At 39.7% G+C, this 57671-nt stretch carries 63 protein-coding genes (1 of these 63 running past the window's edge); 41 read left to right on the plus strand and 22 right to left on the minus strand.

The annotated features are described in order from the left end of the window. Positions 1 to 330 precede the first annotated feature (330 nt). The 13 genes from KKH91_01295 (at position 331) to KKH91_01355 (ending at position 12291) form a co-directional block, all read left to right on the plus strand. Positions 331 to 1254, plus strand: coding sequence for a Fic family protein (locus KKH91_01295; GenBank protein ID MBU0951449.1), 924 nt, complete (start codon positions 331 to 333; stop codon positions 1252 to 1254). Between the two features lie 273 nt (positions 1255 to 1527). Further along, positions 1528 to 2040: an efflux RND transporter permease subunit gene (locus KKH91_01300; protein ID MBU0951450.1), complete on the plus strand. Its 513-nt coding sequence runs from the start codon at positions 1528 to 1530 to the stop codon at positions 2038 to 2040. Positions 2041 to 2105: 65 nt separating this feature from the next. Continuing rightward, positions 2106 to 2678: a sigma-70 family RNA polymerase sigma factor gene (locus KKH91_01305; GenBank protein ID MBU0951451.1), complete on the plus strand. Its 573-nt coding sequence runs from the start codon at positions 2106 to 2108 to the stop codon at positions 2676 to 2678. Then, positions 2679 to 3425 carry a hypothetical protein gene (locus KKH91_01310; GenBank protein MBU0951452.1) on the plus strand — a complete coding sequence of 249 codons (747 nt, stop codon included), beginning with the start codon at positions 2679 to 2681 and terminating at the stop codon, positions 3423 to 3425. After that, positions 3426 to 3785 carry a hypothetical protein gene (locus KKH91_01315; protein MBU0951453.1) on the plus strand — a complete coding sequence of 120 codons (360 nt, stop codon included), beginning with the start codon at positions 3426 to 3428 and terminating at the stop codon, positions 3783 to 3785. Between the two features lie 279 nt (positions 3786 to 4064). Beyond that, a complete protein-coding gene (locus tag KKH91_01320; protein ID MBU0951454.1) occupies positions 4065 to 5054 on the plus strand; it encodes a MoxR family ATPase in 990 nt (329 codons plus the stop codon). A gap of 4 nt (positions 5055 to 5058) precedes the next feature. Then, a complete protein-coding gene (locus KKH91_01325) occupies positions 5059 to 5940 on the plus strand; it encodes a DUF58 domain-containing protein (GenBank protein MBU0951455.1) in 882 nt (293 codons plus the stop codon). Positions 5941 to 5955: 15 nt separating this feature from the next. Next, positions 5956 to 6882: a hypothetical protein gene (locus tag KKH91_01330; protein MBU0951456.1), complete on the plus strand. Its 927-nt coding sequence runs from the start codon at positions 5956 to 5958 to the stop codon at positions 6880 to 6882. After that, entirely contained in the window at positions 6879 to 7862 is a 984-nt protein-coding gene (locus KKH91_01335) for a VWA domain-containing protein (GenBank protein MBU0951457.1), read from the plus strand. Before KKH91_01330 ends, KKH91_01335 begins: the two co-directional genes overlap by 4 nt. Beyond that, entirely contained in the window at positions 7859 to 8875 is a 1017-nt protein-coding gene (locus KKH91_01340; GenBank protein ID MBU0951458.1) for a VWA domain-containing protein, read from the plus strand. Before KKH91_01335 ends, KKH91_01340 begins: the two co-directional genes overlap by 4 nt. 90 nt (positions 8876 to 8965) lie before the next feature. After that, complete coding sequence (locus KKH91_01345) at positions 8966 to 9664, plus strand: tetratricopeptide repeat protein (protein ID MBU0951459.1); 699 nt, start codon at positions 8966 to 8968, stop codon at positions 9662 to 9664. A gap of 66 nt (positions 9665 to 9730) precedes the next feature. Next, on the plus strand, positions 9731 to 11527 hold the full coding sequence (locus KKH91_01350; protein MBU0951460.1) for a BatD family protein: 1797 nt from the start codon (positions 9731 to 9733) through the stop codon (positions 11525 to 11527). Next, positions 11524 to 12291, plus strand: a complete 768-nt coding sequence (locus KKH91_01355) for a tetratricopeptide repeat protein (GenBank protein MBU0951461.1) — start codon at positions 11524 to 11526, stop codon at positions 12289 to 12291. The genes KKH91_01350 and KKH91_01355 overlap by 4 nt, the downstream gene beginning before the upstream one ends. Positions 12292 to 12474: 183 nt before the next feature. Here KKH91_01355 and KKH91_01360 read toward each other — a convergent pair whose 3' ends face one another. Further along, the gene (locus tag KKH91_01360) at positions 12475 to 14535 is read right to left on the minus strand and encodes a TonB-dependent receptor plug domain-containing protein (GenBank protein MBU0951462.1); all 2061 of its coding nucleotides are present in this window, start codon (positions 14533 to 14535) and stop codon (positions 12475 to 12477) included. 211 nt (positions 14536 to 14746) lie between these two features. On the opposite strand from KKH91_01360, the gene KKH91_01365 reads away from it, so the two are divergent. The 8 genes from KKH91_01365 to trxA are packed head-to-tail and all read left to right on the plus strand — an operon-like array spanning position 14747 to position 19475. Continuing rightward, positions 14747 to 14932, plus strand: coding sequence for a ferredoxin (locus tag KKH91_01365; GenBank protein ID MBU0951463.1), 186 nt, complete (start codon positions 14747 to 14749; stop codon positions 14930 to 14932). Between the two features lie 33 nt (positions 14933 to 14965). Then, positions 14966 to 15532: a 2-oxoacid:acceptor oxidoreductase family protein gene (locus KKH91_01370; protein ID MBU0951464.1), complete on the plus strand. Its 567-nt coding sequence runs from the start codon at positions 14966 to 14968 to the stop codon at positions 15530 to 15532. A gap of 25 nt (positions 15533 to 15557) precedes the next feature. Then, the gene (locus tag KKH91_01375; GenBank protein MBU0951465.1) at positions 15558 to 15833 is read left to right on the plus strand and encodes a 4Fe-4S binding protein; all 276 of its coding nucleotides are present in this window, start codon (positions 15558 to 15560) and stop codon (positions 15831 to 15833) included. A 29-nt stretch (positions 15834 to 15862) separates the two neighbouring features. Next, complete coding sequence (gene porA / locus KKH91_01380; GenBank protein ID MBU0951466.1) at positions 15863 to 17044, plus strand: pyruvate ferredoxin oxidoreductase; 1182 nt, start codon at positions 15863 to 15865, stop codon at positions 17042 to 17044. After that, positions 17041 to 17991, plus strand: coding sequence for a pyruvate ferredoxin oxidoreductase (locus tag KKH91_01385; GenBank protein MBU0951467.1), 951 nt, complete (start codon positions 17041 to 17043; stop codon positions 17989 to 17991). The genes porA and KKH91_01385 overlap by 4 nt, the downstream gene beginning before the upstream one ends. Continuing rightward, positions 17988 to 18572: a flavodoxin family protein gene (locus KKH91_01390; GenBank protein ID MBU0951468.1), complete on the plus strand. Its 585-nt coding sequence runs from the start codon at positions 17988 to 17990 to the stop codon at positions 18570 to 18572. The genes KKH91_01385 and KKH91_01390 overlap by 4 nt, the downstream gene beginning before the upstream one ends. 56 nt (positions 18573 to 18628) lie before the next feature. Further along, positions 18629 to 19138, plus strand: coding sequence for a sigma-70 family RNA polymerase sigma factor (locus KKH91_01395; protein ID MBU0951469.1), 510 nt, complete (start codon positions 18629 to 18631; stop codon positions 19136 to 19138). 16 nt (positions 19139 to 19154) lie between these two features. After that, the gene (gene trxA / locus KKH91_01400) at positions 19155 to 19475 is read left to right on the plus strand and encodes a thioredoxin (protein MBU0951470.1); all 321 of its coding nucleotides are present in this window, start codon (positions 19155 to 19157) and stop codon (positions 19473 to 19475) included. Here the strand turns inward: trxA and KKH91_01405 are convergent. The 9 genes from KKH91_01405 to KKH91_01445 form a co-directional block, all read right to left on the minus strand. After that, positions 19472 to 21136, minus strand: a complete 1665-nt coding sequence (locus KKH91_01405; protein MBU0951471.1) for a diphosphate--fructose-6-phosphate 1-phosphotransferase — start codon at positions 21134 to 21136, stop codon at positions 19472 to 19474. The two genes, trxA and KKH91_01405, sit on opposite strands and share 4 nt — an antisense overlap. A 279-nt stretch (positions 21137 to 21415) precedes the next feature. Next, positions 21416 to 22789, minus strand: a complete 1374-nt coding sequence (locus tag KKH91_01410; GenBank protein MBU0951472.1) for a 2-isopropylmalate synthase — start codon at positions 22787 to 22789, stop codon at positions 21416 to 21418. A gap of 53 nt (positions 22790 to 22842) precedes the next feature. After that, positions 22843 to 24036 (minus strand): pyridoxal phosphate-dependent aminotransferase, encoded by a 1194-nt coding sequence (locus KKH91_01415; protein ID MBU0951473.1) that lies wholly within the window; start codon positions 24034 to 24036, stop codon positions 22843 to 22845. 95 nt (positions 24037 to 24131) lie between these two features. Continuing rightward, the gene (locus KKH91_01420; GenBank protein ID MBU0951474.1) at positions 24132 to 24677 is read right to left on the minus strand and encodes a carbonate dehydratase; all 546 of its coding nucleotides are present in this window, start codon (positions 24675 to 24677) and stop codon (positions 24132 to 24134) included. Beyond that, complete coding sequence (locus tag KKH91_01425; protein ID MBU0951475.1) at positions 24677 to 25711, minus strand: AI-2E family transporter; 1035 nt, start codon at positions 25709 to 25711, stop codon at positions 24677 to 24679. Before KKH91_01425 ends, KKH91_01420 begins: the two co-directional genes overlap by 1 nt. Further along, a complete protein-coding gene (locus KKH91_01430; protein MBU0951476.1) occupies positions 25708 to 26202 on the minus strand; it encodes a cyclic nucleotide-binding domain-containing protein in 495 nt (164 codons plus the stop codon). Before KKH91_01430 ends, KKH91_01425 begins: the two co-directional genes overlap by 4 nt. 38 nt (positions 26203 to 26240) lie before the next feature. Beyond that, the gene (locus tag KKH91_01435; GenBank protein MBU0951477.1) at positions 26241 to 27500 is read right to left on the minus strand and encodes a glucose-1-phosphate thymidylyltransferase; all 1260 of its coding nucleotides are present in this window, start codon (positions 27498 to 27500) and stop codon (positions 26241 to 26243) included. Positions 27501 to 27524: 24 nt separating this feature from the next. Then, a complete protein-coding gene (nagB, locus tag KKH91_01440; protein MBU0951478.1) occupies positions 27525 to 28301 on the minus strand; it encodes a glucosamine-6-phosphate deaminase in 777 nt (258 codons plus the stop codon). Between the two features lie 165 nt (positions 28302 to 28466). Further along, complete coding sequence (locus KKH91_01445; GenBank protein MBU0951479.1) at positions 28467 to 28772, minus strand: hypothetical protein; 306 nt, start codon at positions 28770 to 28772, stop codon at positions 28467 to 28469. A 312-nt stretch (positions 28773 to 29084) separates the two neighbouring features. Here KKH91_01445 and KKH91_01450 point away from each other — a divergent pair, with 312 nt between their 5' ends. Continuing rightward, a complete protein-coding gene (locus KKH91_01450) occupies positions 29085 to 30308 on the plus strand; it encodes an ATP-binding protein (GenBank protein MBU0951480.1) in 1224 nt (407 codons plus the stop codon). Between the two features lie 325 nt (positions 30309 to 30633). Then, positions 30634 to 31326 carry a DedA family protein gene (locus KKH91_01455; protein MBU0951481.1) on the plus strand — a complete coding sequence of 231 codons (693 nt, stop codon included), beginning with the start codon at positions 30634 to 30636 and terminating at the stop codon, positions 31324 to 31326. Between the two features lie 154 nt (positions 31327 to 31480). Here the strand turns inward: KKH91_01455 and KKH91_01460 are convergent, their stop codons facing one another. The 9 genes from KKH91_01460 to KKH91_01500 form a co-directional block, all read right to left on the minus strand. Then, positions 31481 to 31933 carry an N-acetyltransferase gene (locus KKH91_01460; protein ID MBU0951482.1) on the minus strand — a complete coding sequence of 151 codons (453 nt, stop codon included), beginning with the start codon at positions 31931 to 31933 and terminating at the stop codon, positions 31481 to 31483. Beyond that, a complete protein-coding gene (locus KKH91_01465) occupies positions 31930 to 32484 on the minus strand; it encodes a 2-oxoacid:acceptor oxidoreductase family protein (protein MBU0951483.1) in 555 nt (184 codons plus the stop codon). Before KKH91_01465 ends, KKH91_01460 begins: the two co-directional genes overlap by 4 nt. Positions 32485 to 32537: 53 nt before the next feature. Further along, on the minus strand, positions 32538 to 33047 hold the full coding sequence (locus tag KKH91_01470; GenBank protein MBU0951484.1) for a nitroreductase family protein: 510 nt from the start codon (positions 33045 to 33047) through the stop codon (positions 32538 to 32540). Between the two features lie 17 nt (positions 33048 to 33064). Next, the gene (locus KKH91_01475) at positions 33065 to 34621 is read right to left on the minus strand and encodes an RluA family pseudouridine synthase (protein MBU0951485.1); all 1557 of its coding nucleotides are present in this window, start codon (positions 34619 to 34621) and stop codon (positions 33065 to 33067) included. Next, a complete protein-coding gene (gene lgt / locus KKH91_01480; protein MBU0951486.1) occupies positions 34582 to 35364 on the minus strand; it encodes a prolipoprotein diacylglyceryl transferase in 783 nt (260 codons plus the stop codon). Before lgt ends, KKH91_01475 begins: the two co-directional genes overlap by 40 nt. A gap of 5 nt (positions 35365 to 35369) precedes the next feature. Then, entirely contained in the window at positions 35370 to 35828 is a 459-nt protein-coding gene (gene lspA / locus KKH91_01485) for a signal peptidase II (GenBank protein MBU0951487.1), read from the minus strand. Positions 35829 to 35898: 70 nt separating this feature from the next. Continuing rightward, entirely contained in the window at positions 35899 to 38658 is a 2760-nt protein-coding gene (ileS, locus tag KKH91_01490) for an isoleucine--tRNA ligase (GenBank protein ID MBU0951488.1), read from the minus strand. Between the two features lie 20 nt (positions 38659 to 38678). Further along, positions 38679 to 39164 carry a metallophosphoesterase gene (locus KKH91_01495; GenBank protein ID MBU0951489.1) on the minus strand — a complete coding sequence of 162 codons (486 nt, stop codon included), beginning with the start codon at positions 39162 to 39164 and terminating at the stop codon, positions 38679 to 38681. 55 nt (positions 39165 to 39219) lie between these two features. After that, complete coding sequence (locus tag KKH91_01500) at positions 39220 to 39759, minus strand: 3'-5' exonuclease (protein MBU0951490.1); 540 nt, start codon at positions 39757 to 39759, stop codon at positions 39220 to 39222. 150 nt (positions 39760 to 39909) lie between these two features. Between KKH91_01500 and KKH91_01505 the strand changes: the two genes are divergently transcribed. Genes KKH91_01505 through maf form a run of 8 tightly spaced genes read left to right on the plus strand, consistent with a single transcriptional unit; the run spans position 39910 to position 46157 of the window. Next, a complete protein-coding gene (locus KKH91_01505) occupies positions 39910 to 40428 on the plus strand; it encodes an OmpA family protein (protein ID MBU0951491.1) in 519 nt (172 codons plus the stop codon). Continuing rightward, a complete protein-coding gene (gene ybgF / locus KKH91_01510) occupies positions 40418 to 41125 on the plus strand; it encodes a tol-pal system protein YbgF (GenBank protein MBU0951492.1) in 708 nt (235 codons plus the stop codon). Before KKH91_01505 ends, ybgF begins: the two co-directional genes overlap by 11 nt. 2 nt (positions 41126 to 41127) lie before the next feature. Then, complete coding sequence (locus tag KKH91_01515) at positions 41128 to 42396, plus strand: hypothetical protein (GenBank protein ID MBU0951493.1); 1269 nt, start codon at positions 41128 to 41130, stop codon at positions 42394 to 42396. 2 nt (positions 42397 to 42398) lie between these two features. After that, positions 42399 to 43562, plus strand: a complete 1164-nt coding sequence (locus KKH91_01520) for a DUF362 domain-containing protein (protein ID MBU0951494.1) — start codon at positions 42399 to 42401, stop codon at positions 43560 to 43562. Further along, the gene (locus KKH91_01525) at positions 43559 to 44440 is read left to right on the plus strand and encodes a lysophospholipid acyltransferase family protein (GenBank protein MBU0951495.1); all 882 of its coding nucleotides are present in this window, start codon (positions 43559 to 43561) and stop codon (positions 44438 to 44440) included. Before KKH91_01520 ends, KKH91_01525 begins: the two co-directional genes overlap by 4 nt. Next, positions 44437 to 45300 (plus strand): AmmeMemoRadiSam system radical SAM enzyme, encoded by an 864-nt coding sequence (gene amrS / locus KKH91_01530; GenBank protein ID MBU0951496.1) that lies wholly within the window; start codon positions 44437 to 44439, stop codon positions 45298 to 45300. Before KKH91_01525 ends, amrS begins: the two co-directional genes overlap by 4 nt. A gap of 27 nt (positions 45301 to 45327) precedes the next feature. Further along, positions 45328 to 45600, plus strand: a complete 273-nt coding sequence (locus KKH91_01535) for a DUF4321 domain-containing protein (protein MBU0951497.1) — start codon at positions 45328 to 45330, stop codon at positions 45598 to 45600. Next, positions 45600 to 46157, plus strand: coding sequence for a septum formation protein Maf (maf, locus tag KKH91_01540; GenBank protein ID MBU0951498.1), 558 nt, complete (start codon positions 45600 to 45602; stop codon positions 46155 to 46157). Before KKH91_01535 ends, maf begins: the two co-directional genes overlap by 1 nt. On the opposite strand, the gene KKH91_01545 is transcribed toward maf, so the two are convergent. From KKH91_01545 to KKH91_01555, 3 genes are read right to left on the minus strand one after another with little or no spacing between them, the layout of a single operon-like run. Next, entirely contained in the window at positions 46136 to 46825 is a 690-nt protein-coding gene (locus KKH91_01545) for a SurA N-terminal domain-containing protein (GenBank protein MBU0951499.1), read from the minus strand. The genes maf and KKH91_01545 overlap by 22 nt on opposite strands. 23 nt (positions 46826 to 46848) lie before the next feature. Then, positions 46849 to 47235: a polymer-forming cytoskeletal protein gene (locus tag KKH91_01550; GenBank protein MBU0951500.1), complete on the minus strand. Its 387-nt coding sequence runs from the start codon at positions 47233 to 47235 to the stop codon at positions 46849 to 46851. Further along, positions 47225 to 48202 carry a M23 family metallopeptidase gene (locus tag KKH91_01555; GenBank protein MBU0951501.1) on the minus strand — a complete coding sequence of 326 codons (978 nt, stop codon included), beginning with the start codon at positions 48200 to 48202 and terminating at the stop codon, positions 47225 to 47227. The genes KKH91_01550 and KKH91_01555 overlap by 11 nt, the downstream gene beginning before the upstream one ends. 508 nt (positions 48203 to 48710) lie before the next feature. Between KKH91_01555 and KKH91_01560 the strand changes: the two genes are divergently transcribed. The 10 genes from KKH91_01560 to KKH91_01605 form a co-directional block, all read left to right on the plus strand. Next, entirely contained in the window at positions 48711 to 49499 is a 789-nt protein-coding gene (locus tag KKH91_01560; GenBank protein MBU0951502.1) for a TatD family hydrolase, read from the plus strand. Positions 49500 to 49534: 35 nt separating this feature from the next. Continuing rightward, entirely contained in the window at positions 49535 to 49675 is a 141-nt protein-coding gene (gene rpmH / locus KKH91_01565) for a 50S ribosomal protein L34 (protein ID MBU0951503.1), read from the plus strand. 12 nt (positions 49676 to 49687) lie between these two features. After that, positions 49688 to 50071, plus strand: coding sequence for a ribonuclease P protein component (gene rnpA / locus KKH91_01570; GenBank protein MBU0951504.1), 384 nt, complete (start codon positions 49688 to 49690; stop codon positions 50069 to 50071). Positions 50072 to 50094: 23 nt separating this feature from the next. Further along, positions 50095 to 50319, plus strand: a complete 225-nt coding sequence (gene yidD, locus KKH91_01575; GenBank protein ID MBU0951505.1) for a membrane protein insertion efficiency factor YidD — start codon at positions 50095 to 50097, stop codon at positions 50317 to 50319. Continuing rightward, complete coding sequence (yidC, locus tag KKH91_01580; GenBank protein ID MBU0951506.1) at positions 50304 to 51887, plus strand: membrane protein insertase YidC; 1584 nt, start codon at positions 50304 to 50306, stop codon at positions 51885 to 51887. The genes yidD and yidC overlap by 16 nt, the downstream gene beginning before the upstream one ends. Before the next feature lie 16 nt (positions 51888 to 51903). Next, on the plus strand, positions 51904 to 52584 hold the full coding sequence (locus KKH91_01585; GenBank protein ID MBU0951507.1) for a Jag N-terminal domain-containing protein: 681 nt from the start codon (positions 51904 to 51906) through the stop codon (positions 52582 to 52584). 15 nt (positions 52585 to 52599) lie between these two features. Further along, entirely contained in the window at positions 52600 to 54057 is a 1458-nt protein-coding gene (mnmE, locus tag KKH91_01590; GenBank protein MBU0951508.1) for a tRNA uridine-5-carboxymethylaminomethyl(34) synthesis GTPase MnmE, read from the plus strand. Further along, positions 54058 to 55386, plus strand: coding sequence for an MFS transporter (locus KKH91_01595; GenBank protein ID MBU0951509.1), 1329 nt, complete (start codon positions 54058 to 54060; stop codon positions 55384 to 55386). Next, entirely contained in the window at positions 55386 to 56441 is a 1056-nt protein-coding gene (locus tag KKH91_01600; GenBank protein MBU0951510.1) for a polysaccharide deacetylase family protein, read from the plus strand. The genes KKH91_01595 and KKH91_01600 overlap by 1 nt, the downstream gene beginning before the upstream one ends. A 104-nt stretch (positions 56442 to 56545) precedes the next feature. Next, positions 56546 to 57671, plus strand: the 5' portion of a protein-coding gene (locus tag KKH91_01605; protein MBU0951511.1) for a DEAD/DEAH box helicase. 239 nt of this gene lie beyond the right edge of the window; the window shows 1126 of its 1365 coding nt (coding positions 1-1126); the start codon lies at positions 56546 to 56548; the stop codon falls past the right edge of the window.

Here is a 57671-nt window from a genome sequence, read left to right on the forward strand (position 1 = left end):
GATACTTTGTTTCGACCGTTGGAATCAATGAACGCGTGATAAAAGACTATATAGAGCAACAAGGCAAAGAAGATATTGGACAAGCGAAGCTTGAGTTAGGAATTTAAATGCCCCGAGCGTAAGCTCGTGGGATATTTACTAGATTCCGAATCAAGGTTAAAATCAGCAATAAAGTAGCTTTAAATATCACTTTAAATATGCTTTAATTACACTATGGATACTAAACCTAATTTTACAATAAACTCCCACTTGTCAAAACTAATCGATGAAATAAGCAGCCTGCGCGAAAGAATTATATCCTCTAAAATCAAAGTCGCATGGAAACCCGCGATGCAAAAAGAAGCCACTATCCGCAGTGCTATGGGTTCTACCGCAATTGAAGGTTATGTATTGAGCTTACCTGAAGTTAAGGCATTAGCTCAGGGAAAACCTGAAATGCGCAATTTAAGTTCTACAGAGCGTGCTGTTGTTAATTATCTATCTGCATTGAGTTATATTCAAAAAGAGTCCGGTTCCTTGATTAGCCATGATTTAATTTATCGGCTGCATAAAATAATAGCCGAAGGGGCTTCAGAAAAAGGAACTACTCCCGGAAAATACAGAAATGTGCAGAACTATGTTGTAAACGGCCTGGGTCAGGTTATATATAAGCCGCCAACACCTAAGGATGTATCTAAACTGATGAATAGTTTTGTTAAATATGTAAATATCGAAGCCGAAGAATATTTGCCTATAATTTCTTCGGGAATTGTTCACTATAACTTTGTATCAATTCACCCTTTTGTTGATGGGAACGGCCGCTTGGCGCGATTACTGGGCACATGGGAGCTGATTCGCCGCAAATTTGATACAGAACATATTTTTTCAATAGATGATATTATCTATGAACATAAAGCCGCATATTATTCAGCGTTACAAAGTGTGCAAGGTGCGCAATATTCAAAATCTACTGATAAAGATCTTACTCCATGGCTGGAATTTTACTTAGAGGTAATGGCAGAGTCTCTGACTTGTGCCTGGCAGAGAATTATAAGGATACCAACAGATTCAATGTCTGAACAATTATCACTTACTCCCAAGCAGGAGAAGCTGGTTAATCTTCTAAAGGATTCTGGAAATTTAAGCTCAAAGGATTTGGCTAAAGCTTTAAAAATTACGGTGCAGGGTGTTCATTTTATCCTGAAACCTCTTATAAAAGCAAAAATAATAAAGCGTCGTGGCGGCAAAAAAACCGGTGCCTTTGGGCTAAGTTAATTTTTTAAAAGTTAGAAGTGTTCTCCAAATCTATGCGAGGTTAAGGACAAGCAAGATGAACAAAAAAAGCATTTACGATGTCTTAAACATATCCGATCCTAACGATAAAGTCAGTCAATGGTTAAATGTGTCAATTATCATATTGATTATTTTAAATGTTTTGTCTGTGATATTTGAGACTGTGGAAAGTATATATTCAAGCTATGTTATTTATTTCAATGTATTTGAAACTATATCCGTAATGATATTTACGATTGAATATCTACTAAGACTATGGACCTGTTTATTATTTTTATCCTGCTGTATATGAACACTAAATCAACAGTAAAATCCTTAATTATATTAATGGCTGTCCCTTTTTCGCTTGTCGGCGCAATCTGGTTCCTTTATATATTGGGTTATAATATTTCCATAGCAGTCTGGGTTGGCATGATAGCATTGATGGGTCTGGATGCTGAAACAGGTGTTTTTATGCTGATGTACCTGGATATGTCTTATGACGATGCTGTCCGCCGCGGAAAGATGAATTCATATTCTGACCTGGAGGAGGCAATTATCCACGGCGCTGTGAAAAGAATTCGGCCGAAAATGATGACCGTTATGGCGATTTTTATGGGCCTTATTCCTATTATGTGGTCCATGAGCACAGGGTCTGACGTAATGAAACGCATTGCCGCTCCGATGATTGGCGGTGTATTCACAAGTTTTATACTGGAACTGCTGGTTTACCCCGCCATATATGCCACCTGGAAGAAACGCACACTACTCCAAAATTATATACGGTAGCAATTTTGGAGTACGCACCTTGCGTAACTAATTGCACCTCAAATACGTCTTAATAAGTGAAAACCATGGATGAAAGCCTTATAAAAGACATAATCGGCAAAGCTAAAAATCTTGACCTGTCTGCGTTAGAAGTGCTATGCGAGCATTTCTATCATCGGATTTACAATTATATTTTTTTTAAAGTTAGCAGCAGGCCTGATGCTGAAGATTTAACCAGCGAAGTTTTTATAAGAATGGTAAAAAGTATTGCTCAGCAGTCGGGCGATTTTAAAACGTGGCTTTACAAAATTGCATCAAATATGGTGATAGATCATTATCGGCAGAAAGCATCAATAAAAAAAACTATGTCACGATATGAAGAATTTTTACAGCTAGATAATCAAAAGAGTAATAACCGGAATTCAGGTGACTATGATAATTTGTTTTATGCTCTGACGCAGGAACAGCATGAGGTTGTAGCTTTAAGGTTTGTAGACGGTTTTAATGTTTCAGAAATATCAAAAATAATGCAGAAGTCAGAAAATGCAGTCAAAGCGCTGCAATTCAGAGCGATGGTTACTTTGAGGGAAAAATTCAAGAAACAACCCGTCAACAGCCTCATAACTTTTGAACTTTTAGAAAATCAGGGAGTGTGCTAGATGCAAACAAAAATTGAAGATGTGTTGGATCAGGCGATTGACCAGCTTAACAAAGGTAAAAGCATTCATGATTGCCTGGATGCTTATCCGGAATACGCGGACGAATTAGCGCCTCTTTTAGCTACAGCGCAGAAACTGCAGGAAATTCAAATAAAGCAACCGCACGTATGTAAGTTATCAGAAACAATCGAAAAGGTAAGGGAAACAGCTGTCCTGATGAAAACACAAGATTCTAAGTCCTTCCCGTTTGTTCCCTTAAACACAATAGTCAGAATGTCTGTAGCTGCCGGTTTTATATTTTTAGCGGTCATTGGCGTAATGTCATTTTCTTCGCGTTCCCTGCCGGGAGAATCATGGTATTCCATTAAATTGTTCTGTGAAAAAATAGATCTGGATTATTTAACGTCTAAAAGTAATAAAGCTTCAAAACATATTGAATTGGCTGATAAAAGGTTGAACGAAGTCCAAAAGGTTGCGCAGGCCAGGCATGTGATTGATAAAAATACTTTACATGAAATGCACGTACATACTGAAATTGCGCTTGATCAGGTCGATGAATATCCTGATGAGGAGGCTGCTGCTTTTTTAAAAAGAATCGAACAGCTTCACCGCCGGCAGATTGGGCAGTTAACAAAGACTCAGTCGGATTTTTACTCGGAGAGAAGTAATATGAATGAGATAAACCAGTCAATTCAGCTTTGCAGCGACCGCATGGATTGGGTCCAACAGGCGAATGAGGGGGATTAGATGTTTAAGAATTTTGTTGGTTTAATGTTTTTAGTAGTTTTTGCAGCTGGTACGGCAGTTTTCGCGCAATCAGAGGGATGTAAGACTTCTTGCCCGATGGCAAAAAAAAGTTGTTCATGCAAAGGTGAGGTAATTTCGGTTGATACAGCGGCAAATACAATATCGCTAAAATGTAAAAAGGGCGATTGCCAAGTTTCTTTGACTGACAAAACGAAAATTATGCAGGGTAAGGATGTAAAAACGATCTCGGACATAAATTCGGGCGTGAAAGTAATAATAAAGTATTCAACAAAAGACGGGAAGAATGAAGCAAAAAAAGTTTTAATTGAACCGGTGGCGCCTTCAGGTAAAAAGAAGTAAACTTCCTAAAATACAACGCCCCGTCGTGTTACCAGTCTAACACGGCGGGGCAATATTTAAGAACTAAAAAAACAATCAAAAATCTGTTATAATATGTATATCATGCAAAAACACAATATTTCTCTCCCCGAGATATTTTATACGGTTCAAAAATCTAAAATTGACAAACTCCTCCCAAGGGTCGTCAAACATGTCAATTTCTTAACGTTTTTTTCACCTAAATATCTCTATGTCGTTCAATATTGTGTTTTTGCATATAAATAATTTGGAGGTGTTATAATGGAAGAAGGAATCAGGGAAATCAATGAGAAAGTAAAAAAAGAAAGCATGTTTATCCAGGAACTTACCGCGGAAATCGGCAAGGTAATCGTAGGGCAGGACTATATCATTGAAAGACTGCTTATAGGGCTTTTAGGAAACGGCCATATTTTAATTGAAGGCGTGCCCGGGCTGGCAAAAACCCTGCTGATTAAAACTCTTTCGGACTGCGTCCAGACAAAATTCCAAAGAATCCAGTTTACCCCGGACCTTTTGCCTGCAGATATAATAGGAACGCTTATTTTTAACCAAAAAAGCGGCGAGTTTACGGTTAAGAAAGGCCCTATATTTGCAAATATAATTCTCGCTGACGAAATCAACCGAGCGCCCGCAAAAGTCCAGTCGGCGCTGCTGGAAGCCATGCAGGAAAGGCAGATTACTATCGGTGAAAATACCTATAAACTGGACGAGCCTTTTCTCGTTCTTGCAACACAGAATCCCATTGAGCAGGAAGGGACCTATCCTCTGCCGGAAGCGCAGGTAGATAGGTTTATGCTTAAAGCAAAAATAACCTATCCGGATAAAGAGGAAGAACGTAAAATTATGGACCGGATGACTGTAGGTACCGTGCCGGAAGCAAAAAAAATAATCAGCCCAAAAGATATTATCAAAGCAAGGGAAGTTGTAAACCAGGTTTATATGGACGACAAAATTAAAAACTACATCATTGACATAGTTTTTGCCAGCCGCAACCCTGAGAATTATAAGCTTCCTGATTTGAAATCAACCATAGCTTACGGCGCCAGCCCCAGGGCGACAATTTACCTTACAATCGCCAGCAAAGCTTACGCATTCCTGCACAGCCGCGGGTATGTAACGCCGGATGACGTAAAATCCGTAGCAATGGATGTGTTGAGGCACAGAATAATTCTTTCCTACGAAGCAGAAGCTGAAGAACTTACGTCTGAAAATGTCGTAAAACAGATTTTGGATAGCGTAGAAGTTCCTTAAGCCCATGATTCCTAAAGAAATTTTAAAACAGATAAAGCGTATTCAAATACGCACCGGCCGGATGGTAAATGATGTGTTTGCCGGACAGTATAGCAGTGTATTCAAAGGGCGCGGCATGGAATTCAGCGAAGTCCGCGAGTACCAGCCCGGAGATGAAGTAAGAACTATTGATTGGAACGTTTCCGCGCGTTACGGCAGGCCTTTTGTAAAGAAATTCACCGAAGAGCGCGAGCTTACCATTATGCTATTGGTGGATATGAGCCGTTCCGAGAAATTCGGCACGAAAGATAAAACAAAAGAAGAAATAGCCGCGGAAATAGCGTCCGTGCTGGCGTTTTCTGCCGTAAAAAATAATGACAAAGTCGGTATGATAATTTTTACCGATAAGATAGAAAAATACATCCCTCCTAAAAAAACAATTACACACATTTTAAGAATAATAAGCGAAATCCTTTATTATAAACCAGAAAACACCGGCACCGATATTACCGTGGCGCTGGAATACCTTTGCCGGGTCCAGAAAAAAAGAGCTACCGTGTTTATTATTTCGGATTTCATTGATCCGAAAGGTTATGCCCATGCGCTGAGGGTTGCGGGCAGAAAACATGACCTGGTTGCAATAACACTCACTGATAAAAGGGAAGAAAACATCCCTGCCGGTTATTTCTATGAACTTACAGACGGCGAAACAGGGCAGCGGGTTGTGATTGATGCAAGAAACCAGGATAAAGTAAATGAATTTATTGAGCTTGCAAGGCAAGAAAGGGTGAAAAAAGAACAGTTGTTTAAGAAATCAAAAATTGACTTTATCCCGATAAGTACGGACAAACCCTATGCGGATCCATTGTTAAAATTTTTCTATATGCGTGAAAGAAGGTTTAGGTAATCAGCTGACTGGGTTATGAATAAAATTGTCTTTAAAATCATATTGTTGTTGTCATTGAGTTCGAACCTTTATTCAAGTGAAGTTCCAATCAATGTTTTAGCCGGAGCGGATAAAAAAGAAATTACTCTCGGCGATACTTTTGAATATGTTCTTAATCTAGAATACCCGAAAGATTATAAGTTTAACCTGCCTGATTTCACTTCAATTTTCAACGGTTTTGAAATACGCAAGCAAACCAACATTGCCCCCAGGTCCCGGGGATGGTTGTTTGGCACGAAACATTATGAGGTGCAATTCAAATTTGAACTGACTAATTTTAATATCGGTGATCAAATGATCAGCTCATTTACTGTTACATTTGCCGGCCCTTCCGGCGAAATAAAAGAAAGTGTCGTTCCTGAAACAATAGTAAAAGTAACCCCTGTAAAAGAAAACGCGCAGGATGTGCAGGATATCCGCGATATAAAACCGCCGTTATCGATAGGAATTAATACACTCCTTTTGTTTGTTATAATCATTTTTATTCTGGTAGGAGCATATTTATACTTTTTAATGCGTAAAAAAGAAGGGCCTGCTGTTGAAGGACAGGTTATTGAAGAACAGAGGTTATCTCCTGAAGAGCTTGCTAATAAACGGCTTGATGAACTGCTTGCAAAAAATCTCATAAAAGAAGGCCCTTTGGGGATAAAGCAATTTTATATTGAATTATCCGACATCATAAGAAGGTACATTTCAGAAAAATACGGTGTTCCCGTAATCGAGAGGACCACGGATGAGGTTTGCCGCGATTTGAAAAAATCAGGGCAAGCGGATAAAAAATCCCAGATAGAAATAAAGGAATTCCTTGAGAACTGCGATATGGTAAAGTTTGCTAAATACATCCCCCTGGACAACGAAATAAACGGCGATGTGGAAAAAGGAAGAGAGATAATAAAAATATGAGGTTTGCAAATCCGGTATTATTGCTGTTTTTATTGTTAATTCCGGCAGTTGTGTGGTATTTTGTAAAAAAACACAAGTCGTCATCTATTCTATACCCCAATATAGGGCTGTTAAGTAAAGTATTTCCTGTAGATAATCAAAGAAACAAAATTTTGCTGATTATGCGCATGTGTGCGCTTGTTCTTTTAATTCTTGCTTTCGCGCGGCCTCAAAAGGGTTTGGTAACCAGTGAATCCAGCACAAAAGGCATAGACATAATGCTTTGCATAGACACTTCATCAACCATGCAGGCGCTGGATTTTCAGCCGAAAAACCGCCTGGAAGTCGCAAAAGAGACCGCAAAAGATTTTATTAAAGCAAGAAAGCATGACAGGATAGGCATAGTTGTTTTTAGCGGGCTGAGTTTTACCCAATGCCCGCTCACTCTTGACCATGATGCGTTGTTTGAATTTTTGGATAAAGTCCAGATTGGCATCGCGCAGATGGACGGCACAGCCATTGGGTCGGCTATAATGACCTGCATAAGCCGCCTTAAAGACAGCACAGGAAAAAGCAAGGTTGTAATATTGCTCAGCGACGGCAGGAATAATATGGGCGAAGTGGACCCGATAACTGCCAGCAAGGCAGCGCAATCTGTTGATATAAAAATTTATACCATCGGCATAGGCGTTCCCGGCAAAGCCTTGTTTCCCGTACAGGATCCCATGTTCGGATTGCAATATGTGTATATTCCGGAGGAACTTGATGAAGGCATGATGACAAATATAGCTGAAATTACCGGCGGTAAATATTTCCGCGCCAAAACTTACGGTGGTTTTAAGGATATTTTCAAGCAGATAGACAAGCTCGAAAAATCAGAAATTAAAACTGACCAGTACACGGAATACGGTGAATTATACCGTTTCTTTCTTTTGCCGGCGTTTTTGCTGATATTGGCCGAGATAATTTTGGCCAAGACTATTTTTAGGAAAATACCATGAACTTTGACGCGAGGTTTTATTTATACTTGGCGGTTTTTGTCATTCCCGCAGTGCTGGCAGGGATGGCTTATTTGACAAGGAAATACAGGAACGAGCTCAAAAGCTTCAGCGACGAGAAAATGTACCCTGTTTTATTTGATGTACAGGTTTTCAAAGCAAGGAAAACGAAAAACATTCTGCTGGTTCTCGTTATTTTCTTTTTGCTTTTAACTCTTGCCGGGCCGCGGTTCGGCACAAAACTTGTCAATATAAAAAGGAAATCAATTGATATAATTATTGCGCTTGACTGCTCAAAGAGCATGCTTGCCGAAGATATCCTGCCAAATAGAATGTCAAAGGTTAAAGATTTGTTTTCGATATTGATAGACAGGCTTAAAGAGAACAGGATAGGCGTGCTAGCGTTCAGCGGGGTCGCCTTTACCCAGTGCCCGCTTACTTATGATAACAATGCCGCAAAAATGCTTCTTGGGATGATTGATACAAACCTGATTCCTTTTCCGGGGACATCCCTGGGTTCTGCCATAAAGCTTGCAACAAAAAGTTTCGGGGAAGACAAATATTCAAATAAAGTTCTTGTCCTGCTGACTGACGGTGAGGACCATAAAAGCGATCCTCTGGATGCCGCGCAGGAAGCCAGGGATTATGGAATAAGGATTTTTACTGTAGGTATCGGCACTACCCGGGGCGAAGTTATCCCGATGAAGGATGAAAATGGGAATACTTTTGAATATAAAAGAAACAAAAAGGGCGAGGTTGTCGCCAGTAAACTTGACGAAAATACTCTTATGCAGATTGCCCAGGCGACGGACGGTAAATATTATTCGCTTTCCTATGCCGATACCGGCGTGGTGGAACAGCTGTTGGATGATTTAAACAATATAGAGAAAAAGGAAACAAAAAGCGGTGTGTATAATTTGTATGAACATAGGTTCCAGTACACCCTGCTGATTGCGATTGTTTTGTTGCTGATAGAAATGTTTATCCCGGAAATAAAAAAACAAACCCCCACGTGAACTCTCCCTGCCTCTCTTTCACAAAGAGAGGGGACAAGGAGCTCTCTTCCCCTCTTTTTGAAAGAGGGGATTTAGGGGAGTTAATAAAATATGAATAAATTAACCCTGACTTCTGTTTTAATTATTTTGAACTGCAGTATTATATTCGCCGGCGCTGGCAGCAGCGTGAACAAAGGGAATAAATTTTTTAGAAACAATCAGTTTAATGAAGCTCTTTCAGCCTATCAGAATGCCCAGATAAACGATCCCAGCTCACCAATAGTCAATTACAACATGGGAGATGCTTTATATAAGCTTGGCAGTTATGAAGATGCGCTGACCGAGTATAATAAAGCCCTCAAAATTAAGGACAAGAAAACTAAAAGCAAAATTTACTACAATATAGGCAATACAATGTACCGCCTCCAGAAAAAAGACGAGGCGATTGCAAATTATAAGAAAACTTTGGAATTAAATTCTAAAGATGAAGATGCGAAGTATAACCTGCAATACCTTTTACAGGAGATGAAACAGCAAAAACAACAAAACAAGGACGGTAAAGACAACAAGGACAATAAAGACAAACAGAAACAACAGCAGGATCAGAAAAACCAGCAAAACAAACAGGATCAACAGAAACAGCAGCAGAAGCAGGCAGGGGAGAAGAAAGAAGAAAAGAAGAAGAAGTATATGTCAAAGGAAGATGTTGAGCGGCTTTTGCAGATGTCGAGAGAGCAGGAGAAGGAAGCGATGAAGAAGAAGATGAAGCAGGCGGCGCCGCAGCTTCCAAAACCCGACGAAGACTGGTGAAGACTGGTAAAGCGTGCTTGAGAAATCAGTTTTTTCACTCCCTTAGGTTTTTTTACGTTTAAAGTTATGAAAAAGATTCTAATACTAATAGCCATATTAGTTTTTGCATTTATTCAGGGTGCATATGCCCAGAATGTTAATATATCCGCTTCATTTGACAGGAATAGCGCCGCAGTCGGCGAGCAGATTACGATGCAGATTTCGGTTTCCGGTGATACAAACGATATCCCCGAACCGAAGCTTCCGGGTATTCCGGATTTCAATGTATATTCTTCAGGAAGAAGCCAGAGCGTTTCAATTGTTAACGGAAAGATGTCTTCTTCCATTGCTTATAATTACGTTTTAAGCCCTACCAAGCCGGGTAAATTCACTATCGGTTCAGCAACCCTTGTTTATAAAGGACAGACCTATTCAACCCAGCCTGTAGAGATTACGGTTACTGCATCGCCACAGGCGGCTCCTGCGCAATTGCCTGCAGCTTCAGCGCAAAACCCGTCAGCGAGCCAGGCACAGCCTGCCGCAGCTTCAAGAGAACTTTTTGTTGAATCTTCGGTTGATAAAAAAACCGCGTATGTTAATGAGCAGATAACTCTCAGTTTCAAATTTTTTCACCGGGTAAGCCTTCTTTCACAGCCTCAATACTCTCCGTCCGATACAACAGGTTTTCTCACGGAAGATTTGCCGCCGCAGAAAAATTACTATACCGATATTAACGGCCAGCGTTACCTTATTACAGAAGTAAAGACTGCTCTATTTGCTACATCAAAAGGCAGGTATACGGTTGGTTCGGCTCAGTTGAGATGTACAGTCAATGATAATGGGCAAGGCGGCGAAGATATTTTTAACCAGTTTTTCGGCGGGGGCAAGACGATAGTTTTGAAAAGCGATCCAATTACTGTTGACGTAATTGATTTGCCGTCACAAAACAAACCTCAAAGTTTCACCGGGGCTGTAGGCAAGTTCAATATTTCAGCCAGCCTGGACAAAAGCCAGACAGAAACCAACCAACCAATTACTCTCAATGTGAAAATAAGCGGAAACGGGAGTATTAAAACAATTACTGAGCCTAAAGCGTCATTTCAGAATTTTAGAAAGTATGACACTATAACGTCGCTTAATATCGAAAAGCCAAATTATATAGTTTCCGGTTCGAAAGTTTTCAAAATTGTGCTTATGCCGCTGATTGCCGGCAATGTTACAATCCCGCCGGTAGAATTTACTTATTTTGACCTTGCGGAAAAAAACTACAAAACTATAAATACTCCAAGTTTAAGCGTTTCTGTCAAACCCGGAACTTCTGCTCCGCCTCCTATGCCCGCGCTTTCTTCCGGCCAGGGAACCCAGGTGCTGTCGCAGGATATAAGGTATATTAAAACAAAATTATCCGGCGCGTTATCCTCTGCGCCTATTTATAAAAGCACTTTTTTATTTGCGTTGCAGTTTATTCCGGGTATTTTCTTTTTAATCTTCTGGAGATACAATACTTACAGGCAAAACCTTTATAAGAATACCGGCCTCGTAAGGTTTACATTTGCTTATAAATCCGCGCTAAAGAAATTAAAAAAACTTAATCTTGAAATAGCCGCATTGACGCCTGATAAAGTTTCCTCGCGGATATTCGATATATTATGTTCCTATCTGGCTGATAAATTTAATGTTTCTGCCTGCGGTATCATTTCAGAAGAGGTTAGGAAAAAACTGCAGGAGAAAAATGTAAACCCTGATGCTGTAGCAAAGATAGTAATTTTGTGGGAAGAATTGCAGTTTGTCCAGTATGCGCCTGCGCAGGCAACGCAGGATAAAGTCAACGAATTGCTGAATAATACAACTATAGTCCTGAAAGAACTGGAAAAAGAATTATGATAAAAAAACTTATATTTGTTATTTCTGTGCTCTTGTTGTCCTATCTAACTGCTTTTTCGGCAGAGGATATCTCAAAAGCCGTGAATGATTTATTTGTTCAGGCAAATAAGGCTTATGAACAGAACAACTATGACCAGGCCATAGCTTTATACGAAAATGCGCTGGGCCGGTACAAAATCAACAATGACTCAATCTACTACAACCTGGGCAATTGCTATTACAGGACCAATAAAATAGGCAAAGCTGTTCTGAACTATGAGCTTGCGCTGAAAATCAATCCGCGGGATGAAGATGCCAGGTATAACCTTAATTATATCAGGACGCTTATAAAAGATATCCAGGATACAAATTTCATTGACAAATTATATCTCCTGCTGACCGCAAATGAATTAGTCCTGATTACTTTATTCGTCAACATTTGTTTCTTTATATTTCTTTGGTTATTTGTGCATAAGAAGAATCCGGCATTAAAGCCTTATTGTTTATATATAGGAATTGCATTATTGGTGCTAGGTTTTTGGGCTTATAATAGGGTAAAGGATGAAAAGAGAGTTTTTGCTGTTGTGATTACAACCCCCTGCGAAGTCCGCAGCGGCCCCGGCAAGGAATATACCGCGGGTTTGTCTGTCCAGGAAGGCAAGAAAGTTGAAATTTTAAGCCGGCAGGAAGATTGGTTTGCAGCCGGCCTTCATACCGAGAAATACAAAGGCTGGCTGGAAAAAGAAAAGGTAGAGCTGATCCTGTCAAGCCCTTTAAAAAGGTAACTTTAGTATGTACATGTCGCGCCATCTAAAATGTAACTTTGGGACATGTGAAATTATTGTTAATTTTTGATGTTTTTGTAACCAGCTTTAATCCTGGGAAAGCTTGTGTCAGAAAAATGGTTTTAAAGAAGGTTCAATAAGCAGCAACAACTGGATAAAAGCCCTAGGTGAGAAATAATCCCATTAAAAGTAATACTTTAGCCCGCCGATGAACATAAATGGCAGCATATTCACCTCGGTTCTCTTTGAATAATCTTCATTATACGCATACTGGTCAATATTTTTGTTACCGAAAGCATTAATAAACTGAATATATGTTTCCCATTTTTCAGTGAAACCCGGCATGGTTAGTTTTACATCAAACCTGTGATAATCAGGCGTGCGTTCCGATAGATATTCCGCATATTGCGGTACATAATTTCCGTTTAGATAAAGCGCTCCGGTTATAGGAGTGTAAGGCGTGCCTGTGGAATACCTGTAAGTTGTCGCAAGTTTCCATTTTTTGCTGAAATCGTAGTTCAATACCAGTGAAAAATTGTGTTTTCTTTCTCCGGAAAAAGGAAACCAATCATTTACCGGTTCAAGGTAATCAAAAGCGCTTTTCCCGTAAAGCGCAGGGTCGCTTCTTTCCAGGATTTTATCCTCCGCATTTAAATATGAATAAGAAATCCAGCCGTCCCATTTTTCGGAAACTTTTCTCTGTAAAAATAAATCCATGCCCGATGCCCTTCTTACCCCGTTATTTGTATATGACATTTGCGGGTCGCTTACGACTTTGTCATGATAATCTTTAAGATAAAATTCCAACCTGACAAAATAATTTTCAAGAAAATTATGCTCCATGCCTAAAACATAATGTATGGTTTTTTCTGATTTTATTTCTGTATTTTTAAACAGGGCAGAACCGTTAACCGGAAACTTCGTATATAATCCGGTGTTGAATTTTAGCGTGGTATCTTTTGTAATCATTAAACTCAACCCGCTTCTGGGCGAAAATGTAGTGTCGTCGGTACGGTTTAAATGCGAAATCGTTGCGCCGACATTCAGGTTAAGCAAATCCTGTTTCAGCGTTATATCGTCCTGAAGGTAGAAAACGCTGATTGTTACAGGAACCCAGTCATAAATAGTTGTACTTGTATGAACAATATAAGTGCCATCGGGCATAAACGTCCTGTATTTTGATGTATAGTAAACATAGAGCGAAAGATCAAAGACACCCAATCCCTGCTCAATATCATGAATCCCTGTTTTATATTCCGCCTTCTGGCTTCCAAAAAGCCACCTCTCATTCCCGATAGAATGAAAAGAAAAATTTGTTCCTGAAAGTTTATAATCTGAGGGGCTGTCAGTATAGGCAAAAGTATAAATTAAGGAAAGTTTGTCGTCAATTATATGGTACCAGTTGAAAGAAGGCATTATTTTTGTTGCGCGGTAATGGAAAAATCCTGAAAAATCGCCGGCTGAAATTTCTTCGCCTAACTCAAAATCCATCCCTTCATAGGAAGCAAGAAAATTTACAGAGAGTTTATTGAATTGGTCTTTTTCCCAGGTGAATTTACCCTGCGAATCATAAAAAAAAGGGAAAATTGTGTTTGTGTTGGTTGAAAAAGCATTTGCAAAAAGGTCGTATTGCGTCCTTCTTACGCCGAAAATATAAGATGATTTATATTTTTCAACAGGCCCCTGGATAAACCCTTCTATTGTTGCCGCGGACAGCTCAAAAAAGCCGCTGGTTTTCTCGTAATTACCTTCCTTGTTTTTTACATCAAGCACGCCGGAGAGCGCTTCCGGATATTTTGCCGGAAACCCGCCTGAGTAAAAATCCACTGATTCAATGAATGAAGGATTGAATATGCTTTGGTTGCCTCCCCAGATGTAAGGGTTTGCTACCAGCACGTTGTCTATAAATCCGAGTGTCTCATAGGAGTTTCCCCCGCGGATATACATAAGAGAAGAAAAATCGTTACCCGTGACAACGCCGGGCAGTGTCTGGACAACTTTCAGTGAATCAGAAAAAAGGTGTGTTGTGGCTTTATTTATCTGTTCTGCTTTTACTTTTTGTTTTGAGCCGGTAGTTTTTTTCGGGGGAGTGTACGTTATCTCCATTTTGATTTCCGAAAACGAATTTGAAGTGATTGTGCTGATAATTGCCCCGGTGACGGCAGGATTTTGCGCAGTTTCCCGGGCTAATGCGGCCGTATAAAAAAATAGAAAAAGAAAGACTGTAAAAAAAGTGTTTTTCATTTAGATTTACATTTTAAGAATATTATTATACCGTATAAACGTGAAAAAAACAAATTTTATACCAATACCCTCTTAATCGGCTTGCTTGACAAAACGGTGTCAGAGTTGTAAAATGTGTGCATTAGTTCCTACAAATAAATCAAATTCCTGCCATTAGCAAAGCAATTAACGCAACAAACAGGACAGGATACATTTTACAGGAGGGTTTTTCATGAAAGTATCAGTTGATAAGGATTTGTGTACAGGCTGTAATCTTTGTGTGGACGATTGCCCGGATGTTTTTGAAATGTCCGGTGATTTTGCAATAGTCAAGGTTGATTTAATGCCTCAAAATTTGGAAACCAAAGTGAAGGAAGCCGCAGATAATTGCCCGGTTGAAGCGATAAAAGTGTCGTAAAAAGAAAGAGAGGTATTTCACTTGAAAAAACAAATTATTGAAATCAGATTACACGGCCGCGGCGGCCAGGGAGCTAAAACAGCCGCAGATTTGCTTGCTCTAACAGCCCTGGAAGCTGGTAAGCACATACAGTCGTTCCCAGAATATGGGCCGGAACGCGCTGGTGCGCCGATAAAAGCATTTGTCCGTATCAGCGACAAACCAATAGGCCTTCATTGCTCGGTTGTAAACCCGGATATCGTTGCGGTAATTGACCCGACGCTCCTGGGGATCAACCCTCCGGTAACAGAAGGTTTGACCAATGAAGGGATCCTGCTTGTAAATACCGATGAAAGCCCGGCAGACGTAAGAAAAAAACTCAATTTTAAAGAAGGCACAGTTTATACAGTTGACGCAACAAAAATTGCCCTGGAAGAAACAGGCATTTCTTTGCCTAATACCCCGATGCTGGGGGCAATTATCAAGGCAACGGGAATTGTTACAGTTGACGATTTAAAAAACCAGGTAAAGAAAAAACTCGGAAAAAAACTCAGCCCTGAAAAAATGGAAGGCAATTTCAGGGCTATTGACAGAGCTTATAACTCGATAACCAAAGGCTAATTTAAGGATTTAAAGGATCATAAAAATGGAACTAAAAAACTCAAGAGAAATACCGATAGGCGGCAAGATAACTGAAGCAGGAAACGCCGAGGAATACAATACGGGCGATTGGAGAACGTTTAAACCCGTTATTGACCAGAGCAAATGCACGAATTGTCTTTTTTGCTGGATGTATTGCCCGGATTCTTCAATCCTGATAAAGGATGCAAAAGTGACAGGAGTAGACTACAAACATTGTAAAGGGTGTGGAATTTGCGCTGAAGTATGCCCCAGAAAATGTATAAAAATGGAAAAAGGATAAAAATATCATAGGTATTTAAGAGGAAAAAAATGAAAATATTACCATTAACAGGAGACCAGGCAGCAGCGGAATCAATGAGGCAGATTAACCCGGATGTTGTCGCTGCATATCCCATTACGCCTCAAACAGAAATTGTTATGGTTTTTTCACAAATGGCTGCAAACGGCCTTGTGGACACGGAATTAATCCCGGTAGAAAGCGAACATTCTGCCATGAGCGCCTGTGTAGGATCATCTGCAAGCGGCGTTCGCACGATGACAGCCACTTCTTCACAAGGACTGGCATTAATGTGGGAAATACTTTACATTGCCGCTGGTTTACGGCTTCCTATTGTAATGCATACCGTAAACAGGGCGCTTTCGGCTCCTATCAACATTCACGGCGATCATTCAGACGGCATGGGCGCAAGAGACAGCGGCTGGATACAGATTTACTGCGAAACAGGGCAGGAAGTTTATGAAATGGGAATTATGGCTATTAGAGTTGCGGAACATTCAGATATACTCCTTCCGATTATGGTCTGCCAGGACGGTTTCATAACCTCGCACGCAATTGAAGGCGTAAAAATACTTGATGATGCGGATGTAAAAAAATATATCGGCGAATACGTCCCGAAAGACCCGCTCCTTGATGTAAATCATCCCGTTACTTACGGGCCGATAGATTTACAGGATTATTATTTCGAGCACAGATACCAGCAGGCAGAAGCTATGAGAACTGCAAAGAAGAAACTTCCGGAAATATTCGCGGAATTCAATAAGTTTTCTGGAAAAAATTACGATTTTATTGAAAAATATAAAATGGATGACGCAGAAGTTGCGATTTTTGCGCTTTCTTCAACATGCGGCACCACAAGAGTTGTCATCGACGACTTGCGCGAAAAAGGGATTAAGGTTGGAATGATAAAACTTACCGTTTTCCGTCCTTTCCCGATGGAAGAAGTTGCGGCAGCATGCAAGAATTTAAAAGCTCTGGCAGTTCTTGACAGGGCTGATTCGTGCGCAGCCCAGGGCGGTCCGGTATTCAATGATGTTTGTACAGCCATGTACACCCTTCTGGAAAAGAAAATCCCGACACTGAACTACATTTACGGTTTAGGCGGCAGAGATATTGATGAAGCGCAGATAAAAAACATTATCAATGAAACTCTAGAAGCGGCAAAAACAGGTAAAGTAAAGAAATTAATAAATTATTCAGGGGTGAGAATATAATGGTCAATATAAAAGAATTATCACAGATTCCGGAGAGGCTTACAGGCGGGCATCGCCTTTGCGGCGGTTGCGGCGCAACAATTGCGGTCAGGCAGATTTTGATGGGAACAAAAAACCCGGTTGTCGTAGGTTCTGCCACCGGTTGTTTGGAAGTATCAACAACAATTTATCCTTATTCGGCATGGAAGGTGCCTTTTATTCACAACGCTTTTGAAAACTCAGCGTCAAATATGAGCGGTGTTGAAACGGCATACAAAGCGATGAAGAAAAAAGGTAAAATCAAGGAAGATATTAAATTTTTGGCATTCGGCGGTGACGGCGGCACTTACGACATCGGTTTGCAGGCGCTCAGCGGAATGCTTGAAAGAGGCCACAATATACTTTATGTATGCTATAACAATGAAGCTTACATGAATACAAGCGTCCAAAGAAGCGGCGCAACTCCTTATGGCGCTGATACAACAACATCTCCTGCAGGTAAAATCAAAGCCGGTAAAGACCGGATTAGAAAAGACCTTACTTCCATAGTAGCCGCGCATCATGTTCCATACGCAGCTCAGGCAACAATTTCCAACTGGAAAGACCTTGTTACAAAAGCGGAAAAAGCATTTTCAACCGAAGGCCCTACGTTTATTAATGTGCTGGCGCCATGTTTCAGAGGCTGGAGATACCCGGCTGAAAAAACCGTTGAAATGTCAAAGCTTGCCGTCGAAACAGGTTACTGGCCTTTAATTGAAGTTGAAAACGGAGTTTGGAAATTTACATACAAACCGTCAGTAAGAAAACCCATAGCTGATTTTTTAAAGCCGCAGAGAAGGTTCGAGCACCTTTTCCAGGACAAGAACAAACACCTTTTAGATAAAATCCAGGAGCAGGTTGATGAACACTGGGCTTATCTTGAAAGGCTTACGTCCGTTTCCTGTCTCGGAGAAGCGCCAGCTGTATGAAGCTGCTTGCAATTTACGGTAGTCCTAGAAAAGACGGCAATTCAGATATTTTATTGGATGAAGCCTGGAAGGGCGCTGGGATTACCGCAGAAAAAGTTTATATCCGGGATTTAGATATAAAACCCTGTACCGGGTGCAGGTCATGTGATTCGACAGGCAAATGTATAATTTCGGATGACATGGCGCAATTGTATAAAAAAATTGAGGAGGCAGATAGAATAATTCTATCGTCTCCTATTTTTTTCTACGGCTTGCCGGGGAAATTAAAAGGAATGGCGGACCGCGCCCAATGTTACTGGGTGAGAAAATATAAACTTAAATCAGGCCAGCCCAGGGCTGGGAAATTTGACAGAAAGCTTGGTTCATTTATTTGTGTAGGAGCCACCGCAGGCGAAAAATTATTTGACGGGGTAAAACTCACGGTCAAATATTTTTATGATGTTTTCAATATAGAGTATTTTTCAGAGCTTTTAGTAAGAAAAGTAGACAACAAAGGGGATATTTTAGCTACCAATTCCCCGAAAGAAGCGCAAGAGCTTGGCAGAAAACTTTGTGAACCCGTCCATCCTTCCCATTCCTAACTGGCTATAAATTTCAGAAGAGTTGGGCGAATCTTTTGTCCAGGCAGTGCATCTAAATGAATGAAGATAAATTAGAAAAAAATACAGGCCAAAACGTAACAAGCCTTCAATTAGCTTCATCAGATGAAGAACTGGTTGAAAAGGCGCAAAATGGCGATAAACTTGCTTTTGAACAGCTTGTTATCAGGTATGAAAATAAGATTTATAATCTGATACTTCATTTGACGGGCAACCGTACTGTCGCAAAAGATATTTTACAGGAAACCTTTATCCAAGTATACCGTTCTTTGAAGAATTTTAAGAGTAAATCAAAATTTTCAACCTGGCTTTATAAAATAACCGTGAATTACTGTTTGATGCATAGAAGAAAGAAAAAGATGACAGTTTCGCTTGACGACTATTTAAAGACAGATAAAGACGAAATGCCCAGCCAGATAGCAGATTGGGCGGATATTCATACTTTAACAAAGACGGTTTCTTTGTGCAGAAGCATTGAAGTTGAAGAGGTGTCAGAAGAGGTGCATGAGGAATTTTGGCAGATAATAAGGATAGAAATAAGAAAATAAATTTGGGGGGTATACTATGTCCGAAGTGATCTTAAACGAACAAAATTTCAAGCCGGAAGTTTTAGACGCAAAAGGTATTGTGTTGGTGGATTTTTGGGCGGAATGGTGCGGGCCCTGCAAGATGATGTTTCCCGTTATTGAAGAACTTGCCAAAGAGTACGCAGGCAAGGCAAAAATCTGCAAGCTTAATGTTGATGAAAACCAGGAAATTGCTTCCCGGCATAGCGTTATGGCTATCCCAACCATAATCATATTCAAAGACGGCAAGCCGATGGAACGCGTTGTTGGTGCCCAGCAAAAAAAAGCCCTAGTAGAACGAATAAACTCCCTTCTTTAATGTTCTAATTTCAGGGTGATTGTGGTTATATCCGCAACACTGGCGGGGCCGAAGTACTGAATAGGCCCGGGGAAAATATAACTTTCAGTGGCCGCCCAGTTTTCCCTGTTGTTTTGCAGGGTTTTAAAAGGCTTTCCGTTAAGGTCAACCAGCGCTTTTTGAATAACCGGTTTCTCTTTTCCTTTCCTTCTCTCAATATTCATCATCATAGTCAATGGCACGCCTCCGCACTCCCATTGGCTGGCAGGCTTGGTAAGCTTTCTTACTGATGAAAGATATCCTGTAAGCCCGTTCAGAGCAAGCACAGCCGCATTATAGCCCAGCGCATAAGTATAATTTGAATCAAAATTCGACGGCGCTCCGCAGCGCCCTTCATAACCAAAGAAATGATTAATCGTTGAAAACTTGCCTGCATAAGCTCCTTCTTTTTTTAATGCTGAAAGCCTTGCTTTTACCATGCTAATAAGAAGCTTTTCAGTTTCAATCTGAGAAACCTGCACATTGCCGTGAGGGTCCCTGTCCAGCATCAACTGGGACGAAATACTATCCGGTAATGATTTCATTAGTTTAGAAAGCTTCTCGGGTAGTTTCGAACATACGAATATTTTTTTTTCCTCTAAAGATACCAGGCCATTTAACTGGGATTCATTATCAGCCAGAGTGTCATTCAAGGCTGAAATAAGTTCCTTCATTTCCGGAATAAATTCAATCAGCCCTTCAGGAACAAGCACCACGCCGAAATTCTTTTTAACTTCTGCGCGTTTAGCAACTATTCCGGCTATTGAATCAACCAGCTGGGAAAGCGTTAGATTATTTTCACGGACTTCTTCACCAATAAGACAGATGTTTGGCTGGGTTTTCAAACCTACTTCTAGCGCGATGTGGGAAGCGCTCCTGCCCATCAGGCGTATGAAATGCCAATATTTTCTAGCTGAGTTTACATCTCGGCAAATATTGCTTGTAAGTTCTGCGTAAATTTTTGTGGCAGTATCAAACCCGAACGATGCTTCAATATGCTCATTTTTGAGGTCTCCGTCAATCGTTTTAGGAACTCCGATAACGCTGGTATTGAGGCCTTCTTTTTTAAAATATTCAGCAAGAAGCGCTGCATTAGTGTTTGAATCGTCGCCGCCAATTACAACAAGCGCGTCAATTTTGTTATCAATCAGCGTTTTCTTTGTTTGTTCAAGTTGTTCCGGAGTTTCTATTTTCGTTCTTCCGGACTGGATAATGTCAAAACCACCGGTGTTCCTGTAATCAGCAAGAAAGGGCGCGGTTATTTCCTTGAATTTGTTTTCTAAGATACCAGAAGGCCCTCCCAGGAAACCGATAAGTTTGTTTTTTTGATTTGCTTTTTTCAGGCTGTCAAAAAGGCCGGCTATTACATTGTGTCCGCCGGGTGCCTGTCCGCCGGAAAGCACAACTCCGATACTAACTGTTTTTTTTGCTATAGCAGGATTTTTACCTTTTACAAAAGCAACTACCGGCATGCCATAAGTATGAGGAAATAGCTTATTTACTGTTTCCTGGTCAGAAATGCTTTGGGTTGGTTTGCCTGATTTTGGTTTTACAGATACGGGCCCGCCTTTTAAAGCTGATGGAAGCACGGGTTTAAATTTAAGCCTTTCAATTTGTAATTCAGAAATCTTTTGTTTAGCCATAGGACTCCTCTCCACCCGGCTATGTTCTCAAGCAGGGCTGTTTTTGTTTAATTACAATACCATTATACCAAAATATTTTTTACTTTTTCTAATACCCGTTCTATATCAAAAGGCTTGGTTACATAATCAGTTGTATCGGGCCCAAGTGCCTTGTCAATAGCACCCGCAAGATTCTTTTGCAGCTTACAATTAAAATGGGTATTAAAACGGCAAGAGAAAATAAGGCGAGGATTTTTACTCTTAAAGAATGTTTAAATTTCACCCAGCCCTCTACTTAGGTTACTTGCAAACATATTCGGGAAAATATTTTTTTGAAATTTCTGCCATTTCCGTATCGGAAATAGAAGTAACCCTGCCTTTAAGGTACTGATCGTCAATCCACTTTTTGATTTCTAAAAGCACAGGGCTATCTTTTTCTATTTTTTTATTTTTGGGCAGTTTTAAATGGTGGTTCAGCCAATAAGATATGCCGGAAACTCCTGATTTATCCGTAATGCCGACCTCAATCGGCCTTTTAAGAATCTTTTCGGTGTCAAATATAGTATAAATTTCCTTATTTTTCAATAAACCATCAGCATGTATTCCAGCAAAGGTTTTATTAAAATTTTCACCGACTAAAGGCTGATTGTGCGGGATTTTGTAACCGATTTCTTTTTCAAAATATTCTGCAATTTCCGTAATTACAGTTGTATCTATTCCATTTCTAGCGCCTCTTAAACCAATATACTCCATAATCAAGCCTTCGATAGGTGTATTGCCGGTTCTTTCTCCGATGCCTAACATTGAACCATTTGCTGAAGAGCAGCCATAAAGCCAGGCTGCAGTTGCATTGCTTACAGCCCGGTAAAAATCATTGTGGCCGTGCCATTCAAGCCATTCAGAGGGAACTTCCGCCAGGTGGGATAAACCATGGACGATTCCGTGAACGCTTCTCGGCAGGGAAGCACCGGCGTGGATGACACCCAGGCCCAGCGTATCGCAAAGACGGATTTTAATTTTCATTTTTGCCTGTTTTGAAAGTTTCATAAGTTCTTCCGCGAAGGGGATAACGAAACCGTAAAAATCCGCCCGGGTAATATCTTCAAAGTGGCATCTGGGTATAATTCCCATTTCCAGCGCGGAACTGACGATTTTTAAATAGTCTGCCAGCGCCTGTTTTCTTGTTTTCTTGAGTTTTAAAAATATATGGTAGTCAGAGCACGATGTGAGAATTCCGGTTTCTTTTAAACCCAATTGTTTTATAAGCTTAAAATCATTTTCAGTAGCGCGGATCCAGCCGGTGATTTCCGGGTATTTGTAGCCTTTTGCAAGGCATTTTTCTATTGCTTCCCGGTCTCTCGGTGTATAGGGAAAAAATTCTGACTGTCTTATTATGCCTTTTTTGCCTCCCAGGCGGTGGAGCATGTCGTAGAGAGCTACAATCTGTTCAACTTTAAACGGAGCCATGCTTTGCTGGCCGTCACGGAAAGTTGTATCCGTAATCCAGATATTTTCAGGGGGATCCATCGGAACCAGCCGGTAATTGAATGTAATTTTCGGAACTTCGCCATAGGTAAAAACATCATGATAAAGTTTTGGTTCTTCAACATCCTGAAGCTGATAGTAAAACTCTGTCTGTTCCAGCGTGTTTTTGCGTTTATTAAATTTTATCATTTTCATCCCCTTAACTGCTTAACAAAATATCATATTTTTAGAGCAAATTCAAATTAGCGAACCGCGTTCGCGAACTTTTTGATTCTATCCAAGCCTTCAGAGATATTTTTGTCTGAAACAGCATAGGATAACCTTATCGCGTTGTCTTCGCCGAAAACACTTCCAGGGATCACTGCGACTTTTGCATTTTCCAGCAATAACTCTGTCAAAGCAAGCGAATTTCCTATGGTTTTACCGTTATAATTTTTTTTAAGCAGTTCTGAAATGTCAGGGAAAACATAAAAAGCGCCCTGCGGCTTCAGGCATTTTATTCCTTTTATTGAATTCAGGCCAGTAACCATTATATTTCTTCTTTTCACAAATGCATCAAACATGATTTTGAAACTGTCCGCAGGCCCAGTTAATGCTTCTACTGCCGCCGCCTGGGAAATTGAAGCCGGGTTTGAAGTTGAGTGGTCCTGTAAGTTTGACATGGCCTGGATGATTTCTTTAGGGCCGGCACAGTAGCCGATTCTCCAGCCGGTCATAGAATGGGATTTTGAAACACCGTTAACAACCAGGGTAAGCCTTCGGATATTTTCATCAAAAGCCGCTATGCTTATATGTTTTTGATTGTCATAAACCAATTTTTCATAAATTTCATCGGAAATGCAGTAAATGTTTTTAGAGACAATAACTTTTGCCAAAGCTTTGAGTTCGGGTTCAGAATAAATCATTCCTGTAGGGTTTGAAGGTGAGTTTAAAATAAGGATTTTTGTTTTTGATGTTATTGCTTTTTCAAGTTGTTCCGGAGTTATTTTAAAATTATTGTTTTGGGTTGTTTTTATAAATACAGGCCTGCCTCCGGCAGCGCGCACCATTTCAGGATAGCTGACCCAGTAGGGCGAGGGGATGATTGCTTCATCGCCGTCGTCGCACAAAGCGAAGATGATATTAAAAATGGAATGTTTTGCTCCGCAGGATACAAGTATTTGTTCAGGTGTATAATCCAGGTTGTTGTCATTTTTGAATTTTTTACAGACAGCTTCTTTTAGTTCTTTTGTTCCGGAAGTAGGCGTGTATTTTGTAAATCCCGAATCAATGGCTTTTTTTGCGGCTTCCTTTATGTTCGCCGGTGTATCAAAATCAGGCTCGCCTGCGCCAAAACCGATGACATTGATTCCTTCTGCTTTCATTTTGTTGGCTTTTGCCGTAATTGCAAGCGTAGGTGAAGGGCTGATTAAATTCATTCTTTTTGCTAAAACCATAAATCCTCCTTGAATTGTAAATAAATAATTACTAATTAAAATTGGAAACTAATTTTATCAAAAGAAACAAAACAAAGCAACAAAAATACTCTCAATTACTTATTTTTTTCGGATTTTTTGTAACCTTTTAATAAGCTTTTGTTGGTTTTAAGTACAGTTGTTACAAATCGTTCGGTTTTACCTGATGATGGTTTTAATGCGCTTAGATTTGTGGATGAATCAATTTTGTTTCTGTTGTCAACAGTACATTTTGATGGAATATGCGCGTTTTCAACTACTACAAGATGTTTTAAAACAGCCTTATCTTCAATAACAGCATCAAACACTACAGAACCAAAACCGATGAAGCACATTTTTCCTATTTTGCACGGGCCGTGGACAATACAGCCGTGAGCCAGTGATGTATTTTTGCCTATTTGAACTTTGCATCCGCTTAATGAATGTATAATAACGTTATCCTGAACATTGCAATTAGCTTCGATAAATATTGAGCTTTTTGATTCGTCTGCCCTGATTACAGCTCCGGGGCCGACAAACACGTGCTTGCCGATTTTTACATTACCAATAATTACAGCTGTGGGGTGTATATAGCTTGAATTATGTATCAGGGGATGTTTCCCGTCAGGGCTGCGGTTAATCATTATATCAGGTCTTTGCGGTGAATTAAGATCATGAAGGTGGCTTTTATAATGCAGACAATAGGCACGGAAAGGAACATTCCGATGACTCCTGCAACCTGCGCACCTGCCATTATGGCAAATATTACAGTAACCGGATGCAGGTTTACGCCTTTGCTCAATATTATCGGCTGAATTAAATTATTATCAATGAATTGAACTATTGAGAACATGGCTACAACTTTTATTAGTATGGATATATTCTGAAATTTAATGAAGCCAATAATCAGCGCGGGTATCGCCCCTGCAAAAGGGCCCAGGTAGGGGATCATATTTGCCATGCCCGCTACTATTCCGATCAGCACGGCATAATCAACGCCAAGGATAAGCAATCCTATTATTGAAAGAACGCCTACGCAGGACGATTCTATAAACTGGCCGCGGAAAAAATTACCCAGCACTTCGTCTATTTCGCAGATTAAACTTAAAATAGTTTCAGTGTACCTTGGGGGTATTTTTTGAAACACAAAGTCTATGCCGGCTTTGCCTTCCAGCAGAAAAAAGAAAGTGATAAACGGTATAAGTACAAAAATTGAAAGCATTGAAAACACAGCAGCAAGATATTCGGGAATTCTTGAGGTTTCAGTGTTTAAAAATTGTTCCGTGTTTTTTATTGTTGAATCGAATATTCCTTTTTGTTTTATTATCGGGTATTTTGCTTCCAGGGTTTGCTGCATGGAGTAGATGGAACCTTTAATACTGCTGGTATATTCCGGCAGGTTGTTGCTTAAAATGGAAACTTCTTTAAAAATCTGAGGAATCAAAATTATGCAGCTGCCAATAAATACGATAAGAAATATCGAATACAAAATAAGGGCCGATACTATTCTTTTCAGGCCTTTTGTTTCAAAAAAGTTTACTAGAGGCGAAAGCAGGTAAGCTAAAACAGCAGACAAAACAAAAGGCATCAAAATGCTGTTGATTGCGTAAACAAACCAGACAATTATGCCGATTACCAGCAGAAGCCCTATTGTTTTATAGATTTTTATGTTGGTCACAATGTTTTCGAAAAAAAGTTGCTGGTTTCACGAAGGCGGGCGCTGAGAACTTTTGCAATGTTGTGTATTATTTTTAACCCGACCCGCGGGTCTTTTTCTATAAACCAGTCAAACTTTACTTTATATATAAGGAAGAGTGTTGTTTCTTTTGTAGTTTTTGTTGTGGCTGAGCGGGGAAGTTCTTCCAGAAGCGCCATCTCACCGAAAAATGCGCCTTTTTGATGTGTTGCGATCACTTTTGCTTCAGCGCCATTGGATGCTTTGGTTATGGCCACTTCACCGTCATAAATAATAAACAGGGCTTTCCCAACCTTTCCTTCTTCAAAAATCAGCTCGTCAGCGGGATATTTTTTTGAATATATAATCCCGGTAATTTTTCCCAGGGCTGAATTGCTTAAGCCTTCAAAAATAGGAATATTTTTCAGGAAATTTACTTTTTCTGTAAATTCCTTGTCCATAAAAAGATTCCTAAGCGTAGGTTTTAGTGCCATAACATCCCGATTATAGAAATTAATAATCTATAAATCAACTATTCTTTTGAGGATATAGCGTAAGTTTTTTCAACTTTTGTCATCTCGTAAAGCGCTGAGTAAAGTTTCTTTTCTTCCGGGGTAATTTTTACTTTTCTTCTGCCCATAACTTTTTCTGCAACTTCAATGGCTTTATCAGCTTTGTATTCTACCATTCCCTTGGCTCCGCCCCACGAAAATGAGGGGATGAACTTCGGCGGCAGGCCTTCGCCGTAAATGTTGCACATAATGCCGACTACCGTGCCGGTGTTAAATGTAGTGCCGATACCGGATTTGGAATGGTCTCCCATGGTAAGGCCTACGAACATGGATCCGCTGTCCATTAATTTTCCTTCCACATATACTTTTACGTTTCCGTAATTATTTTTAAGGTCGCTGTTATTCGTGCAGGCGCCCAGGTTGCACCAGCTTCCCAAATAGCCGTGTCCCAGGAAACCATCATGTTGTTTATTTGAATAGCTTTGGATAATTGAGTCTTCAACTTCTCCGCCGACTCTGCAAACCTCGCCTATAGTGGAACCTGTGCGGATTTTTGCTCCTATGCGGATAATGGATTTTCTGCCGGTGAAATGAGGGCCTTCAATTACTGCCCCGGGCTGAAGGACTGCATCTTCGTCGATGTAGATTGGGCCGTCTTCTGCGTTAAGCACACAGCCGGGATAAACGCTGGCGCCTTTTGCAATAAAAATCTGCGAAGGATTAAGCAGATAAGAGCCTTCATAAACCTTTCCTTCTATTTTGCCTTTGCCGCCGGTATAACTATTATAATCGATTTTAAGTTGTCCCGGATTATACTGGAAAACTTCCCAAGTGTAATTAATCATCGGGATATCTGTTACTTCAACTTTTTTTATGTCTGCAAGTTTTGCCAGCGGGTCGCTGCCAAGCAAAATCTCCGGATTAATTTTTTCGCAGTTGAATTTGTTTAAACGAATATAAACAATAGAACCATCCTTTGTTACTCCCGCTTCTTCCGGGCCCTTTAAAGGAATCTGTGAATTCAAAAGCGCTCTTCCGTTAATAAAAAGGCTGCCATCTCCCGAACATTCGCATTTATTTACGGAATGTGAATATTTTGTTTCAAGAACGTCCGCAAGGTACTCCCTGCAAAAAAGATTAATTGTGGTGCCTTTGTACTGTCTTTCAATTTTGTTGATTAAAAGATCAATACCGCAGCGCAGTTCAAATGTGGCTCTTGTGTAAACAATCGGCAATAACTTGCTAAAACCTTTATCTTCAAATACATTTACGCAGCTCATCTCTATCCTCCTAAATTTTCCTTTTTAGTTTGTTTTTGTTGTTTTGAGAACTCTTGGTTCTGCAATATATTCTCTTGTCAGTTTGCTGGCCGCCGGTTTATCAACAATAATTGTTGTCCTGGGGTGCATCTGGACAACCGTAGCTGGTACCATTGCAGTAATCGGTCCCTCAATTGCTTTTGAAATGGCGTCTGCTTTTGTTTCCTTATTCGCAAGCAGAATTAGTTCCCTTGCTTCAATGATTGTGCCGATCCCCATTGTAATTGCATATTTAGGGACTTCATCCGAAGTTTTAAAGAATCTTGCATTGTCTTTGATTGTTTCTTTGGCGAGTGTTTTTATCCTGGTCCGTGACCCTAGCGATGAGCCCGGCTCATTAAATGCAATATGCCCGTTTCCGCCGATGCCTAAAAGTTGTACATCAATTCCGCCGGTTTTTATTATTTCATCCTCGTACCATTTGCAAAATGCAACGATATCCTTTGCAACGCCGTTGGGAGCGTGAATGGATTCTTTTCTTATGTTAATGTGTTTGAAAAGGTTTTCCCACATGAAATAGTAACAACTCTGGTCGTGTTTAGGTTCCAGTCCTACGTATTCGTCAAGGTTGAAAGTTGAAACTTTCGACCAGTCAAGCCCTTCTTCTTTATGAAGCCTGATAAGTTCTTTGTAGGTCCCGATAGGAGTGCTGCCTGTGGGGAAACCAAGGACTGGTTTAGTTTTTGATTTAATGACATCTGCAATCATTTTTGCAGCCAGCTTGCTTATCTCATCGTAATCTTTTTTTACCACGACTTCCATATATTACCTCCTCAATACTCCGTGTTACTCGCTTGAAAGAGTACGGAGTATATTACCTCCTGGATACCCTAGTTTCGACCAATATATTATACTTAAAATCGACAAATGTCAACCCTCCGTATTAAGTTGCCGTTTTTACTGTTTTTTAAGTTAAATTGATTATTTTTACTTAACAATAAATCCAATAATTACACTTCCGACTACCCCAATTCCGATTATCGGCGCATAAGCTCTGGTAATAATAGCTGAAGGTATGCTCAAACCAACTCCTAACAACAGGCCTGCCAAAGCCGGATGAATCCCCATGTCTACATTTGGAATCAAAAAACCAATCATAAATCGCTCAACAAAAGCAGCGGCCATTGCCTCGTTTCTCTTGCGATTATTCTCGTATTTAAGCGGAATCATTATCAAAACATCAATTATCCCGAAAACTAACCCGCAAATTACTCCTAAAAGTATTTTACTCATAGCTATTTTCTCCTCTCTAAAACTTTTAATTGTAGTATTTCTTCAATTTTACCCATATTATTTTTTCCACCGCTTAAGCCTTAAAAATAAAAAAATTCGTTCGAGGTCCTGCTTCTGCGCATAATTATACCTCGTTTTTAACCGTTTGTCGATTGAAACTGCCTTCTTAATTTATGTCAGAAGCGATTAAACAGTATCTCGGCTTCATCAGAGCAAGTTTGCTGTCTGAGCCGAATAAGTTTAATCCGACTATTTTATGGTTAACAATAAATTAGTCTTGACTTTTTTAATATAGTTGTATAAAATAGACACATGATAAAAAGAACCTTATATTTAGATTTATGGCAGGAACTAGCATCAGGAAAGCAAATGATATTTTTGTCAGGGCCAAGACAGGTAGGTAAAACCACATTTACTAAAGAAATAGCAAAGGAATTTAAAAATAATGTATATTTTAACTGGGACATTATTGAAAATAAAAAGAAATTACTACAGAATCCTGCTTTTTTTGAAACCATAAACAGGGTAGATGAGTCGGCTCCGCTAATAATTCTTGATGAAATACATAAATATAAAAACTGGAAAAATTATTTAAAGGGTATTTATGACCAGTTTTCAACAGATTATAGATTCATTATCTCAGGCAGTGGCCGGTTGGATTTGTTTCAAAAAGGCGGTGATTCTTTAGCAGGCAGGTATTTTCAGTTACATTTGCTGCCACTGACACTGGCTGAATTGAGTAAAAAGAGGCGGAATATTGAAAGCTTTATCAAAAATCCAATTAACGAATTTGATATTAATGAGATTAATCCCAGCCAGGATAAGTGGGATATGCTTTGTAATTTTGGCGGATTTCCTGAACCATTCATAAAAAGCAGCAAAACGTTTCTTAATAGATGGTCTAGAACCTATTTAGCGCAGTTATTAAGGGAAGATATAAGGAGTTTAACAGAAGTAAAGAAAGTCGACGATATTGAAATATTATTTTCGTTGTTACCTTCACGAATAGGCAGCCCGCTTTCAGTGAATAATCTGGTTAGCGACACGCAGGTTAGTTATGTCAGCATAAAAGATTGGTTAAATTTATTTGAAAAGTTTTATCTTACATTCAGGATAAGTCCCTGGACAAAAAGAATAGCCCGGGCAATTCTTAAAGAGAAAAAGTTATACTTATATAATTATACCGAAATAAAGATTGAAGGCTATAAGTTTGAAAATATGATTGCGCTGGAACTGTTAAGGTGCATGTATTCCTGGAATGAGCACGGTTACGGGAAATTTAACCTTCACTATATCCGTAATAAGGACAAAGAAGAAGTGGATTTCCTAATTACTGAAAATAATAATCCAATGTTATTGGTTGAAACAAAATATTCGGATGAAAGCGTGTCAAAAAATCTGATCAAGTTCCAGAACGAATTAAAAATTCCCGCAGTTCAGTTAGTAAATACAAAAAATGTGTTCAAATACATCAAAAACAATGATAACAAAATTCTGATTGTAACTGCTCCGCGCTGGTTAGCGTCATTGCCCTAAGTTGAATCATTACAATTAATTAATAATGAAACAAAAGCAAAGAAACTAAAAAAAATGGATAAACCCATTGAGATAGACGGCTTTATTAACAGTATGCTATTAGAAAACTTCAGGGTAGCGATAGACTTTAGAAAGATGCAACTAAGATTATCGCCCGCTAATTTTGAAAAATAAGAAAATGGTGTCAGACTACACTAACACCAATTCCACCAGTCCACACCATATGATACAATACGTTTTGATGTATTTTTTTGACAATTCTTAAAAAACTTGCTATTTTGTCATTCTGGATTTAATATGGCCAATAACAAATTAAAGGATTATTATGATTGAGAAGCTTGTTAAATATTTAGGCGGGATTATTGTTGCTTTAATTTCAGCAACAGGTTACTACGGAATCATTGCCGCTATGTGCATTGAAAGCGCGTGCATTCCGCTTCCAAGCGAAATTATTATGCCTTTTTCCGGATACCTTGTAGCTACCGGAAGGTTTACATCAGTTTGTGGCCCCTGGATGGCGCTTGTTTATGTATCAGCGGCGGGAGCTTTCGGCTGTGTAATAGGTTCAATTATAGCTTATGTTGCTGGTGTTTGGGGCGGCAGGCCTTTTCTTGAAAAATATGGCAAATATATATTGATTTCCAGGCACGATATGGACAACGCTGACAGGTGGTTTGCTAAATATGGCCAGCTTTCAGCATTTATCAGCAGGATGCTGCCCGTTATCAGGACTTTTATTTCATTGCCTGCCGGAATTGGCAGGGTTCCATTTATTAAATTTATATTTTATACTTTTATCGGTTCGTTCCCGTGGTGTTTTCTTCTTTCTTATATTGGCTATGAATTCGGCAAAAGGGCAGGCACTTTTCTTGAGTGGGAAATGCTGCTAAAAGATAAGTTAGGCAGATGGATGCATCTGGTGGATGCTGTAATTATTATCATTATATTAGCAGGTGTTGTCTGGTTTGTGAAGCGCCACCTTTCGCACAGAAAATTGGAAAAAGTTATCCAAAAGTAAGTTCTTCAGCTTTCTTGTCAAAACCAACCTTGTAATTGCGCAGTTGATTTTTTATCTGCAGGGAATCAATACCTATTTTTTCGGTGATTTTATAAGCAAAGTCATCAACTTCAAAGGTTAGATGCCAGGGATAAAGAAAGGATTCAGGATTTTTTTAGAGTTGTTTCATTAGGGGGACTTCGTTACAGTCGGGGAAAATAGGGCATTTAATACAGTCTGTCCAGACCTTGTGGGGCAATTTGTCTCTTGAAACTTCGTGATAGCCGAGTTTCTTAAAGAATTCCGGTATAAGCGTGAGAGCAAATACGTTTTTAACGCCGAGTTTTTTTGCTTCCTTGTGGCAGGTTTTCATAAGCTTGACTCCATAACCCTTGCCTTTGGTTTTAGTGTCAACAGCTAAAGAACGTATTTCAGCTAAATCTTCCCAGGTTACGTGAAGCCCGCAGCACCCGACTATCTTTTTGTTTTCTTCTACAACAAAGAAGTCAGATAAGTGGTCATAAATCTCGCTAAGCGCTTTGGAAAGCATTAACTTTTTATCAGCATAAGAATTTATTAATTTGTGCATTGAAGGCGCATCCTGAACTCTTGCTTTTCGAATTGTCATAGGGGTTTTACTCCTGAAATTCCTTTTTTGTAGGCTTCTATGTTTAATTTAACAAGTTCAGGTTTCTTGGAAAAAGTGTTATTTATCGCTTTGGATACGCTGTCAGACGAAATAATTTTTTTCACGCCTGTATAGGCTCCAAGCATTACCATATTCGCACAGCGTATATCGCCAAGTTCCTGGGCAATAGCCGTAGCTGGAATTTGAAATATTCCTGAAATTCTATTTTTCAAATCCCGGGCTTCTTGTGAAATATCGATCAAGGAAGAATTTATTATCAACACTCCGTTACTTGTAAGCTTGGGCAGAAACTTAACTAACGAGGGGGTATTCATGATAATCAGCGAGTTAGCGCAGCTGATTGTCGGAGAACCTATCTCTTCATCAGAGATTATTACAGTGCAGTTGGTTGTTCCGCCCCGGATCTCTGCGCCGTAACTTGGGTAAAAAGTTACGAACTTACCCTGCTCTACGGCAGATTCCGCAAGTATTTTTCCCAAGGCTAAAATTCCCTGGCCGCCTGCTCCTGCAATAAAAATTTCATCTTTCATGTTTTAATTATATAATTTTGAAAATAGAAATGCAAAACAAATCCTCGGAAGGGTTACCATTTATCCCAGCGCACAATTTCCTCCAGGTTTTTTCTGTCCCGGGTATCCGGATTTTCTGCGGGATAACCGAGTGTGAGAAGTTCAACAACCTGAATGTCTTTTGGAATACCCAGTATTTTTTTTACTTCATCTTTATAAAATGAGCCAATCCAGCAGGATCCCAGGCCTTCTTCTACAGCTTTTAGCGTCATATGATCAATTGCAATAGATAAATCTACTGTGGTAGCTGGCTGTCCGCATCGCATTAAATATCCGTCATCCAGGCCGCAGCAGGCTATTACTACCGGCGCTTCCGAAACAAATGCCTGATTATTTGCGGCTATGGATAATTTTTCCCTTGTTTGTTTATCTTGAACTACGATAAACTGCCATTCTTGCCGGTTTCGTGCTGATGGAGCCAGGCGGGCTGCTTCAAGGACAGAATTAAGTTTTTCTTTCTCAACAGGCTTGTTTTGATATTTTCTAATACTCCTGCGGTTTTTAATCGCTTCCATGACGTTCATTTCAGGCCTCTTTACTATTAGTTTGCGATTATCGGGATTATTACTATAAGCAGTGTCAGGATTGATACTCCTAAGGCAACAGCTCCTGCCCAGGGGGAAGTCAGCATTTTTTTGATTTTATCCCTATTTGCATTTTCCGGTTCCAGCGTTGTCTGAGCTTTTGCAATTCCCATTCTTTCCTGTATCGAGCTTAATTCTTTTTTTAAAAGCTCTACAGCTGTCTGCAACCCGGCTAGTTTGTCTGCAGTGTCCTGGGTTAAAGCGGGCTGCGGGTTATTTGATTCCCTGGTTTGCTCGGCATTTTTTTTGTCCTGGCCCGTAACTTTTTGCATTTTAAAATCTGTTTTAAATTGGTCAAATTGAGCCTGCAGTTCGGTCAGCTTCCTGTTAAGTTCGATTACCGCAAGGTTAGTTTCCCTTACGCGGTTTTTTGAATCCGCCTGATCGTCGTATAATTTTTGCTGGTTATCGGATAAAACCTTGAAAGAATCTTCAACGTTTGCCAAATCATCGCTTAATTGTATTATTTGAATTTCAAGAGATTTTAATTTTTTGTTTCCCGCTGGTGCAGGGCTTGCGGTTTTCTTTTTAGCTGTTGTTGCGGCAACAACAGAAATATTTGAAAACAATGCCAAAGAAAAAATACATAATGCAATTGCAGCAGATTTTTTTAATAATTTCAAAGCTTTTGAAAAATCGGCTGGTAATTTTGCGCTTAATTGTATTTCTTTTTTAGTTTTTGGGTGCATAATAGTAAGTTTCCAGGCGTGAAGCATCTGCCGGGAAATGTTGAGTTTTTCTGATTCATTTTTTGATTCAAAACTATAGTAAACCTTGTCGCCTAAAATTGAGCGCCCTATTGAATTTAAATGAACTCTTATCTGATGGGTCCTTCCGGTTAAAGGGTGGACTTCCAGAAAAGTGTTATCCTTAAAAGCTTCTTTTACTTTGAAATGAGTCATTGCCGTTCTCCCGAATCCGATTGTAAACTTTTTTCTGTCCCGGAAATCTCTTGCTAAAGGCGCATCGATGCTTCCATTTTTTTCAATAAATATGCCATGAACCAGCGCTAGGTATATTTTTTCTACAGACCTGTGCATAAACTGTTTCATTATGTTATACTGAGCGGCAGGTGTTTTTGCAATTATCATCAGCCCAGAAGTATCTTTATCCAGGCGGTGAACGAGCCCCGAACGGTCTATTTTTGAATTATTCCTCTGGGCGGAGATTATATCTGAAATCGTCGGTTCCTGTATTTTAACAGCGCGCCCGGAACGCCCAAAAACAGGATGCGCGCTTATACCAAAGGGTTTGTTTATTGCAATAAACGAATCGTCTTCGTAGATTATTTCCAGCGGGCATTTTGAAAAATCGGTTTTTGTTGTTGCTGGGAAAATGATGCTGACCTTGTCATTTTCACGCAGTTTATAAGAAGGTTCAGTTGCCCGGCTGTTGATAAGCACAGCTTTTTCTTTTATGAGCTGTTTGAAGTAATTTCTTGAAAAATCAGGGTAATTAGCGGCAAGAAAAGAATCTATTCTTGCCCCGGGTATTGCCGTAAGTTCTTTTTCCATAAGTAATATAAGCTGACAGATGATATAACCAAGAAAAGTATCGAAATAAATTGCGACGGATACAAACGGTTAAAAATCATCGGCCCTCTGTCGTCTCCCCTGAAGAATTCAATAAAGAATCTCCATAAGCTGTAGATTATGATAGCAGTAAAAAAAGTCTGGCTGTTGAATATTTTTTTTCTGTTTAAATAATGAGTGAACACAAAGACAATAAAACTGAACAATGATTCTAAAATTTGCGTGGGGACTAATTTTATATTTAACGGTGCAAAAGCCTTCGTGTTAGAAAACACAATACCCCAAAAGCCGGTTGTTGGCCTTCCGTAACAGCACCCGGCGCAAAGGCATCCTATTCTGCCGATAGCCAGGCCTAAAAAAAATGCGGGGGAAAATAGATCCGCAAATTTCAAAATGTCATATTTTTTCTTTCGCAAATAAAAGAAAACGGCAATAAAAGCTGTAACCACGCCGCCGTAAAGCACAAGGCCGCCGGACCAAATGAAAAATATTTCCAGGAGGTTGCTTCTATAGAATCCCCAGTTCAGCGCGACATAGATGGCCCTGGCGCCTATTAAACCGCTTAGAAGAATATAGAGCCCCAGGTCTAATATGGTTTCTACGCTTAACGCTTGTTTTGCGGCCTGCCTGCTCAAATAGTAAATAGCTGCTGCAAATCCCAGGGCTACAAAAAATCCATAAGTTTTAATTGACAAAGGGCCTAAATTGAAAAGTTCAGGGCACATAATTGTTAAGATTTCCTTTTAATAAAAAAAGAAATGAAAAGTATTGCGCCGCCGATTGAAATGGACGAATCTGCGACATTAAAAACGGGGAAAAAATGGAAATCAATAAAATCTATTACATTTCCCAGAAAAATTCTGTCTATCAGGTTTCCAAAAGCTCCGGCAAAAACCAGTGTAATTGCAATTTCAGCCGCTCGACCGCCAAATTCAATAAGTTTATTGTAATAAATGATGAAACAGGCGAGTATGGCGATCATAATAAAAATGAATGCAACATTTGAATAAGCCTGGTTCTGAAAAAAACCCCACGCCATGCCGGTATTATGTATATAGGTCAAGGATAGAAAGGATGTGACCGGTTTTGACTGGTAGAGGAAAAAGTTTTTTCTTATAAAAAACTTGGTTAGCTGATCAAGAATGACAATAAGAAGAATAACGGGACAGCTATATTTCAAATGTTTCATTAATTATAATTATATCTTAATTTACGGGTTAAGGCAATATTACCCTCTTTGGTGTTGATATTTTTTAGCGTTAAATAAGCTTTGCAATAGTATCCTTACACCGCGGGCATAAATCTTCCGCAGCGGTTTCAGTTGACCAGTTCCAGCATCTCGGGCATTTCTTGCCTTCGGCATGAGATACCGTAATTTTCAAACCCTCACTAATCGGTTTCAATTCAAGTTGTGATACAATCAGTATGGCAGGCAAATCTTTCTGATATTTTTTTAATAGTTCCAATAATTCATTATCGGTTTCAATAACAAGTTTTGCTTCTAAGGAGCCTCCGATAAGCGCCGATTTTCTTGCGCTTTCAAGTTCCATATTGGCTTTATCGCGAACTTCCATGATTTTTTTCCAATTTTTTTCAATGGTTTCATTCATCAATTCTGTTTTTGGTTCTGGAATTGTTTCCATATAAATGCTTGCTGATGCTTCGCTGATATTCTTTGACTCCTGTCTTAAAGTCTGCCAGGCTTCTTCAGCTGTGAATGAAAGAATGGGGGAAATAAGTTTCAGCATGGTGATTAGAATTTCCTGAAGAACAGTTTGCGCTGAGCGTCTTTCTTTGGAATCAGCGGGATAAGTGTAGAGCCGGTCTTTAAGGATGTCTAAATAAAAACCTGAAAGATCAAGGACACAGAAATTATTCACGAGCGAGACAACACTATGGAATTCGTAACTGTCATAGGCTTTTGTAACGTCTTTATTTAACTGTTGAAGGCGCAAAAGCATATATTTATCAAGCTCAAGCAGGTCCTCGTATTTTATTTTGTTGCTGTTGGCGTCATAGTCGCATAAATTGCCGATTATAAAGCGGACGGTGTTTCTTATTTTCCTGTAAGTTTCGACAAGCCGTTCGATAATTTCTTTTGAAATTCTTATATCTTCGCTGTAATCGCTGGAACTTACCCACAGGCGCAAAATTTCTGCCCCGAAACTTTTCATTATTTCCTGTGGAGCGATCACATTTCCCTGCGATTTAGACATTTTCTTTCCTTCAGCGTCAACAACAAAGCCATGGGTAAGTACTTCTTTAAAAGGCGCTTTACCGTGTAAAGCGACTGAAGGGATCAATGAAAGCTGGAACCAACCTCTGTGCTGATCGCTTCCTTCAAGGTACATATCAGCCGGCCAGTTTGATTTGTCAGATAAAACTACTTCGTGCGATCCGCCGGATTCGAACCAGACATCAAAAATATCGGATTCCTTTTTAAATTTGTCATTGCCGCACTTACATTTGTACCCTGAAGGAAGGAAATCTTCAATAGGCCTGGAAAACCAGCAATCACTACTCTCTGTTTTGGTATATTTTTCAAATTTTTCTATAACTGTCGGATTTAAAGAAACATCTTCGCATTTTTCGCATTTAATCGCGGGGATTGGCAAACCCCAGTATCTTTGTCTTGACAAACACCAATCTGGGCGGTTTTCAAGCATTCCCGTGATTCTTTTAATACCGTACTCCGGAATCCATTTAACGTCTTTTACCGAGTTTAACAGTTTTTTGCGCAAACCCTGCAGGTCAACGTTCATAAACCATTGATAAGTTGCTCGGAAGATTACAGCATGTTTGCATCTCCAGCAGTGCGGGTACGAGTGAGTTATTTCTGTTTCATTCAGCAAGGCGCCGATTTCTTTTAACCTCTTGGTGATCATCGGGTTTGCTGCAAAAACCCTATGCCCGCAGAATTCAGGAACTTCACTTGTGAATGCGCCTTTATCGTCAACTGGTGAAAGAATGGGGAGATTATATTTTAGTCCGACAACATAATCTTCCTGTCCGTGGCCGGGAGCGTTGTGCACAATGCCTGAGCCGTCTTCCAGGCTGACAAAATCAGCAAGAATGCCTGTAGAAGTGCTGTCAATAAGAGGGTTTTTGCATTTTATGTATTCAAAATCTTTTCCTTTGAAAACGAGGTTGGTAACTTCATAATTTGTGAGGCCTATTTTTTCAGTAACTGATTTAAGAAGTTTTTCTGCGATCACCATGTGTTCATCCCCTGTTTTTATAAATACGTAATTTTCTTCAGCCGCAAAAGACAATGCAACGTTTGCAGGAAGGGTCCAGGGTGTTGTGGTCCAGATTACTATGGAACTATTTTCAGGAAGATTTTTTGCTTTTAGTGCCGGAGTATATTCAATTACTTTGAATTTTACAAAAATTGAAGGGGAAATGTGGTCTGCATATTCCACTTCGGCGTCCGCCAGGGCTGTTTCGCAGTGAGTGCACCAATAAACCGGTTTTTTTGCGCGGTAAATATAATCTTTTTCTACCAGTTGTTTGAACATGTGGATTATGGTTGATTCATATTCTGGCGCCATAGTAAGATAAGGACGGCCCCAATCTCCGAAAACTCCAAGCTTCTTGAATTCATCTCTTTGTATATCGACGAATTTCATGGCAAAATCTTTTGCTTTTTTACGCAATTCGATTTTATCTATCTGTCTTTTGTCTAATTTGAGGGTTTTGAATAACTGGTGTTCGATAGGAAGCCCGTGGCAGTCCCATCCCGGAACGTAGGGGGTGGAAAAACCGCGCATTGATTTGTATTTTACTACGATATCTTTCAATATTTTATTTAAAGCATGCCCGATGTGGATAACGCCGTTTGCGTAAGGTGGGCCGTCATGCAAAATGAACTGGTTTGCGCTTTTTTTGAGCATTTTTTCATAAACTTTGTTTTCGTTCCAAAGTGCCAGGATTTTTGGTTCCAGCACCGAAAGGTTTGCCTTCATTGAAAACTGGGTTTTTGGTAAATTAACTGTTTTTGAATAATTTTTCTTTTCCATTTTTATATTCCTTTTCGTATTTACAATTTTATTAGTTCAACTTTTTTGGAAGGAAGCTCCAATAGGGCTATTGTGGATTTTCCGGTAAGCCATCCGCCGCATTCACCCGGGTTGATTATAAGCGTTTTTCCGGTAGTTTTTATTTCCGGGTTGTGCGTGTGCCCGTAAATTATGATATCATTTTTCTGTGATGCTATTAAAGCGTCAATAGAATCGGGTTCATGCATTAACAAAACCTGCCGGCCGTCCAAGTTTGTTTCGTAATATTTGTCATGAATGGTCCCGATATCTTTAAATTTTTCTCTTAGCATCTTTTTATCGCCGTCATTATTTCCAAAAACAGCAACAAACTTTGATTTTAGGTTTTTGAATTCTTTAGAAGTAAAGGGAGAGACAAAATCCCCTGCATGCAAAACAATGTCCACTTTTCTTTTATTAAAAACATCTACAGTTCTGGCAATTAAAGGCAAATTGTCGTGCGTGTCTGAGATAACCCCAATTAACATTACAACCTCTTTAATACCCCGTGTTAGTCTCTTGGAAGACTATGGGGTATTCCCTTTATCTTCCGTAGAACTCGTAAATATCTATTCCGTTTTTATTAAAATGTTCAAAAAAGTGCATTAAGAGTTTTCGTGTTGTATACACATCTGCCAGTGCCCTGTGTTTGTTCTTTGGGTTAATCTTATAATAATCCGCCAGGCTCTGCAGTTTGTTTGAAGGAAATTTAAAAAATTTCCTTGCCAGGAGCAGTGTGTCCATTACCGGGTTATCAGGAGCGGGTTTATTTAATAGTGAAAGCTCCTGCTGGAGGAATTTCATGTCAAACGGCACGTTGTGGCAGACAATTATTCTATCGGAAAATAATTCTAAAATATTATCCGCAAGGTCATGAAAACGGGGGGCATCTTTTACCATTTCGTCGGTTATTCTGTTTACCATGCTTGCTGCAGGGTGAATGGGCTGGAGGGGGTTAACCAGGCTCGAAAAGGATTTCTTGATTTTGAAATTATCACAGCACAAGATGCCTATTTCGCAGATTCTATCCCCGTTTGTAGGGCTCAACCCGGTAGTTTCCACATCAAAAAACACCATTTTCATAGTTGTAATTATACCACTAAATCAGCTAAAAGACAAACTTTAATCGAAAACACTTTGACAACCTTTGACAAAAACACATTGACAAAACGAGTAGGATTTTGTAGAATTCTTAATCGAGAGATAATTGAAGCTGGGGGGGGGTAAAAAGAGATGAACGCAAAAAAAATTGTATTATTTTCAGGATTGTTTTTAATTTTCGGCCTTCTGGGCTGCCCAAAGAAGCCTCAAAAGCCGCCGGAAGTTATTCAGGCTCTGGTTGAGCCTTCGGAAGCTAAAGAAGAGCCTTCTATCCGCGGAACAGAATTTCAGGCGGCGCCTGAATTAAAATCAATATATTTTTGGTATGAAAATTACGAACTTACGCCGGAAGCAAGAGCGGTCTTGCAAAAAAATGCCGGTTACCTAAAGGACCATAAGGAATTGGAAGTTCTTATCGAAGGAAATTGCTGTGAATGCGGAACAAATGAATATAATCTTGCCTTGGGGCAAAAACGCGCCCAGGTTACAAGAGAATATTATATAAACCTCGGCATTAATCCAGGCCTTATCGGTACGATTTCTTACGGCAAGGAAAAACCTGTCAAGCCTAATGTCGGCCCGCCGGATTCACCTGACTGCTCTTACAACCGCCATACTGACACAAAAGTAAGGACAAAAGGTGTTAAATAAATTCAAAAATACCATTTCACTTGTTATTCTTTACTGCCTGCCAATGGCTCTTCTTTCAGGATGCATAGCCACCTCGAATGAATTTGCCCAGCTTCGTGACGATATCGAAGAACTGCGTTTCCAGATAGGTTCCATGAATAAAAACCAGGCTGATCTGTCCCTAAAAATGGATGAGATCGGCCAGAACATGGAAGCTTTGAAGGAAAAACTTGACGATAATAAAACTCATATGTCGTCGCTTTCCAAGAGAATGGACGATATTCATTCCAGCTTCAGCCAGAGAATGGACATTCTTTCCCAGCAGCTTTCCGGAGCGGCCCCGACCATTACCACGCCGTCGGAACAATATAAACTTTCTTACAGCGATTATTCAAAAGGGAAGTATGATTTAGCTATTGTCGGATTCAGGTCCTTTATGGAAAGATACCCGGACAGCGAACTATCTTCAAATGCCCAATATTATCTGGCAGATTCTTACTATAATAAAAACGATTTTGCTTCAGCTTTAAAGGAATTCAACAATATGAAACAGCAGTTTTCAGCAAGCGAACTTGTTGTGTCAGCTGAATTCAAAACAGGACTATGCTATAGACAGCTTAAAAAACCCGCTGACGCAAAGGCGGTTTTTGAGCAGATCATAAAAGATCACCCGCAATCTCCAGAAGCAGAACAGGCCAAAGAAAGACTTAAAAAATAATCTTGAAACCTCCTATATCTTTTAAACTCATTCCACTGTCGCTTGCCCTTATTTTTTCAACTTCAGTTTTTACCTATCCAGTAGATGTTTATTTAAAACTCACTGCCAAAGGCGAAAAAATAAACATAGGTTTGATTAGTTTTGGAGAAACTGAACTCGCAAAAAAAATTCAGGATGTGTTAAAAACAGACCTGCTATTTACCAGATATTTCAATGTTACCCCTATGCATGCTGCATTTACAGGCAAGAAAGAAGAATTTGATTACTTTAGGAACCAGTTTATTGATGTTATTCTCACCGGCAGTTTAAATACTGAAAATGCCCGCCGCACTTTAAACATAAAAATGTATAACGTTGAAAGCGGCGAACTGATGTTCGAAAAAAAATTCCAAGATTCAGGGAATGATTACCGCAGCAGCGCGCATAATGTAAACGATGAAATAGTCCTGCGGTTTACCGGCCAACGAGGCATAGCGCATACAAAGGTTGTTTTTGTAAATGATTCTACTGGAAGCAAGGAAATATATAAAATTGATTATGACGGCTATAATTTAAAAAGGCTTACCCAGGATGATTCAATAAACATTTTCCCGAAATGGTCAACTGACGGCGAAAAGATAGCGTTTACAACCTATAAATACGGGAATCCTGATTTGTATGTTATGACTAACACCGGGACAAACAGGAGAGCAGTCTCCACATACCAGGGGTTGAATATTTCTCCAACCTGGACTAATGACAACAATTCTATGGCTCTTACTGTTTCTAAAGGAAAATCACCAAATATTTATATTGAAAATTTGAGCGGGCAAATATTAAAACGCCTCACGCATTCAACCGGCATAGATTCTTCTCCCTGTTTTTCTCCTAGTAACAGGGAGCTCGCTTTTATTTCAGACAGAGCTGGAATACCACAGCTTTACATTTGCGACAGTGAGGGCACGAATGTGCGCAGGATTATAACTGAGGGCTATAGTGATTCGCCTTCCTGGTCCCCAAAGGGCGACAAAATCACGTTCGCCATGCGTTTTGGCGCCGAAAGTTATTTTAATATTTATCTTTACGACATAGCTTCAGATAAAGCTGTCAGCCTTACTAACGGACAGGGGTCAAATGAAAACCCTTCATTTTCTCCTGACGGCAGATTTATTGTATTTTCATCTACCAGAAACGGTAAAAAGGAATTATTCGTTATTTGCGTCGATGGTTCCGGTGAGCACAAGCTTGCGGATATAAAGAAAAATTCTATAATGCCTCATTGGTCACCCTAAATATGAGTAAAATTTCCATAGTAAGATGTTCCGATTATAACGCCCAAAAGGTTGAAAAAGCCGTCCGGGAAGCTGTTTTGCTTGCCGGCGGGATTGAAAAATTCATTAAGAAAGGCGAAAGAGTCCTTCTTAAACCGAATTTGCTTGCGCCGAAAGCGCCCGCCCTGGCTGTAACCACGCATCCTGAAGTATTGAGAGCAGTAATACGTTTAGTAAAAGATGCCGGAGCTACTCCCTTTGTCGGTGATAGCCCCGGAGGAACTATAGTCGGTTCTTCCGGCAACAAAAGGGCGCTGGCTCTGCTGGATAAATATTGGGCTGACTGCGGGATGAAGAAAATATGCGAGGAAGAAGGAGCTGAAATAGTCAGCTTTGAAACCGGCGGTGTGGAAGTCTTTGAATTCAAAAATAGAAAAGGTGTTCCGAAGATAAATATATCAAAAGTTGCCCTCTCCTTTGACTCCGTAATTAATATACCAAAATTAAAAACCCACGGAATGGTTTTATACACAGGCGCCATAAAAAACTTATACGGCTGTGTACCGGGGCTTAAAAAAGCAGAATATCACATGCAGGCCGTTCATCCGGATGTTTTTTCACAAATACTTGTTGATATTTTTTCGGTTATTAAACCGAAACTGGCAATAATGGACGGCATAATAGGAATGGACGGCAATGGCCCGTCTAATGGCAGGATAAAAAATTTCGGCGTTATTATTGCCGGCGGTGATAATGTGGCGTTGGATGCAGTCAGCAGTATGGTGATAGGACTTAATAGAAAAGAAATTTCCGCAATTAATATAGCCGGTAAACAGGGATTAGGGGAAGCAGATATAAAAAAAATTGAAGTGGTTGGCGAGAAACTTGAAAATGTTAAACAGGCTGATTTTGTTAGGCCGTCAAATTCTGCGTTGAAATACTTTCCTCAAATTTTTGCAAATATAGTCAGCAAATTGATTTGGGTCCTGCCGAAAATTAATGAAACCAAATGTACCCGCTGCATGACCTGTGTTAAAAGTTGCCCGGCTAAGGCTATTGAAATGCACGGAAAAAACCTCAGGGTTGACATAAAAAAATGCATAAAGTGCATGTGCTGCCATGAGTTATGTACTTATGGCTCGATAGATATAGAGTTAAGCTGGCTGGCAAGCAAATTAGTAAAATGAAAATAAGGCAATATTTTGAATACTGGATTTTGCAGATTATCGTATTCTCAGTAAAAGTGCTGCCTCTTTCCGTATCTCTAGGGCTAGCAAGGATATTGGCAGATTTTGTGTTTTTTGTACCCAAAATAAGGGTTAAAGTTACCCAGGATAACTTAAAAATCGCTTTTGGGAACAATAAATCCGAAAAAGAGTTGAAAGCTTTAGCAAGGAAAGTTTACCGCAATTTTTTAATGATGGCGATAGAATCCCTCCGAATACCCAGATTATCTGACGCCGAAATAAAAAAAAATGTCACAATGGTAGGTTTGGAACATATCGAAAATGCTTTGAAAAAAGGCAAGGGTATGATTTTTGTAGCCTGCCATTATGGAAACTGGGAATTAATGGGCACAGCTATAAAAGCGAATGGTTATCCGATTACCTACATTGACGGTGAACAAAAAAATAAACTGGTAGAAGATTTTATGAGCAAACTCAGGCTTGATTCCGGAATTAAACTTATAGAAAGAAAAAATGCGCTGAGAGGTGTGATTAAAACCGTAAGGAGCAATGAAATACTGGCTTTGCTTTCGGACCAGAATGCCGGCCCGGACGGCGTGTTTGTGGACTTTTTCGGAAAATTGGCTTCAACACCTCAAGGCGCCGCAGCGTTTTCTATAAGGATCGGGGCGCCTATAGTTTTGGGTTATAATGTACCTGATGAAGGCCGGATGCATAATACCGTGCATTTTACGCCTATTGCGCCAAAGCTAACAGGTGATGAAAAAAAAGATATTTTTATTATAACCCAGGAATTTACAAAAAAATTTGAGGAATTTATTAAAGAAAAACCGGAACATTATTTTTGGCTGCACCGCAGGTGGAAAGCCAGCCCATGAAAGAATCACTTTATTATTCGTTCTTTGACAAGGGGAAAAAGCTGGTACAGTGTAATTTGTGCCCGCATAATTGCAAAATTATGCCGGATAAGGCCGGGGTGTGCCATATCAGGAAAAATATTGAAGGAAAACTATACAGCCTTACTTATGGCGGTTTCAGTTCAGTAAATCTGGATCCAATAGAAAAAAAGCCTTTATATCATTTTTACCCGGGTAGTCAGATTCTTTCGGTTGGAACCATAGGCTGTAATTTTAAGTGCTCAAATTGCCAGAATTGGGAAATATCTCAGGCAGAATATCAAGAGGATACTCTGCGTGAATTATCTCCTGAACAAGCTTTAGAGCTGGCCAAAAGATACGATTCTATCGGAATTGCCTATACCTATAATGAGCCGTTAATTAATTACGAGTGGGTAATAGAGACAGCTAAACTCTTTAAAAAAGAAAATATGAAAAATGTGCTGGTTACCAACGGTTTTGTTAATGAGCAGCCTTGGGAAAATCTGCTTCCGTTTATTGATGCGGCAAATATCGACGTAAAAGCGTTTAAAAATGATTTTTATAAAAGTGTCTGCCAGGGCGAGATAGGGCCGGTTTTACGCTCCGTAGAAATAATGTTCAAAAGGGGAAAACATTTGGAAGTCACTTATCTTGTCATACCGGGCAAGAATGACTCTGAACATGAAATAATAGATTTTGTCGATTGGCTTAGTTCCTTAAGCCCGGAAATTCCGGTTCATTTCAGCAGGTATTTTCCCCGGTATAAAATGGAAGAAAAAACCACGCCTGTTGAAACTCTGGAAATGGCAAAGAAAATAGCTTTAAAACGGATGAAATACGTATATGTAGGCAATATTTAAATAAAAGAGGAGGGAGGATTAACGGTTATGTCAAAAAACATTTTTTTCTTTTTGCTGGTGATCATTGTTGGCGCTTTAATCGGTTCGTTTTTGGGGAAGTTTATAGAAAGCGCTTTTCCGGCAGGCGGTTCGGTGCGGGATTTATTCGCAACAGAAATCTCAGCGGGATTGTCTCCCACAAACCTTGATTTGCGCATAATTGACCTTACGTTCGGCTGCATGGTTAAAATTAATGTTATGGCAGTTTTAGGCATGGTAGTGGCAGCCTGGGTGTTCAGACTGCTTTTTAGCGGCAAATAATGAGAATTATACTCTGTTCTTCATCACAAAGGAGGAAGGAACTTGTAAAAAAGTTCAGGCTTCCTTACATTGTATACCAACCAGATGTTGATGAAAACATCAAAATAAATGATCCAATAAAGCTTGTAAAGAAACTAGCCCTGCTTAAGGCTTTAGACGGCACGAAATGCTTTTCTAAGGGCCTTGCGCTTGGCGTAGATACTATTGTTGTGTTAAACAGGGAAATAATAGGCAAGCCAAAAAACTCATCAGATGCAATCAGAATATTGAACAAATTAAACGGTTCTACTCACAGTGTCTATAGCGGATTTGCTTTAATTGATTGCGCTACAGGCAAAGCGGTTATCGATTATGATGTTACTAAAGTAAAAATGCACAGGCTTTCCCGGGAAAGAATAAAAAGCCTTTCCTCAAAGCACCAGGATAAAGCCGGAGCTTATGCCGTACAGGAAAAAGATGATTGTTTTGTAGAAAAAATTTACGGTGATTACGATAATGTGGTTGGGTTACCGGTAAAAAAAATCAAAAGGGCAATTTATTTGAAGTTTTCGGTATAAACTTTGATTTTAAGAGACGTATTAATACTTTTGTACCAATCGTTCATATAGGCAAGAGATTTTTCCTGCAGTAATTCCTGGCTGAATTTTTCCCTGTCTTTTTCAAATACTTTCATGTTTCCTGCATGACGCCTCATATATTCCAGCTGAAGTTCCGGTTCAGTAATTCTTACACCTGATGCGATTATATTGCGCATTTTTGCGATTGCAATCTGTCTTTTCTGGGATTCTTCAAATTCCATGGGGGTCATTTTAAGCCGGTAAGCAAGTACCTGAAAATAAGCTCTCTGGTCAAACCTGCCCTCTTGCTGAAAGGCGGGAATCTGCGCAATATTTGCAGCTACTTCACTATTTGTAACTACTATACCGTGCTTTTTTGTTTCTCCGTAAAAAACTTCTTCGCGGATCAGGTCATCTACAACTTCCTGCCGTGTTTTGTTTACTACTTCTTCAGTAATGTCAGTGTTTTTATCCCGCATATCTTCCATGATGCGGTTATAAAGAAGGGAATATTTTCTTAAAGGAATAGTTGTCCCGTTGACGACAGCGACAGCGTTTGTTGATTTGCCGCTGAAAAAGTAACTGCCAAAACCAACAAACATACCGGCAAAAAAGCCGATAATTGTAATCAAAAAAATATAACGCATGTTCTTTCTTAACCAATCCATCATATTCGTTTACCTTTGTTGGTTTATCTTCTGACAGGAATGTCCATCTCGATAACCTTGTTTTGTTCCGCTGCCATGACACAGTGGCCCTCAAAGAGAGCTCCTTCGCTGATTGAAAGCAGGGCAGTATGTATATCGCCGAAAACCTGTGCTTTTGACTGGATTTCCAGGTTCTGGGTAGAGGTAATATTCCCGGTGACTTTACCGCCGACAATAACATTTTTTGCGTTTACATCGCCCTGAATCTGTCCGGATGCGCCGATAATAACGCTTGAAGCTTCCAAAATACCGCCTTCAATTTTACCGTCTATTCTTATGGAACCTTTTGATTTTATCGTTCCCTGAAAAATTGTTTCCGGGCCAACTATTGTTTCAAGACTGTCTGATGTTTCTTTCTTTTTACCAAACATTTTTGTCACCCCTGTTTTGTTTTGCGAAGAATGATGAATCATCAAGGAATTTTGTTGGATTAACTGATTTATCGCCAAGCCTTACTTCATAATGCAGATGAGTACCGGTTGTTGAACCTGTTTCGCCCATTAACCCGATAAGTTGATTTCTACTGACTTTATCGCCCACTTTTATGCATATTTTTGACAAATGCCCGTAATAAGTCCTGCAACCATAACCATGGTCAACGATGATAAGATTTCCATAACCTGCAGACCAGCCTGCATAAATTACTTTTCCGTTTGCACAGGCGACTATTTTGGAACCTCTATCACCGCCAATATCAAGTCCGGTGTGAAATTCGTACCTGCCTGTTATGGGATGTATCCTGAAGCCGAACGGCGAAGTGATTCTGTTAGGTTTACAAGGCCAGATATTAGGAGTCGCTTTGTATAACAACTGCTGGTAAGCTATAAATCCGTTTATTTCTTTTACACTTGCTAATTCTTGCTTGGTTTCCTTTTGAAGAGCTTTTGTTTGATGGTAAAGGTCTTTTACTGATACTTCGTGGACTTTCTTTTCAAGATATTTTTGAAGGTATACCGCTTCTTCTTGAGACGGCCCGCCCTTGCCCATAGAGTCATTGGTTACTATTGCTTTCTTTGACTTCATGTCAAGCAAGTCCCTTAGTTTTTCATCTTTTTCACGCACCTGAGCCAGAAGTTCCTGGGATTTTTTCAGTTCGCCGGCGAAAAACATCAGTTTAAATTTTATGACTTCCCTGTCAAGTTTTACCCGCCAATAATCGGTGTTGTTTGTTGTAATTACTGTTGCCCAGATGGTTAATCCTGTCCAAAACATCATTACAAAAATCAAAAACGAGAGCGTAAACGTCTTTCTTACCGGTTTTGTTGTAGAATGCGGTAAGACGATGATCGTTACATCCCGTTTAAGTATCTTTCGTAAGTGCAATAGTGTCTTATTCATCGATTGTACATTATAACCCGAATACTTAAATAAGTCAAGATATATTAATAACATGTTGTTATGATATTAAGATGTTGAAGTATTTGATTTTTTAAAATGTTAAACTTTTTGAAAGTTTCTAAGTCAATTTTAAAAAGGAGCTTTCAAAATGGGAGAGCAAGGTGGCGTTGTTGAGGTTTTAAAGTATTTTTTTAAGGAAGAAAAAAATATCAAGGGTTTTGTAATAAAAAAGAATAAAACCAAAAAAGAAGTAATTAAAACTTATAAGCTAGGCGGGAACTAGTTATGTCGAATTACAAAACATTCCGAACAGCGGAGATTCTGATTATGAATGGAATCTTAAAAACAAAGTTGGAGAAAAAGTTGTCAGCGGGGTTTATGTATATATAGTTTCAAATAGTCAAAAAGAAAAGAAAATGGGAAAGTTGGCAATATTGAAATAATAAAGATGTCCTTTCTTTTTTGAAAACCTTCCTTATTTTTGGTATAGTAAATCGGGAAAATAAATATGATTACATTGTTTGATACGCACGCGCATTTAAGCGATAAAGTTTACAGCGGTGATTTTGAAAAAATTATTGAGAACGCTAAAAACGCCGGCCTGGTAAAGATTTTAAATATTTGCAACAGCGCAAATAAACCAGGGAATTTTATTGAGTTGTTAAAAAAGTACGATTTTATTTACGGCGCGGCGGGAGTTCACCCGCTTGAGATGAAGGGCGCCGATATAGAAAAACTTATGCCTCTGCTTGGCCTTGGAAAGATAGTTGCGTTAGGCGAAATAGGGCTTGATTATCACTATCTTTATGAAAAAAATGACAAAGAAAAAGAAATACAGTTGCAAAAGGAATTTTTTAGGGCTCAACTAAAGATAGCAAAAGAAAAAAACTTGCCGGTTATTGTGCATTGCCGCGAAGCCTGGGAAGATACAATGAAAATAGTTGAGGAAGAAAAAGTGAATAACGGTGTTTTTCATTATTTTTCCGGCGGGGAAGATGAGCTAAAAAAATGCATAGATTTTGGGTTTTATGTGTCTTTTACGGGCCCGGTAACTTATCCGAAATCAGATGTTTTAAGAGAAGCGGTTAAAATCGCCCCGATTGAAAAGATTCTTATAGAAACTGATTGCCCTTACCTTACACCCCAGCCTAAAAGAGGAACACGCAATGAACCTGCTTATGTAAGGTTTACTGCCGAAAAAATAGCGCAAATAAGAGGTATGTCTTTAGAAGAACTTTCTCAAATCACTCACCAAAACGCCTGCCGCTTGTTCGGCCTTAAATTCCTAAAAACTTGACCTGAAGGGAAAATTTTAGTATAGTCTTTAGCACTATGCCAAAGAATACGTTTCAACCAAACAAAAGACGCAGAGCAAAAACACACGGTTTTTTCGCAAGAATGTCCACACCTGGCGGGAAAAATGTTCTCAGCCGTAGAAGACAAAAAGGGCGCTGGAATCTTACCCCTAAATAATAGTTGTTTTCTATGAAACAGTTTACTTTCCGTAAAGAGGAAAGGCTGCATTTTGATAAAGAGTTCAGGCGCATTTTCAAAAAAGGAATAGCGCTGCGCAATTCCGGCATTCTGATGTTCGCCTACAAGCGCAATGAACCTGCGGAAAGCAAAATAAAGAATACGCGTTTAGGTTTGGTTATTTCCCGAAAAGCGGGCAGGGCAGTTGACAGAAACAGGCTAAAGCGCCAATTGAGGGAAATTTTCAGGCTGAATAAGCATACCCTAAAGCAGGATTTTGACATTGTTTTCATGGCCAAGGAAAAACTTGCTTCCTTTAAATACGATAGGCTTCAAAATATTGTATTTAACCTGTGGCAGCGCGCGAAGGTGCTTGAGCAGCAGGGCACTCTTTAAACCGAAATTTATTTTTAAAATATATGATCAAAACATTTTGTTTAAGCCTTATTAGAGCATACCAGATAATTGTCCGTTTTGTTTCACCTCTTCCCAGATGCAGATTCTACCCGACTTGTTCCGAATATACTTACCAGTCAATTGAAAATTCTGGAATAACAAAGGGAATATTTTTGGGAACAAAAAGAATCTTTAAATGCCATCCTTTGCACCCCGGAGGTTACGACCCAGTATGGAAAAAAGAATAGTAGTAGCCACAGTTTTATCTACCCTTGTAATTTTAGCCTGGTGGATGTGGGTAACGCCGCCGGCAAAAATGTTACCGCCCCAGACACAAGCCCAGTCAGGAACCAAGCCGGCAGATCAGCCATGCGTGCTTTCCGGAAATGACGCAAGCCAGATGCCTGCAGTTGGCGTACCGGGCAAAGGCAATCAAAAAGCGGTCAAAGTAACCGATACAGTTCTTAAATTCAATTCATTTGAGGTTGTTTTTAACAGCCTGGGCGCAAAAATAAAAAATTGGTATGTCAAAGAAAAGGGAAATTGCCTTACAGACCTGGTTTATTATCCGGCAGATAATTCGTTTGTGCCGGACAATTTTGCAACTTTTAACAATTTAAATTTTAATGTTATCACACAAACCCAGGACAGTATTATTTTCTCCGCTGTTACCGACAATGTCCGCATAATTAAAACTTACGAATTATCCGAAACAGGGCTGCATAAACTTGAGTTTCAACTGACAAACCTTTCCAATAAAGAAAAAGTATTTCCTTTAAATATCCCCTGGGGCCCCGGAATCGGCAGCACGCCTTCTGACCAAAAAAGCGAAGTTGCGTTTACCCGGCTTATAGGGCTTGCCAAGATTACCGATAAATCATCAAAAATTGTCAAACTTAAAGCGGATAGCCATAACACCAGGGCCTACAATTGGATAGGAATTGATAACAGGTATTTTTTAATGTCCGTTCTTTCAAACGAAAGTTTTTCCAAAGCTTTGGTGAATATTGATAAAACAGCTATCGGAAAACTGCCTAAAACTGATTTTGTTTCTACCGTAAAAATACCTGCAGGAAAAAGCGTTAGCATCGGCTTGTCTTTTTACCTGGGCCCGAAAGTTTATTCCGAGCTTAAAAAAACAGGCCACGGCCTGGACCAGAGCGTAGATTTCGGTTTTTTCAGCTCGCTGGGAAAGGGAGCGTTTTATTCCCTTCATTATTTTTACGATATCACAAAAAACTATGGTGTCGCAATAATTATACTTACGCTCATCATGCAGATAGTCCTTTTTCCGCTTACCATGAAAAGTTACCAGGCGTCAAAGGCTATGAGAATTTTACAGCCGAAAATGAAAGAAATGCAGACAAAGTTTAAAGGAGACCCGAAAAGATTAAATGTCGAAATGCTCAACCTGTATAAATCGCATAAAGTTAATCCGTTGAGCGGCTGCCTGCCTATGTTGTTGCAGCTGCCTATTTTCTGGGCTTTATACCAGACCTTGAGCAACACTTATGAATTAAGAAAGGCCCCGTTTATTTTCTGGATGACAGATTTATCAGCTCCGGATTTGCTTTTCACGGTTAGCGGAGTTCCTATCCGGGTCCTGCCGTTATTGATGGGGGGCGCGATGTTTTTTCAGCAGAAAGCTTCCGGTACAACGATGGACCCCTCGCAGAAAAGTTTGATGTATATGATGCCGATTATTTTTACCGTAATATTCTGGAATTTTGCCAGCGGCCTGGTTTTATACTGGCTGATTAACAGCATACTGACATTAGCCGGGCAATATATTGTTATGAGGCCGAAAGAGGCCTAAAGAAAGAGGTAATAGTATGAAAAAAATTGAAGCGGTTGAATTTGAAGGCAAGACTGCCGAAGAAGCAATAAAGAAAGGTTTAGAACAGCTGGGTTTAACAAAAGAGTCAGCGGATATCAAAATTATTGATGAAGGCGCTTCCGGTCTTTTCGGGCTGATGGGCTCCAAACCTGCAAGAATTAAAATACAACCCAGGGGCCATCAGGAAAAAGCGGATGAACGCCTTGAGAAATCTATCAAGGACCATCTTTATAAAATGTTCCAGCTTATGAGTTTTACCGAAGAGAAACCCGAAATAAATGTTTCCCAGTCGGAAGAATGTCTTGTAGAAGTAGAGTTTAAGGATAATAAATTAAGTTCGCTTCTTATAGGAAAAAACGGCAAGGTTTTAAGAGCCATAGAAATAGTCCTGCAGAGCATGCTCAATAAGGAATTCCGGGGAAAAATAGAATCCATCCCCAAAATTCTTGTCGATGTAAACAAGTATACAGTCAGGCAGAAAGAAAAAATCAAAGAAGAAGTAAATGAAGCGCTGGAAACAGCTAAAAAATCAGGCAAACCCGTCAGATTAACTCCCATGCCTCCTCAACTGCGCAAATATGTCCATGTACTGCTTCAGGATAATCCTGATTTTGAAACGATTTCTGAAGGCGAAGATGAACAGCGCAGGATAGTAATTAAACCCAGAGAAGGCTGAAGGTGTGATTAGAACATGGAAAATGATACCATTGTAGCTATTTCCACGCCAAATACGGGCGAAGGAGGCATTGGTATTATCAGGTTGAGCGGAAAAGGCTCGCTTTCCCTGGCGGACAAGATTTTCACCTCTGGAAAAAATACCGGCAAGCCCTCCCAATTTGAAACCCACACAATAAATTACGGCTGGATAACCGACGGTAAAACAAAAATAGACGAAGTCCTGCTAAGCGTAATGAAAGCTCCAAAAACCTATACCCGCGAGGATATTGTTGAAATTTCTGCGCACGGGGGGCCGGCGGTTTTAAGGAAAATTCTTGAGCTTTGCCTCGCCTCCGGCGCCAGGATGGCCGGGCCCGGCGAATTTACAAAACGCGCATTTTTAAACGGCAGAATAGATTTGTCCCAGGCGGAAGCTGTCAGCGAACTTATCCGCGCAAAAACTGATAAATCAGCGCGGTTTGCGGTTGAACAGGTTACAGGCGGGCTTTCACAAAAAATAAAGGGTTTGCGCTCGCAATTGATCAGCTTAATTGCAAATTTTGAAGTTGAACTGGATCATTCCGAGGAAGATATAAAGTTTGCCTCCGGAGAAGAAACAGAAAAGACCTTAAATAATATTTTAAAAGACATCGGCAATATAATAACTGCTTCGCAAAAAAACAGGGTATATGTTGAAGGCGTGAAAATCGCTATAGCAGGAAAGCCCAATGTTGGCAAATCGAGCCTGTTTAACGCTGTTCTTGAAAAAGAACGGGCCATCGTCACAGCCCTGCCAGGAACTACACGCGATATTGTGGCGGAAACTTTTAACCTGCAGGGAATACCCGTTACCATTATGGATACAGCCGGCATAATGGCTGATTATTTACACGAGGGTAAAATAGAAATTCAGAGGCTGGAACAGCATATAGAAAAAATATCCACCCAAAAAGCCAGGGATGTACTGGGTAAAACGGACATTGTTCTTTTTGTAATTGATGTTACAGCCCTTCTTACAAACGACGATACTAAAATTGCGGAACTTGTTTCAAAAGCTGCGGTTAAAGTAATCTTTGTTTTAAATAAAACTGATTTAGTTACAAATACGGAACAAAAAAGAAAAGAGATTTTAGAAAAATTCAGGCCATATTTTGATAAAATATATTTTACGGAGTGTTCAGCGTTAAAGATGGATGGTATCACCGGGCTTGAAAATGCAATATATGATAAAATTCTTGAAGAAAAAGCTTATTCTAACGCTCCTGATACGGCTGACAGCGAATTTGTTGTCAATCTCAGGCAGGAAGAGGCGTTAAATAAAGCGTGCGTTAATATTAAAAGTGCATCGCAAACTGTCCGAAAAGGCGAATCCGGGGAATTTACTGTGCTGTCAGTGCGCAGCGCGCTGGATAATTTAGGTGAAATAACCGGTGAAACCACTAATGAAGAAATACTGGATATAATATTTTCAAAATTTTGCGTAGGGAAATAAATGGCTCAGGAAAAAAGTTTAAAATTTTCTGCTTTGGATGGTTTTTTTGCTTCCGTAATGACGGGGTTTACTTTAAATTACACAATTCCGTTTGCTCTTGTTCTGGGCGCGACTTTTTTTCAGATAGGCCTGCTTACTTCTTTTCCTCAAATAGTCGGATCTTTTATTCAATTAAAATCGGTAGACATTGTTGAAAAAGTAAAAGGGCGGGTCAGATTTATTACTATCTGTATCATGCTTCAGGCGCTATCCTGGATAGCTATTTCGGTGCTTCATTTCATTTTTAAAAAAAATCCGATGTTTATCTATATAGTATTGGTCACATTTAACACCGTTTCAGGAGCTTTGTTCGTGCCTGCCTGGTATTCTTTAATGAGCGACACAGTTGACAAGAACAGTTATGGAAAATATTTTGCCTGGCGCGGCAGGATAATGGGTTTTATCAATATAGGCAACAGCCTGCTTGCGGGATTCTTTCTGTACGCAATGACAAAAAACATTTATCTTGCCTTTTTTGTTTTATTCGCCATAGCAGGGGTATGCAGGTTTATTTCAGGGTATTTTGTAAGCAAAATGGATGATATCCCGCCTGTAATAGTTCCGGAAAAAGCTTTTAATTACTGGGATTTTTTAAAAAGGTTTCCTAAAGGCAATTTTATAAGGTTTACATTTTTTGTTTCAGGAATAAATTTTGCCACCTATATTGCAAGCCCCTTTTTCACTGTTTATATGTTTAAAGAGCTTCATTTTACTTATGCGGTTTATACATTGATTGTAACTTTATCCACGCTCATAGGTTTGCTTATCGTGCCCTCCTGGGGCAAGCTTGCCGATAAGGTTGGAAATGTAAAAATTTTACAGATTTGCGCTGTATTTCTGCCGGTAATTCCTGTTTTGTGGTGTTTCTCCGGGAATCCATATTACCTTTTTATAGTTAATATTTTCGCTGTTCATTTATTGAACGGATTTAACCTGAGCACATTCAATTTTATTTTTGATGCGGCTTCTCCCGCAGTAAGGACCAGATGCATAGGCTACTTTAGTTTCACAAACGGCCTCCTGATTGGACTGGCCTGTTTACTGGGAGGGTTTATAGTAATTTATGTACCGGCTTTTATGAACGCTTCTAAAATTTTAAACGTATTTTACATTTCGAGCCTGCTAGGAGCAATAGTCAATATTTTTGGGATTAATTCACTCAAGGAAGTAAGGCATAGCAATAAGATTGAAGATTCAAAATTAATATTAACAGTGTTTGGAATAACGCCTGTGTTAGAATTGAGTAATGAAATTTTAGGACTCAGGTTCCACCGGTTAAAAGAGAAATAATGAAGTCATTTTTTGCTATAGCCATTTTATTTATTTCCGTAATTGTTGTTTCGGCTGAAGATGCGGCTGTTGAACTCAATCTTGACGCTTCTACCGATACAGTTATTGATATTTCAAGCAATTCGGCCCTTCGGGAAGATTTTTCATACCGGATGGAAACATTTCCTTACAATCAGTTTTTTTCTTCCGGCACTTTATTTGTTGTTGTAAGTTTTGACGGCTGCAAAGAATTGTCCCGGTGGCAGGATATTCTGAATTTTTCAAAGGCCAACGATATAAAATTTACATTTTTTATAAGCGCGGCCTATTTCGTTCCTGAAAAAGAGAAGGCCCTTTATTACGAACCCACAAACCCGGTAAAAGAGGGTTATTCTCGTATCGGTTTCGGCGGAACCCAAGAAGACGTGGCAAAACGAAAAAAATATGTTTTAGAAGCTATTGAATCAGGCAATGATATTGAATCTCATTTATGCGGGCATTTTGACGCAAAAAATTGGGATGAATCTGCCTGGCGCATAGAATTTGAAGAATTCAATGAGCTCTGTAGTTTTCTGCCTGAACCTGTTCACCATATCCGCTTTCCTTTACTATCAATGAATAAATATGTTTATCCGGTCCTGGCGGAATTCAACTTTAAATCAATAATGTCCGTGGATGAAGATGAGTTTGACAAATTTAACCGTGTTACAATACAAATACCCAAAGGGGGCCAGCCAGTGTCATTTCTTGAATTTCCCATGGGAACTGTGCAGGAAGGTAATTCAAAAGTGATGCTGATGGATTACAATTTTTCCGTGCATGATCAAAGGAATAAAATTCCAGTATCAAAAATACAGAAGAAAATGGTTGATATATATATACAGGAAGCAAACCGCTGTTTTACCCAAAACCGCCCGCTTTTGTTAAGCCACCATTTTTCAGTAACCAACAGCCAGGATTCTTACTGGAAAGCGTTGAAGGAAGTTATACTCAACTTAAAAGCGATATATCCCACTAAATTTATCACGCTTTCACAGCTTAGTGAAATGTGCAACCCGGATAACGCGGTACGTTAATTTGTTATAATTTTCATCTTATAGTATAATCAAGGTATAAAATTTTGTCCCGATTGTTCCTTCAAGTAAGATATCGGGATGCCAACTCGGCAAGGGAGCAACAATTGAACACAGACAAAGAGAAAAACATTATTCAAAGATTTGGGCAAGTATTCAGCAATCTTTCAAAACCGGAGGACAAAACGCCTTCAAAACCTGTTGTACAGCCGGTTAATGTGCCGACAGTTCCGGTTCACGCAGCCGCACCTAAACATGTCGAACATAAACCTCAGGGCCCTTCGGCAAGTTTTTACGGCCTGGGTATTGCGCCCAGGATTCTTGAATCCCTGGCTAAATTAAAATTTACCGAACCGACACCGATTCAGCATAAAGCTATTCCGATTGCCCTTGAAGGAAAGGATTTAATCGGTGTTGCCCAGACCGGTACCGGGAAAACTCTTGCATTTTGCATTCCTATGTACCAGCGCCTGGCGCAAATTTCAAAAAACGGGCTTATACTTCTTCCTACCAGGGAACTTGCGCTGCAGGTGGATGAAGTATTCAGAAAAGTCGGCCATACATTTGGCATAAAAACAGCTGTGCTTATCGGCGGGGCGCCTATGGGCGCCCAGATTTCGGCCCTAAGAGCCAAACCGCGCATTATTATTGCCACGCCCGGCCGTTTGCTTGACCACCTTCAACAAAGAAATGTGACACTTTCAGAAGTAAGCCTAGTCGTATTGGATGAAGCAGACAGAATGCTGGATATGGGTTTTGCTCCGCAGATAGACCGCGTGCTTCAAAGCGTAACCAAGGACCGGCAGACAATGTTGTTTTCTGCCACGCTTCCTGCAGAAATATTAAGAATTGTAAACAGGTATATGAAGCTTCCGGTAAGCATTGAAATTGCGCCGTCGGGTACGGTAGCTGAAAACATAGACCAAAAATTATTTGTAGTAAACAAAGAATCAAAATTGAAACTGCTTGAAAAAATTGTCAGGCAATATACCGGCTCCATACTTTTATTTACGCGCACAAAACACGGCGCCAGGAATATTACCCAGAAACTGAGGAATATAAATTGCCAGGCGGCGGAAATACATTCAAACCGTTCGTTAAGCCAGCGCAGGGAAGCGCTCGACGGTTTCAGGTCAGGCAAATACAGGATATTGGTAGCAACGGATATCGCATCCCGCGGCATTGACGTAAAAAATATTGAATTAGTAATAAATTATGATATCCCAGAGGACC

It is taken from the genome of Elusimicrobiota bacterium (assembly GCA_018816525.1).
In the GTDB taxonomy this organism is placed as follows: Bacteria; Elusimicrobiota; Endomicrobiia; order CG1-02-37-114; family XYA2-FULL-39-19; genus OXYB2-FULL-48-7.

Bases quoted from the DNA above. Each gene is read 5' to 3' on its own strand.
- KKH91_01295 (MBU0951449.1), top strand. From the start codon at position 331: ATGCAAAAAGAAGCCACTATCCGCAGTGCTATGGGTTCTACCGCAATT.
- KKH91_01300 (MBU0951450.1), top strand. From the start codon at position 1,528: ATGGACCTGTTTATTATTTTTATCCTGCTGTATATGAACACTAAATCA.
- KKH91_01305 (MBU0951451.1), top strand. From the start codon at position 2,106: ATGGATGAAAGCCTTATAAAAGACATAATCGGCAAAGCTAAAAATCTT.
- KKH91_01310 (MBU0951452.1), top strand. From the start codon at position 2,679: ATGCAAACAAAAATTGAAGATGTGTTGGATCAGGCGATTGACCAGCTT.
- KKH91_01315 (MBU0951453.1), top strand. From the start codon at position 3,426: ATGTTTAAGAATTTTGTTGGTTTAATGTTTTTAGTAGTTTTTGCAGCT.
- KKH91_01320 (MBU0951454.1), top strand. From the start codon at position 4,065: ATGGAAGAAGGAATCAGGGAAATCAATGAGAAAGTAAAAAAAGAAAGC.
- KKH91_01325 (MBU0951455.1), top strand. From the start codon at position 5,059: ATGATTCCTAAAGAAATTTTAAAACAGATAAAGCGTATTCAAATACGC.
- KKH91_01330 (MBU0951456.1), top strand. From the start codon at position 5,956: ATGAATAAAATTGTCTTTAAAATCATATTGTTGTTGTCATTGAGTTCG.
- KKH91_01335 (MBU0951457.1), top strand. From the start codon at position 6,879: ATGAGGTTTGCAAATCCGGTATTATTGCTGTTTTTATTGTTAATTCCG.
- KKH91_01340 (MBU0951458.1), top strand. From the start codon at position 7,859: ATGAACTTTGACGCGAGGTTTTATTTATACTTGGCGGTTTTTGTCATT.
- KKH91_01345 (MBU0951459.1), top strand. From the start codon at position 8,966: ATGAATAAATTAACCCTGACTTCTGTTTTAATTATTTTGAACTGCAGT.
- KKH91_01350 (MBU0951460.1), top strand. From the start codon at position 9,731: ATGAAAAAGATTCTAATACTAATAGCCATATTAGTTTTTGCATTTATT.
- KKH91_01355 (MBU0951461.1), top strand. From the start codon at position 11,524: ATGATAAAAAAACTTATATTTGTTATTTCTGTGCTCTTGTTGTCCTAT.
- KKH91_01360 (MBU0951462.1), bottom strand. From the start codon at position 14,535: ATGAAAAACACTTTTTTTACAGTCTTTCTTTTTCTATTTTTTTATACG.
- KKH91_01365 (MBU0951463.1), top strand. From the start codon at position 14,747: ATGAAAGTATCAGTTGATAAGGATTTGTGTACAGGCTGTAATCTTTGT.
- KKH91_01375 (MBU0951465.1), top strand. From the start codon at position 15,558: ATGGAACTAAAAAACTCAAGAGAAATACCGATAGGCGGCAAGATAACT.
- porA (MBU0951466.1), top strand. From the start codon at position 15,863: ATGAAAATATTACCATTAACAGGAGACCAGGCAGCAGCGGAATCAATG.
- KKH91_01390 (MBU0951468.1), top strand. From the start codon at position 17,988: ATGAAGCTGCTTGCAATTTACGGTAGTCCTAGAAAAGACGGCAATTCA.
- KKH91_01395 (MBU0951469.1), top strand. From the start codon at position 18,629: ATGAATGAAGATAAATTAGAAAAAAATACAGGCCAAAACGTAACAAGC.
- trxA (MBU0951470.1), top strand. From the start codon at position 19,155: ATGTCCGAAGTGATCTTAAACGAACAAAATTTCAAGCCGGAAGTTTTA.
- KKH91_01405 (MBU0951471.1), bottom strand. From the start codon at position 21,136: ATGGCTAAACAAAAGATTTCTGAATTACAAATTGAAAGGCTTAAATTT.
- KKH91_01410 (MBU0951472.1), bottom strand. From the start codon at position 22,789: ATGATAAAATTTAATAAACGCAAAAACACGCTGGAACAGACAGAGTTT.
- KKH91_01415 (MBU0951473.1), bottom strand. From the start codon at position 24,036: ATGGTTTTAGCAAAAAGAATGAATTTAATCAGCCCTTCACCTACGCTT.
- KKH91_01420 (MBU0951474.1), bottom strand. From the start codon at position 24,677: ATGATTAACCGCAGCCCTGACGGGAAACATCCCCTGATACATAATTCA.
- KKH91_01430 (MBU0951476.1), bottom strand. From the start codon at position 26,202: ATGGCACTAAAACCTACGCTTAGGAATCTTTTTATGGACAAGGAATTT.
- KKH91_01435 (MBU0951477.1), bottom strand. From the start codon at position 27,500: ATGAGCTGCGTAAATGTATTTGAAGATAAAGGTTTTAGCAAGTTATTG.
- nagB (MBU0951478.1), bottom strand. From the start codon at position 28,301: ATGGAAGTCGTGGTAAAAAAAGATTACGATGAGATAAGCAAGCTGGCT.
- KKH91_01445 (MBU0951479.1), bottom strand. From the start codon at position 28,772: ATGAGTAAAATACTTTTAGGAGTAATTTGCGGGTTAGTTTTCGGGATA.
- KKH91_01450 (MBU0951480.1), top strand. From the start codon at position 29,085: ATGATAAAAAGAACCTTATATTTAGATTTATGGCAGGAACTAGCATCA.
- KKH91_01455 (MBU0951481.1), top strand. From the start codon at position 30,634: ATGATTGAGAAGCTTGTTAAATATTTAGGCGGGATTATTGTTGCTTTA.
- KKH91_01460 (MBU0951482.1), bottom strand. From the start codon at position 31,933: ATGACAATTCGAAAAGCAAGAGTTCAGGATGCGCCTTCAATGCACAAA.
- KKH91_01465 (MBU0951483.1), bottom strand. From the start codon at position 32,484: ATGAAAGATGAAATTTTTATTGCAGGAGCAGGCGGCCAGGGAATTTTA.
- KKH91_01470 (MBU0951484.1), bottom strand. From the start codon at position 33,047: ATGAACGTCATGGAAGCGATTAAAAACCGCAGGAGTATTAGAAAATAT.
- KKH91_01475 (MBU0951485.1), bottom strand. From the start codon at position 34,621: ATGGAAAAAGAACTTACGGCAATACCCGGGGCAAGAATAGATTCTTTT.
- lgt (MBU0951486.1), bottom strand. From the start codon at position 35,364: ATGTGCCCTGAACTTTTCAATTTAGGCCCTTTGTCAATTAAAACTTAT.
- lspA (MBU0951487.1), bottom strand. From the start codon at position 35,828: ATGAAACATTTGAAATATAGCTGTCCCGTTATTCTTCTTATTGTCATT.
- ileS (MBU0951488.1), bottom strand. From the start codon at position 38,658: ATGGAAAAGAAAAATTATTCAAAAACAGTTAATTTACCAAAAACCCAG.
- KKH91_01495 (MBU0951489.1), bottom strand. From the start codon at position 39,164: ATGTTAATTGGGGTTATCTCAGACACGCACGACAATTTGCCTTTAATT.
- KKH91_01500 (MBU0951490.1), bottom strand. From the start codon at position 39,759: ATGAAAATGGTGTTTTTTGATGTGGAAACTACCGGGTTGAGCCCTACA.
- KKH91_01505 (MBU0951491.1), top strand. From the start codon at position 39,910: ATGAACGCAAAAAAAATTGTATTATTTTCAGGATTGTTTTTAATTTTC.
- KKH91_01520 (MBU0951494.1), top strand. From the start codon at position 42,399: ATGAGTAAAATTTCCATAGTAAGATGTTCCGATTATAACGCCCAAAAG.
- KKH91_01525 (MBU0951495.1), top strand. From the start codon at position 43,559: ATGAAAATAAGGCAATATTTTGAATACTGGATTTTGCAGATTATCGTA.
- amrS (MBU0951496.1), top strand. From the start codon at position 44,437: ATGAAAGAATCACTTTATTATTCGTTCTTTGACAAGGGGAAAAAGCTG.
- KKH91_01535 (MBU0951497.1), top strand. From the start codon at position 45,328: ATGTCAAAAAACATTTTTTTCTTTTTGCTGGTGATCATTGTTGGCGCT.
- maf (MBU0951498.1), top strand. From the start codon at position 45,600: ATGAGAATTATACTCTGTTCTTCATCACAAAGGAGGAAGGAACTTGTA.
- KKH91_01545 (MBU0951499.1), bottom strand. From the start codon at position 46,825: ATGGATTGGTTAAGAAAGAACATGCGTTATATTTTTTTGATTACAATT.
- KKH91_01550 (MBU0951500.1), bottom strand. From the start codon at position 47,235: ATGTTTGGTAAAAAGAAAGAAACATCAGACAGTCTTGAAACAATAGTT.
- KKH91_01555 (MBU0951501.1), bottom strand. From the start codon at position 48,202: ATGAATAAGACACTATTGCACTTACGAAAGATACTTAAACGGGATGTA.
- KKH91_01560 (MBU0951502.1), top strand. From the start codon at position 48,711: ATGATTACATTGTTTGATACGCACGCGCATTTAAGCGATAAAGTTTAC.
- rpmH (MBU0951503.1), top strand. From the start codon at position 49,535: ATGCCAAAGAATACGTTTCAACCAAACAAAAGACGCAGAGCAAAAACA.
- rnpA (MBU0951504.1), top strand. From the start codon at position 49,688: ATGAAACAGTTTACTTTCCGTAAAGAGGAAAGGCTGCATTTTGATAAA.
- yidD (MBU0951505.1), top strand. From the start codon at position 50,095: ATGATCAAAACATTTTGTTTAAGCCTTATTAGAGCATACCAGATAATT.
- yidC (MBU0951506.1), top strand. From the start codon at position 50,304: ATGGAAAAAAGAATAGTAGTAGCCACAGTTTTATCTACCCTTGTAATT.
- KKH91_01585 (MBU0951507.1), top strand. From the start codon at position 51,904: ATGAAAAAAATTGAAGCGGTTGAATTTGAAGGCAAGACTGCCGAAGAA.
- mnmE (MBU0951508.1), top strand. From the start codon at position 52,600: ATGGAAAATGATACCATTGTAGCTATTTCCACGCCAAATACGGGCGAA.
- KKH91_01595 (MBU0951509.1), top strand. From the start codon at position 54,058: ATGGCTCAGGAAAAAAGTTTAAAATTTTCTGCTTTGGATGGTTTTTTT.
- KKH91_01600 (MBU0951510.1), top strand. From the start codon at position 55,386: ATGAAGTCATTTTTTGCTATAGCCATTTTATTTATTTCCGTAATTGTT.